Consider the following 54,543-nt stretch of genomic DNA (forward strand, 5'->3'; position numbering starts at 1 on the left):
CGATGCTACTCGGCAGGGAGAGTTCGCTTCGGACCTCCACGATGCCACGCTCACGCGCCTCGTAGCGGAAGGTGAGGAGATACCACGTGGACAGGTTCGCGTACTCGTCATCGCTGAGCTGTGCCTCGCCTCGCCTCGGGGGCTCCGGCGGGAGGGGGAACAGTGCAAGCTCCTGGTTCCGGGCGACGAGTGCTTCCTTAGCAACCCCTGCCGGCCGGTGGCTGCGAGGCTGCGGGTTGCCGGGGAGCCCAGTCCGTGCGTCGCCCAGCAAGACACCGACTGCGACCGTCTTCTCAGCGTTCACGGCGAGAGGCGACTGCTTCGGGTCGTATCGAAGCCATCCCTCCTCCGTCCGCAAGGTCTCGCGCAGCGTCCTCACGCGAGCGAGGTAGTCGAGCGTCCCCGGCGCGTTGTTGGCGTCATCCTGGGTCGACCCCTCTCGGGCGTCCTCTCCGAGACGAACGGTCCGGTCGAAGTACTCGGCCCTCAGCCCCAGTTCAGCCAACTGCTCGTCGTGGTTGCCCTGCTCGTCGTGCCTGAACGGGAAGACCTGGGACACGTACGCCTCCTGCACGCTTATAAGAAGTCGCCCTCAAGTGAGGGGCCAGATTTATAAGAGTAGCCCTCACTGCTGACAACCGGGGTCGCTGGCAGCGAGGTTGTTGCCGCACGGACGCATCCACCCCCAGCCCACCACTCACCCCGGCTCCCATCCCGTCCTCCTTCGGCCCACACTCCGTGGAGCGGTCGTGGTTCAGGGCGTCAAGGTAGAGCGCGCCACTGTACGAACGACCTTGACGCCCTGGGCCGCGACTGCTCGGCTCTGCCTGGGTCGAAGGTGGTCGGGATGGGAGCTCCACGACACTCGCCACGCTCCGGCCGGCACTCGCGAACGGTGCCCCGTCCATCCCGGAGTCTGAGCGCCCCGCCGGAGGCATCGGTCTGAAGCCGCGGGCTTGGTTCTCGTCGTCTCATGCCCTCCGGGCCTATCCAGTTGTGGGCGCGCGTCGGCAGCGGCAGCGCCGAGCGGGCCGAAGGCAGGAGCGCGGGCGCAGCCAGAGCCGGGAAGCGCGCCAGGCGGAGCGGAGCGCAGCCGGGTGCCTTGATGAAGTAGGGAAAGTTTTACCGCGCTCGGACAGGAACGGTCCTCAAGAGCGTCAGTCCATCCCTACCTGTGCAGCGAGTCCATCACGGACCGCGTTCCAGTCCTCCCGAATAAGGCTGTAGAAGACGGAGTCACGTTGGTGTCCATCACGGAGGATGCGATGCCTTCGGAACACTCCCTCGCGAACCGCACCGAGGCCAGCGATGGCCTTCTGCGAGCGAGCGTTGCGAGCGTCTGTCTTGAGGGCGACGCGGACGGCATCAAGCCTCTCGAAGGCATGGCGGATGAGCAGATAGGACGCCTCTCGCCCAATGCCTGTCTGCCAGTACTCGGGGGCCAACCAGGCCCATCCCAGTTCTAGGGCGCGATGACGCGGTTGGATGTCGATGTAACTCATACTGCCGATCGCCCGCCCGATCTCGCGGAGAACGATGGCAAAGGGAAGTCGCTGACCGGCAGCCTGCTCATCGAGGGCTTCGAGGATGAGGGCCCGGATACCTTCTCGCGTTGCAGGCGTGGGCTCGTCCAGGTAGGTCCACACCTGGTCATGACTAGCTGCTGCGAGCAGGTCTTCAGTATGGGTCAGCGTCAGGGGAACGAGGTCAATACGCGGTCCGCTGAGGGTGACCGGCTGGACGACCATGGGCGGGCTCATTCGCTGGAGACCTGATAGACGAGTACATGCTTGTCTCCGGCCAGTAGCTGATCGAACGCCTCCATCGGAGTGCCGTTGGGGTCGTAGGCGATGCGCACGGCGCGGACCACACAGACGCCCGGAGCCAGCGCGAGCGTGGCTGCTTCCTCCGGCGTCGGCATGCGGAAGCTCAGCTCATCTACAAAGTAGTCCACCGGCTTGCCATGGGCGCGTTCCAAGACGCTGAGGACGCCTTCCTCAACAGGTGCAGCCTGAGCGATCGGCGTGTCTCGTACCGTCTCGTAGAGGTAGTAGCTGTCTCCGAGCTGGTACGGCTCCTCGTCTACGAGCATCACCCGGCGTCGGGCCAACAGTTCTGTCCCTTCTGAGACTCCAAGCCACCGCGCTGTTTCAGCGTTCGCTGGGACTGGACCCACTTCCCGAATGTCTTGTCGGCCGATCTGCCCTTGCCGGGCAATCTCGGCGTTGAAAGTGGCGGATGTCGTTTCGCGGCGGCGTGCTCGGTTGTCCTGGTAGGAGGCGAGCACTCTGATCGGGCGGCGCTTCTGGACGAACGTGCCCTTGCCGTGTCCGGAGCCAATGAGTCCTTGCGACTTCAAGGCCGACAGAGCCAGGCGCACGGTTGTGCGCGAGGCGTCAAATCGCTCCGCTAGCTCTCGCTCCGCCGGCAACCGTTCGCCCGGCGAGAGTCGCCCTTCGAGGATCTCGGCACGGAGAGTCTCGGCTAGCTGGACGTGGCGAGGTACGTCCCCGCCCTGTGGCGTCTGTTGGCGCTCGGCACCCATGGGGCTCCCTTCATCAGCACCGATCCTACTTGGTAGCTACCAAGGATTGACATCCCCGTTTGTGTGAGTAGCTTGGTACCTACCACTTGGGTGGCCCAAGAAAATGAGTCCTCTCGTGGTCGGGAGGGCCTTCTTTGGGCTGCTCCAACCACGCCCGGTGTGTCCCGTGAAGACGGGAGCCCCTTTGACCAGGGGTTACCGCGCTCACCGGAAGCGACAGTGCCTTGAGAACTGAACAGCGTGCTGAGGGATCGCCCCACCTCTGCGATCAAGAGGGCGGCGTGCGCGGGTTCTGTCCCCGCGTGCGGTACAGCGCGATTCGACCTTTCCGCAGCCCGGATGGCTGCGGCCGGTTGCCTCCGCTGCTCGTCTCGTACGAGCGGCGCTGAGGGGAGCCGGATCTACCGACTTCAACGGCGCGCGGCCCCGGTGCTCGAACACCGGGGCCGCTGTTCGGGCCGTTCCCACGATGAAGGAGTCACGACCCATGAAGTGCATCGTTGCTGGTCATGTAGCTGTTACGCCAACCGAGTTCGCGGAGCTGGCGTTCGGTATCGATCTGGAGCTGTTCGCTGGCACCGGCCGCGAGTCGGAGAGCGAGCGGGCGGCGCGGCTGGACGTGGCCCGCGAAGTGCTCGCGGAGCTGCGGGAGTCGGACCCGGAGGCCGCGGCATTCGCGGAGTCGCTGCTGCGCACGAGCCCGCAGAAGAACGCGCGGGCCGCTGCTCGCCGGCCGCGCCGGACGTCGGCGCGCCGGTCGGTGCAGCGTCACTCCGTGCCTACGGCGGTGGCCGCATGAGTGACGTGCTGACGCTGGACGATCTGGCCGTGCCGCTGCGGGCGCTGCGCCTGCTGGCCGCGGACTTCGGGCACCTGTCGGCGCCGGAGGTGCGGGTGTCGCCCATCTATCCGGGGCGGCTGGAGCTGACGTTCCATGACGACCTGCCCGGCTTCGAGGCGTGGCGGGAGGCGCTGGGGGCCGCCCCGGACGCGGTGACCTACCACGAGCAGAGCGACGGCCGTACGCGCGTGCTGTCGACGGTCGTCGACCACGCGGGCGCACAGGTCCATCTGACCGGCTTCGCGGACGTGGTCGCCCCGGCGTTGGTCGGGGGTGCGGCATGAGCGCCCCGGCCCGCGTCGACGCCCGGTCGACGCCCGTCGAAGTGCCGTCGACGCCCGTCAATGTGGACCGTGCCATTACCGCGCTCGCGGCGGTGCTCACGGTGCTGCTGACCGCGGTGGCGTTCTGGCTCTCCTACGAACACCTGCAGGAGGTGGCCGCCCGGCACGGCATGGCCGAAGCGGTCGCCCGCTCGTGGGCCTGGCCGGCCACGGTGGATCTGTTCATCGTGATCGGTGAGCTGCTGATCCTGCGTGCCTCGCTCGCCCACCGGGTCGACTGGTGGGCAATCGGCCTGGTCACCGCAGGCGACGGCGCCTCCATCGCGCTGAACGTGGCCGGCGTCGGCCAGGACGCCAACGCCCTCAACTACGTGGTGGCCGCGGTTCCTCCGGTGGCCGCGCTGCTGGCGTTCGGGGCGCTGATGCGGCAGGTGCACGCCTACCTCGCCCGCCGAGCTTCGACGGGCGTCAACCCCCCGCCGCCGGGCGTCGAAGCACCGTCGACGCCCGTCAAGGTGAGCGTCGATCGCCCGCTGGCCGCCCCACCCGCGGAGAGCCCCCGTGAGGCCGAAGCGCTGCCGGAGCTCCCCGCGCTGGCGCAGCGCGTCAACGAGGCTTCGACGCCCGTCACCCAGGATCCGGCGCCTGCCGCCGAACCGTCGACGGCCGTCGATCTGTGCGCGCCGGTGGTCTACCCGAACCGGGTCGATCAGTTGGTCCGCGCGCTGTACGGGACCGACTTCACCCAGCCGAGCACCGCCCGCATGACACAGGCGATGGCAGAGATCGGGCTCGGGGCGTCGGAGTCGACGGCCCGCACGGCGCGCGGCCGGGTCAAGGCCCGTGAGCCGTACCTGGCCGACCTGCCCGCCGCGATCGCCGGTTGAGACGGGGGAGTCTTCGATGTCGCTCGCGTTCGCGAAGTGCTTCGACCCGACCGGGGCCCGTCACGGCATACCGACCTTTCCATGGCGCTGCGCACCGGAGGGCTACGCCACCCGCCGGCAACTGCGTGCCCGGGGATTACGCCCGGGTGGGCAGCCGATCGCCGGGCAGGTCCTGCGCCCGCGCTACCGGCGCGGCCCGCTGGTCGCCTACCTCTACCGCGAGGACCTGGCCAAGCCGGTCCGCCCGATGACCTCGCGCAAGTGGGGCGCACTCGCGCTGGCGATGCTCGCCCGCCGCACCTGCCCGCAATGCGGGCTCGATGCCGGCTACGTCATCCCCACCTCGCTGGGCATGTGCGTGCCCTGCGCCTACCCCGACGACGAACAGCGCGCCGCCTGAACACCCCTACTGTCCTGGGAGTTTCGCTGTGACCAGCCGTACCCGTACCTCTCGCGTGCGCACCCAGAAGGTGCCCGCCGGGGCCACCACCGTCCGTATCCCGCGCCAGCGCCGCACGGGCCGCCGCTCCTCTGCTCCGGTCATCGTGGTCGTGCCGGACCGCCCCTCGCTCACCGCGCGGGCCGCCGCCGCGGTGGGCGTGTGGGTGTGGGAGCACCGCCGCGCGTGGGCCCCCACCGCCGCCGCCATGGCGCTGTTCCTCGCCTGCGGCATCGTCCACCTGGCAGCCGCGTGGGTCGGCCTGGTGCTGGCCGGAGCTGCCGTCCTCCCACTGGGCTGGCTGGCGTGGGTGACCAAGTTCCGCCCCACCGCGCGCCGTTCGGTCCTCAAGTGGCGCGCCGGCCTGGCCCTGGCCGCCACCACGGTCGCCGCGTGGGCCGCGCTCGCCGTCGCGTTCAGCCCGGTCGCCGGTCCGCTGGGCTGGCTGTGGCTGCTGCTCACGCTCACCGCTCAGTCGGCGTGGCTTTACGCCCGCCGCACCCCGAACCCTGCTGAGGAGATCCGCTGATGTCGTCGTTCTTCACCCCGCCCCCGCGCAACGGCAACACCCCCGGACCCAACGGGCAGGGCGGCTACGGCCCCAACGGTCAGGGAGCCCCTGGTGCGAACGGCTTCCAGCCGCCGAACGGCGGGGGCCGCAACCGGACCACGAACCGGACGCGCACCCGCGAGTACCACTTCCACATCAACGACGGCGGCCAGGGCGACGGCCGGAACAACGGCCGCGGCCGTTCTGCCGGTCGGGGCAACGGCGCCCGCCACGGCGGACACAGCCCGCTGGCGGACCCGGAGTTCTTCTCCAACGCCGACATCCGCAACTACTGCGAGAACGGCCGCGGCGTCTTCCTGCAGATGTCGTTCGAGCTGGCCAACGCCGCGGAAGTCCTCAACGCGGTGCTCAAGGAGGTGCCCGACCCCGAGGGGCGGGCGCTCGGCTCGCGGATGAGGGCACGCCGCGTGTCGCGCAAGCTCAAGAAGGCCGCGGACGACGCCCGCGACACGGCCAAGAACCTGGCCGCCACCTACGCGGCGTTCCAGCGCGAGTACGACCCGGAGCTTGCCCCGATGCGCTCCAGGCAGCGGCCGACGGGCCGCCGCTTCGACTTCAACCAGTAGACCGAGAAGGAGGTCAGGTTCATGTCCCAGCTCACCCCTGAGCAGCAGTACGAAGAGCAGTTGCGGGTGGCCTCCCGCGGGGATGGCGGCGGCATCCTCGACTACCTGCTGCACCGCGCCAAGCCGCACCTGCCGCCGTGGCTGGCCGGCGCCGGGGCGGGCCTGGCCTCCCTGCCCGCCCACCACTTCTGGGGAGACAACCCCTGGACCGCCGCCGGCCTGACCCTCACCTCCGTCGCCCTCACCGGGGCGACGTGGTGGGCGGGCCGTTCGACGACATCGCAGCGGCGGCTGCATTCCGCGATCACGGTGGCAGCTTCGACCAGTTGGTTCACCGCCGCCTCCATCGCCGGACCCGGCGCCGGCCCGCTCGGAGACCTGTACTTCATGGGTGCCCCGGCACTGGCCTTGTCGTGGAACATCCGGCAGATCATGCGCCGCACCCCCGAAGGAGGCGCCGGAGACGGCGGCTTCCTGGAGAAGGTGGGACTGGCCAAGACGCAGGTGGTGTCCTCGGAGGTGAAGCCGAACCGGGCCACGTTCGATCTCCAGCTTCCGCGGGGTGAGCTGACCCCGGAGGACGTGTCCAAGAACATCACCAAGATCGCGGGCGCGCTGGACGTGCCGAAGACCGCGATCCGGGTGCAGGAAGACCCGGAGTCGGCTTCCCGCGTGCAGCTCACGGTGGTGCCGCGGGATCTGTTGAAGAACACCACGCCGTGCCCGGGACCGTCGCATCCGGGTGGCTCGATCGCCGATCCGGTGGTGGTCGGTCAGTACGAGGACGGGACCGAAGCCATCCTGTACTTCCCCGGTGACCCGGAGGCGGGCCGCAACGCGGCGCACTTCCTGGTCATGGGGATGACCGGCTCCGGCAAGTCGGAAGGCGCATTGACCGCGCTCGCGGAGGTCTGCACCCGCCGTGACGTGATCGTGTGGGCGTCCGATCCCGCCAAGGCGGACCAGACGCTTGGGCCGCTGCTGCCCGCGATCGACTGGGCGGCGCTCGACATGGCCTCCACCAAGGCAATGGCCGAGGCGCTGCCCGCGGTGATTCCGGCACGGACGGCGTGGCTGGCCAAGTACGGCTACAAGCAGTGGGAGCCCGCCTGCGCGGAGGTGCAGGCGGACGGCTCGCCCGGCATGCCGTATCTGGTCGCGTGGTTCGAGGAGGCGGCCAAGACGATCCGCGAGACCGACGACGACGTGTTCACCGGCATCGCGCAGGAAGCCCGCTCCGCCGGGGTCTCGCTGGTCGTCTCCATGCAGCGCGCCTCCGGCAACCAGGTCTCCACCGACACCCGCTCCTCCCTGGGTTCCTCCTGGTGCCACGGAGTGGGCAAGGAAAAAGACGCCCTGTTCGCCCTCGACGACGAGGTGCTGGACGCCGGGGCGGCGCCGCACGTGTGGAAGGACAAGAAGCCCGGCTACTCCTACCTGGTCGCCAACGGTGTCCCGGAGACGTTCTGGGCCATGCCGCTGCGGGACTACCTCTCCGGCAGCGACTACCTCGCATGGGTCGTGCTCACCTTCGCCGAAACCCGCGCGGGCATCGACCCGGTCACGGCGGGGGCCGCGGCCCGCGCGGTCGACCGGGCGTTCACCCGCCGCACCCGTCACCCACTGCCCGGCGCTGTGCCGGAGCTGGAGGAAGCCATGCCCGCATCCGACGAGGACGAGGACAGCCCCGCCGCGTACGAGCAGCACGACGAGGGCGACGACTACGACGACGAGGAGGGTGAGTTCGTCGACCCGGAGGCGGAACTCCCGCCCGTCACCCGCGTCATGCGCTTCGGGGAACCGGCCGCACCGGATGCCCCGCGCGTCCAGCTCACCCCCGCAGAAGCCCGGCAGGCGATGGAAGAGATCCTCGACGAGTTCGAGGACGAGGGCCGCACCGTGGTCGGTCCGGCCGACTTCATGGAGCACTGCGACCGCCACGGCCGCTCCCGCTCCTGGGTCTCCGGACAGGTCGCCCAGTTCGTCATGGCCGGCCGCCTCGCCGAAACCAACGAGACCGGCCGCTATCGCATCGTCCAGATGCAAGCCGCCTGAACAGCCCTGACACCGGCCTGACGCGTCAGACGCGTCTGACACCCCTGACGTAGTGAGTGGCCCACCGCACGGGTCATACGTGCGCGCGAAGGCCGTCTGACGCGTCTGACACCCGCCTGACGCGTCAGGCCCTGCATTCCCTGACACCCCGCACGTACGGGCCCGCCGCCGCCTCCGGCACGGGCCCGTACCTCACCTCGAGGGAGCCCGATGGACATCCCGCAGCGGCCTGCGGCCGTCGAAATCCACCACCCCACCCCGATCACCACCACGCAGCCGGCGCCGCTCATGCCCGTGCAGTCGGGCACCGTTCCGGCCGTGGCGTCCGTCGTCCTGCCCGATGGACGGGTCGTCACCGGCTACGCCATCGAGCCCGCCAAACCCGAACCCATCGCCACCAAACAGACCGTCTCGCGCACCGCGGTGAACATCGCTCTGGGAGGGATCGGGTTCGCCGCGGTGTGCGGCGGACTGGTCCTGCTCACCTCGTTCATCGCGGCCCTGACCGCGTTCATCACCAAGCTGATCATCCTGGCCGCGGTCATCTTCGGCGGCTGGGTCGCCGTGCAGATCTTCAGCGCCGGCGGCCACAGCGGCGGCAACACCTTCCACATCCGCAAGGCCGTCATCAAGCGCAACCACTTCCACGGCTAGCTACGCCAAGGGCGGCCCCCCACTCACGCCAATGAAGCGGGGCCGCCCTTGTCCACCTGCCAGATACAGACCTGTGGAGGTCTCCAAGCATGACTCAACCCACCGACATCCGGCGACCCTGCGGCCCACGGCCGCGCGCGCTGGACGTGTTCTCCTGCGCCGGCGGCGCGGGCATGGGCTACCACCGTGCGGGGTTCGACGTGGACGGCGTCGACATCGCCGACCGGCCGAACTACCCGTTCCCGCAGTACCGGGGCGATGCGCTCGAACGGCTTGCCGCGTTGATCCTCTCCGGGGAGATCGAGCGGTACGCGTTCGTGCACGCCTCCCCGCCGTGCCAGGACAAGTGCGCCCTGACCGTGGGCACGAACCGGTCCCAGGGCTGGGGCGGCACCCACGAGGACCTCGTGGCGCCCACCCGTGAACTCCTCGACAAGACCGGCCTGCCCTACGTCATCGAACAGCCCAACGGCCGCGCAAAGATCCGCAAAGACCTCACCCTGTGCGGCGAGATGTTCGGACTCGGGGTCATCCGGCACCGCAACTTCGAGTTGGGCGGCTGGACGGTCGCCCGGCCGGCGCACGTCGCCCACCGGGGCCGCGTGCGCGGGTGGCGGCACGGCGAGTACTACGACGGCCCGTACGTCGCCGCGTACGGCAACGGCGGCGGCAAGCCGTCCATCCCGGAGCTTCAGGAAGCGATGGGCATCACGTGGACCGACGTGCGCGAGGAACTGACCGAGGCCATCCCGCCCGCCTACGCGGAGTGGATCGGCCGCGCCTTCCTCGCACAGACCGCGCCGGGGGTGGCGGCATGAGCGCGCGCGTGCTGCCGCTGCGGCGGCCCAACGGACTGCGGCTGCTGGACGTGTGCTGCGGCGCCGGGGGCCTGTCCATGGGCTACTACCTCGCCGGCTTCGACGTGGTCGGCGTCGACATCCGCCCCATGCCGAACTACCCCTTCCCCTTCGTCCAGGCCGACGGCATCGACTACGTCGCCGCACACGGCCACACCTTCGACCTGGTCCACGGCTCCTGGCCGTGCGAGCGCTACTGCAAGGTCACCAAGTGGCGCGGCAACCCCGACGACCACCCGGACCTGATCGGCCCCGGCCGCGAGGTGATGCAGGCGACCGGACGGCCGTGGGTCATCGAGAACGTCCCCGAGACCGCGTGGGCGGGACTGCTGCGGCCGGACTACCTGCTGTGCGGCACCCAGTTCGGCCTCAACGTCCGCCGCCACCGCGTTTTCGAGACCTCGTGGGGCGGCGGCGGGGACCTGGTCGCGCCGTGCTGGCACCGCAAAGACCTGCTCGCCTTCGAGCACAAGGGCGAACGCGCCTACGCCGACGCCATGGGCTGCACCTGGATGACCAACAAGGAAGCCCGAAAAGCCGTACCCCCCGCCTACTCCCAGTGGATCACCACCCAGTTCCTCGCCCTGGAAGGGAGGACCGCCGCATGAGCAGCCACCTGCAAACCGCCCTCGCTCTCGCGTCCGACGGACTGCCTCCGCTGCCGCTGCGCAAGGGCAAGGTGCCGTTCGGGAACTGTCCGGCGTGCGCACAGAATGCGTGCGGCGGCCGGCCGAACATGAAGACCTCCGGCCCCTGCACGTGCCCTGCGCCGTGCCACGGTTGGGCCGCCGCCACCACCGACCTGAGCGTCATCAACTCGCCTGCTTGGGCGCGGGCGTGGCGGGACGCGGCGGCTGTGGCCTACCACCCCGGCGGCGCCGGCCTCACCATCGTCGACCTGGACAACGCGGAAGCCATCGCGTGGGCCCGTGCGAGCCTGCCCGCCACCCGAATCGTGCGCACCACCAGGGGTGAGCACTGGCTCTACCAGGGCGTCATGCAGTCCGCCAACGCTGTACGGCCTGGCGTGGACGTCAAGTCCACGATGGCCTACGCGCGGTGGCTCGGTCCCGGCACCGGCACCATGACGGCACTGCCGGACGTCGTGCGCGCGCTGGCCGTGAGGGAACCTCCCACCGTCCGGCCGGCGCCGCAGATCGTCACGGTGCCCGCACAGGCCAGGCAAGGGGAGTGCCGCCATCGCACGCCCGCCTACCTGGACCGTGGCATCGCCATGGCAGAACAGCGCATCACCGAAGCCCGCGGGGCGGTGCACGCCACCGTCTACCGGACGTTCCTCGCCGTGCTGTCCACGCACGGCCGGTGCGGCTGCCTCACCGACACCCACATCAGCAGGCTGTTCACCGCCGCGCAGGCCAAGGGCGAAACGCCCCGGCACTGCACCGACGCATGGACCAACGCCCGCACGAGGTTGGGACTGTGACCATGTCCGACGACGACAAGAATCCCGCCCGCGAGGTCATCACCGACTACGCACAGGCGCACTTCCGGTACTTCCGCACCGCCGACGGGACCGTGTACGCGCAGAAGAACGGCCACCCCGTGGCCCGCCCGATCCGCTCCCAGGGCACCACGGGCAGCCACCGCCAGGAACTCATGGTCGGTCTCTTCCGCGACGGGCACGGCGTGTTCAACGGCACCGCGCTCAAGGAGGCGTTGGACTTGATCGAAGCGCTCGCGCTGTCGGAGGACGTGCAGCCGGTCCACATCCGCGTGGCCCCCGGATTCGACGGTGCGACCTGGCTGGATCTGGGCCGCACCGACGGGCAGTCCGTCCGCATCCACCCCACCGGGTGGGACATCCTCACCCCCGACCCGCGCGAGGTGTGCTGGCGGCGCACTCAGCTCACCGGGGAGCTGCCCCTGCCGGTCAAGGACACCGACGGCAAGGGCATCGATCTCCTGCTGAGGCTGTGCAACTTCGCCAACGCGGAGACGGAGTGCCTGGCCATCGCCTGGCTCATCGGCTGTCTCGGGCCGTCCGTGCCCGTCCCCGCCCCGTTCCTCACCGGGCCGCAGGGCGCCGGCAAGTCCACCGGCGGGCGCATGCTCGTGCGGATCGTCGAGGGCATGAGCGGCGACCTGCGCCGCGCACCGAAGGATGAAGAAAACCTGATCGCGGCCGTGGCCGCCGGATGGGTCACCGCCCTGGACAATCTCTCCCACATGACCCCGGACCTGTCCGACGCCATGTGCTGCATCGTCACCGGCGCCGAGAACGTCAAACGCGCTCTGTTCACCGACGGAGACGTGTTCCGCGCCCGCTACCGCCGCCCCCTGCTCCTGACCGGCATCGACGTCGGCGTCATCCGCCCCGACCTCGCCGAACGACTCCTGCCGCTGCGCCTGGAACGCCCCCGCATCCGGCGCACCGAGGCGGAACTGTGGGCGGAGTACGCGGAGGTTCTGCCCGTCGTCCTCGGGTCTCTCCTGGATCTCACGGTGAAGGTCCGTGCGGTCGAGGCGGAGACCCCGACCGACCTGCGGATGGCGGACTTCGCGCACCTGTGCGCCCAGCTCGACGCCGCCACCGGTTTCGGAGCGCTCACCGCTTACCGGGCCAGTCTGGACGACCTCAACGACGACGTGATCGAGGGTGACCTCTTGGCGCAGACCGTCCTGCGGCACGCCGCAGACATCGAACCGGGCGCAGAGCAGCGGATGACCTCCACGGAGTGGCTGCACTGCCTCACCCGCCTCTACACCGGCGAGGACTTCCGTCCCCTGCCCAAGGGGTGGCCGACCACCGGCAAAGTCCTCTCCGACCGTCTCAAGCGTCTCCAGCCGACCCTGGCCGCCCGAGGAGTCCTCATCGACTCCGGCCGCACCAGGGAGGGCCGCTACATCGAGATGACCCGCTCTCCGGCCGCGCCCCCGCACGCGCAGCAGGCGTTCTGACCGGCACCGCCCCGACCGCACGAGCAAGAGGAGCACCACCGGCCAGGCGTGCTCCTCTTGCTGTTCGGCGGCGGCGCCGCCCTGCGATGGTCGCGCCGCGAAGCGGCTCCTTCTTCACGCCCGGAGCCGCACTGCACCACCACAGACACCCCCTCTTTTTTCCTAAGTAGGGAACGCTGCGTCACCTGCGTCACGGGGGCCCGGAAAACGTCGAGTGACCTGCGCATACGGCAGTGACGCAGAAGGCCCTTCTCTGCGTCACGCCGCGTCACCTGCGTCACCGTGACGGACAGCCTGCGTCTCCCGTGACGCACCCCCAACGCCCTGCGTCACGCAAAACCTGCAGGTCAGAAGCCTGGATGACGCACGTGACGCTGTGACGCAGAAATTCGCACCTCGGACAGACGCAGGCTCCCGGCCCCTCTGCGCTCAACCCTCGGCACCAGACACCACCGCAGGACACCTCACCCAATCCCGCCACAGACATGAGGAGTCACCAGCCATGGCCACCGAAGAGCCGACCGAGCCACGCGCCATCCTGCGCGGCGGACTCCCGGACCGCTACCTCACCCCCGAAGACCTGGTCACCATGTTCAGCCTCCCCAGCGTCGAGACCGTCTACCAGTGGCGACGCAAGCGCATCGGCCCAACCGGCTTCCGCGTCGGACGCTACCTCCGCTTCAACCCTGCCGCCGTACAGGCATGGGAGGCCGAACTCACCGCCCTCGAAGACGCGGCCTGAGGCTGCCGCACCCCGCACCACCCAACTCCCCGGGGAGGGCCGCACCGTGGCCCTCCCCGTCCCATGCTCAGAAGGGACTACGCCCCACATGGCAGGCAGCATCCAAGACCGCTGGTTCAAGAACGAGACCGACGCCGACGGCAAGACCCGCAAGGTCAAAACAGCCCGGTACGGAACCGGCATGCGCTACAGGGCCCGCTACTTCGCGCCCGACGGCAAGCGCAAGAGCAAGTCGTTCGCCGACGGACAGAAGCGGCTCGCCGAGCAGTGGCTGACCAAGATGGCTGCGGACGTGGCTCGCGGCGACTACATCGACCCGAACGCGTCCCGGACATCCTTCCAGGAATTCGCGGAAGGGTGGTTGGCGAGCCAGAGCGGCGACCCGAACACCCGAGCGTCGATGCAGTCTCAGCTCAGCCTGCACGCCTTCCCGCGCATCGGCTCGCGCGCGCTGGGGTCGTTCCAGCCGAGCCACATCCGCGAGTTCGTGACGCAGCTCGAAGCCTCCGGCATGTCCGGCGCGTATGCCCGCGTGATTTTCTCCAATGTCCGCGCTGTCCTCTCCGCAGCGGTGGAGGACGGCTACCTGCGCCGGAACCCATGCAACTCGCGCACGGTGACGCTCCCCGAGATGGGCACGCGCCGTGTCGTCCCCTGGCAGCCGGACCGCGTTTTCGCCGTCCGTGACGCCATGGTTGAGCGCTTCCGGACCATGGTCGACATGGGCGCCGGATGCGGACTGCGACAGGGTGAGATTCTCGGACTGTGCGTCGATGAGCTGGACTTCGACAGCGGCACCCTGCACGTGGTGCAGCAACTCAAGCTGAGCCTGAGCAAGCCCGTGTTCGCGCCTCCCAAGGGCGGCAAGCTCCGGGACGTGCCTCTTCCCGATCCCGTGGCGGAGGCTCTCCAAGAGCACATCAAGCGCTTCCCACCGGTCGAGGTCACCTTGCCGTGGATGCGCGCGAGCGGCCAGCCCGTGACCAAGCGGCTCATCTTCAGCGGGCCGCGCGGCGGGCACGTCTGGCGTACGTCGCTGAATGAGGACCACTGGAAGCCCGCCCTCGCGAAGGTGGGCGTCATCCCCAAGGCCAAGAGCCGCGAGCACGAGGCCGCTCGCGAGCACGGCATGCACGCCCTCCGGCACTTCTACGCGTCCGTTCTCCTGGACGCCGGCGAGAGCATCAAGGCCGTCAGCGAGTACCTCGGACACTCCGACCCGGGGCTGACGCTGAAGGTGTACGCGCACCTCATGCCCAGTAGCCGGGACCGGGCCCGAAACGCCATCGGTCGCGCGCTCCGGCCGCAAGATCCGGGGCGCTGAGGGCCCACAGTGGGCCCAGGCCATGAAAACGCCCCTGACTCGCGCCATGTGCGCAGGTCAGGGGCATGATCACCAACCCTACTTCTTCTTGCCCTGGTTCTTGACCGCCTCGATCGCCGCCGCAGCCGCCTCCGGGTCCAGGTATGTACCGCCCGGGTTGACCGGCTTGAAGTCCCCGTCGAGTTCGTACGACAGCGGGATGCCCGTCGGGATGTTCAGGCCCGCGATGTCCGCGTCCGAGATGCCGTCGAGGTGCTTGACGAGGGCGCGCAGCGAGTTGCCGTGGGCCGCTACCAGGACCGTGCGGCCGGTGAGCAGGTCCGGGACGATGCCGTCGAACCAGTACGGGAGCATGCGGACGACGACGTCCTTGAGGCACTCCGTCTGCGGGCGCAGCTCCGGCGGGAGGGTCGCGTAGCGCGGGTCCTCGAACTGCGAGTACTCGGCGTCGCGGTCCAGCGGCGGCGGGGGCGTGTCGTACGAGCGGCGCCACAGCATGAACTGCTCCTCGCCGAACTCGGCGAGCGTCTGCGCCTTGTCCTTGCCCTGGAGCGCGCCGTAGTGACGCTCGTTCAGGCGCCAGGTGCGGTGGACCGGGATCCAGAGGCGGTCGGCGGACTCCAGCGCGAGCTGCGCGGTGCGGATCGCGCGCTTCTGGAGGGAGGTGTGCACGACGTCGGGCAGCAGGCCGGCGTCCTTGAGCAGCTCACCGCCGCGGACTGCCTCCTTCTCGCCCTTCTCGTTGAGGTTGACGTCCACCCAGCCGGTGAACAGGTTCTTCGCGTTCCATTCGCTCTCGCCGTGGCGGAGGAGGATCAGCTTGTACGGTGCGTCGGCCATGCCCCGAGCGTAATAGACGCCCTCAAGCCGTCGTGTGGCTGCCCGGCAGCCGGACAGTTGACGGCGTTCGTCAATTGAGTGGCCGGGCCGAGCGGGGCGCTTGTAAGTTACATAGGGAGCCTTAGCCGCTTACATCCGGGGGATCTCGATGTCACGCGCCGCCATGAAACGCGCTGTCCGCGAATCGGTCTCCGGCTTACCCCGCGCGTTCTGGTGGCTGTGGCTCAGCACGCTCGTCAACCGGCTCGGGGCCTTCGTCGCGACCTTCATGGCTCTGTATCTCACGCTCGACCGCGGCTACTCCGCCTCGTACGCCGGTCTCGTCGTTGCACTTCACGGACTCGGCGGGGTCGTCTCCTCCATCGGCGCGGGGGTGATGACCGACCGGCTCGGACGGCGGCCCACCCTTCTCGTCGCCCAGTCGTCGACGGCCGCGAGCGTCGCGCTGCTCGGCTTTGTGCATCACCCGGTCGCGATCGCCGCCGTCGCCTTCCTGGTCGGCGCGACCAGCAGCGCCTCCCGGCCCGCAGTGCAGGCGATGGTGGCCGACATCGTCCGGCCCGAGGACCGTGTGCGGGCCTTGTCCTTGAACTACTGGGCGATCAACCTCGGGTTCGCGATCTCGTCGATGGCCGCCGGGTTCATCGCCGAGTACAGCTATCTCGCCGGGTTCCTGATCGAGGCCGGGATGACGCTCGTCTGCGCGATCGTCGTCTTCGCCAAGTTGCCGGAATCCAGGCCCGTACGTACGGAGAAGGAAAAGGCGGCTGGGGAGGTGAACCTCGGCACCGTTATGCGCGACGGCCGGTTCATGGCCATGGTCGGGCTGTCCTTCCTCGTCGCGCTGATCTTCCAGCAGGGCATGGTGGGGCTGCCGGTGGCGATGGGCCAGGCGGGGTTCACGCCCGCCGACTACGGCATGGCGATCGCCGTCAACGGCGTACTGATCGTCGTCCTCCAGATCCCCGTCACCCGCTTCATCGAGCACCGGGATCCGAGGCGGCTGCTCGTCATCTCGTCCCTCCTCTCGGGGTACGGCCTCGGCCTCACCGCCTTCGCCGGGTCCGTCGGAGTCTTCGCGCTCACGGTGTGCGTCTGGTCCCTCGCCGAGATCGTCTACGCGCCCACCCAGATCGGCCTGGTCGTCCGCCTCTCCCCGCTGCACGGCCGGGGCCGCTACCAGGGCGTCCATGCGTCGTCCTGGCCGGTGGCCAGCCTCGTCGCACCGCTGATGGCGGGCGGGATCATCGACTGGTTCGGGGCGGAGTGGCTGTGGGGGACGTGTGCGGTGGTGGGGACGGTGGCGGGGGTCGGGTACTGGGTGCTGATGCGGCGGCTGCCGGAGGAGGACGAGTCGGCCTCGAGGACCACGTCCGCACCGACGGAGGCCACCGCAGCCTGAGCAACCCGGCGCCCGGGACCCCTCCCCACCTCAACCCCCCATAGTTCAGGGGCTGCTGGATGGGCGGTTGCGCTGCGTCGTCGGCGCTTATGGGAAGACGGGAAGGGTGAGGGCCCATGGTCACTGGAGCGCCGGTGCGTATGCCGGTCAATGTCAAGGTCGCCGTGGCGGGGGTGTGGATTCAGGCTGTCTTCAATGGTCTCGGCGGGGTTTTCATCCTGTCCGAGGTGAACGACCGGCTCGACCACGGCCAGGACGTCGACGGACTGATGCGGCCGCTGGCATACATCTCCATCGTCCTGGCGCTCGTACTGGTCACCTGCGCCGCCCTGGCGCCGAAGCGGTACGGCTGGGTGCGTAACACCGTGCTGGTCATCGAGGCGTTCGCGGTGCTCAGCGGCCTGATCGGGCTGGCCGCCACCGCCACCCCCTCCTACGCCGTCGGCATGGCCTTCGCCATCGGGATCGCGGCCGGGTTCAGCGGCGAGGGAGGGAAGTGGTTCGAGCGCTGAGGGCCGGCAACGGGACCAGGCCAGGACCTCAGGGATGCATCCGCGCCCCCTTCACCACCTTGTCCACGCCGTTGCGCGGCCCGTACACCGCGAGACCCACCAGGTCCAACTCCCCCGCGGCGACGGCCCGTACGGCCGCGCGGTTGTCCCGGTCGTTGCCCGTGGTGAACAGGTCGGACGTGAAGACCGAGCGGGGCAGGGCGCGGGTGAGGGCACGGCTGTGGGCCGCGGTCAGGGTCTCCTTGGAGCCTTCGAAGATCATCACGGGCTGGCGGAACATCCGGAGGTACGGGGTTCCGTCGGCGTCCTCGTACGGCTCCCCGATCACCTCGGGCAGCTCTGTCCCCAGGCCGCTGACCAGGAAGGCGGTCACATTCAGGCGCTGCCAGGACTCCAGGTCGTCCCTCAGGAGTACGGCGATTTTGGTCTCGAAGCGGATGGGTTCGTTGTCCATGGGACGAGACTGACGGCAGTCGTACGCCCCGGTCTTGTACGTTTCTTGCATGGTGTCCCGGCAGGAAGTGTCCGCCTGGCGCCCGCGTGTCCCGGGTGTCGTGGAGGTGTTCCACGCCCACTTCACCGAGTACGCGTACCCCATGCACGTACACGACGCGTGGACCCTGCTGATCGTCGACGACGGCGCCGTACGCTACGACCTCGACCGGCACGAGCACGGCACCCCGCACGACACGGTCACCCTGCTCCCGCCGCACGTGCCGCACAACGGCTCCCCCGCGACCCCGCACGGCTTCCGCAAGCGCGTCATCTACCTGGACGCGACCCAGCTCGACGAGAGCTTCATCGGCCCGGCGGTGGACGGCCCGGACCTGGCGGATCCCGTACTGCGCACCCGAGTTGGGCAACTGCACTCGGCCCTGAGGCACCCGGGTGACGAGTTGGAGGCCGCGAGCCGGCTCGCGCTCATCGGCGAGCGGCTGCGCGGGCATCTGCGGCCCCGGCTGACCGGGGAACGGCCGTCGGCGGACCACGGCATCGCGCACACGCTGCGCGAACTCCTCGACGCCCGCCTCGTCCCGGGCATCGCGTTGGACGAGGCCGCGCGGCTGGTGCATGCCCATCCGGCCCATCTGGTACGGGCGTTCAGCGCGGCCTTCGGTATCGCCCCGCACCAGTACGTGAACTCCCGCCGCGTCGACCGCGCCCGCCGCCTGCTCCTGGAGGGTCGCCCGCCGAGCGAGGTGGCCACCGCGACCGGCTTCTACGACCAGTCCCATCTGACGCGCCACTTCAAGCGGTTGGTGGGCGTGACTCCGGGCCGGTACGCCCGTACTGCCTGATGTGGACCAGGAGTCAGTCGCCGCGCGGTTTCGTGAGATGCGCGAACGCGTCCAGGTTGCGCGTCGATTCGCCGCGCGACACCCGCCAGGCGTACTCCTTGCGGATCGCGGACGCGAAACCGAGCTCCAGGAGGGTGTTGAAACCGCCGTCGGCGGCCTCCAGGACCGAGCCGAGCAGTCGGTCGATCTCCTCGGGGGTGATGGCGGATAGGGGGAGTTTGCCGGTGACGTAGATGTCTCCGAGCGGGTCGACGGCGTAACTGACGCCATAGAGCTTGAGGTTGCGCTCCAGGAGCCAGCGGTGGACGCCGGACTCGTTCTCGTCGGGGTGCCGGATCACGAAGGCGTTGAGCGAGAGGGAGTGTCTGCCGACGATCAGTGAGACGGTCGTGGAGAGCTTGCGGGTGCCGGGGAGCTTCACTACGTAGGTGCCGGGTTCGGGGCTCTCCCACTCGAGTTCGGCGTCCTTGAGGACTCCCTCGACGACCTGTGCGGCCTGCCGTACGTCAGCCATGGTGGGAGCGTACGCGACGGCGGTGGTCGTGGATCGCCGCCGTGTAGACGTCCGCCGTGGCCGCGGCCGCGGTGTTCCAGCCGAAGGACTTGGCGTGCCCGGCGGCGGCTGTGCCCATCCGCTCCGGGAGGGCGCGATTGTCGGCGAAATCGCGCAGCACGCGCGCGTAGTCGACGGGATCGTGGCCGGGGACCAAAATGCCGGTCTCCTTGTTGCGTACGGCGACGGGGAGTCCGCCCACCGCCGCCGCGAGCACTGGAGTGCCACTCGCCTGCGCCTCTACGGCGACGAGCCCGAACGACTCACTGTAGGAGGGCATCACGAGGACGGACGCGGCCCGGAACCAGTCCGCGAGCTGGTCCTGGCCGACGGGCGGGTGGAAACAGACGACGTCGGCAATGCCCAGGCGGGCGGCGAGTTTCTGCAGGCCCTCGGGCTTGGCGAGGCCGCTGCCGCTCGGACCGCCCACTACAGGGACGATGATTTTCGAGCGGAGGTCGGGACGCTCCTCCAGTAGGACGGCTACCGCGCGCAGCAGTACGTCGGGGGCCTTCAGGGGCTGGATGCGGCCCGCGAAGAGAGGGATCAGGGCGTCCTGCGGGAGGCCGAGGCGGGCGCGGGCGGCGGCGCGGCCGTCGGCGGGGCGGAAGCGGTCGAGGTTCACGCCGGGGTGGACGACCGCCACCTTGCCGGGGTCGGCGTCGTAGTGGCGTACGAGTTCGTCGGCCTCTTCGGAGGTGTTGGCGATGAGGCGGTCGGCGGCGCGGACGATCTGGGTCTCGCCGATGACGCGGGCGGCGGGCTCGGGGCTGTCGCCCTCGGCCAGGGCGGCGTTCTTGACCTTCGCCATGGTGTGCATGGCGTGCACCAGGGGGGCGCCCCAGCGTTCGGCGGCCAGCCAGCCGACGTGGCCGGAGAGCCAGTAGTGCGAGTGCACCAGGTCGTAGTAACCGGGGCGGTGGCCGGCCCAGGCCTGCATCACGCCGTGCGTGAAGGCGCACAGCTGGGCGGGCAGGTCCTCCTTGGCAAGGCCTTCGTAGGGGCCTGCGTCGACGTGGCGTACGAGGACGCCAGGCGCGAGTTCCACCTTGGGTGGCAGGCCCCCGGTCGTCGCGCGCGTGAAGATCTCGACCTCGATGTTGATCGCGGCGAGGCGCTGGGCCAGCTCCACGATGTAGACGTTCATGCCGCCGGCGTCGCCCGTGCCGGGCTGGTGCAGCGGTGAGGTGTGCACGGAGAGCATCGCGACGCGGCGTGGCCTGCGGTGCAGCCTGAGCCTTGAGGGTGCCGCCGGTGAGCGACGCCCGAGCCTGCTCACGTACTGGCTCACGTGGCATTCCTCCTTGCTGCGGGCATGCCGGACCGGAGGGCCTGGAGTGCCCTCCAAAGCCGGAACACCGGAGCGCCCCGCTCCATTTCCTCTTTACCGAATCATTGCCGAATCTCGCTCAACCGTTCGAGGCCGCCGTGCGTAGAGGGGATAACAGCTGCACCAGGGGCCCGCTGTCAGAGCCGCCCTCTACCCTCGTACGCATGACATCCCGCGCAGCGCCCCGCCCCATGGGCACGGTGACGCGCGGGACCACCAACCCCAACCGGCTGCGGCGCATGGACCGCTGGATCGCCGCGGTCCACGGCGCCGAACTGCGCCGGGCCGGCGACGCGGTGGCGGTCGACCTCGGTTACGGGGCCGCCCACTGGACCCCGGTGGAACTGCTCAAGCGGCTGCGTACCGTCGCTCCACGCGCGCGCGTGGTCGGTGTCGAGATCGATCCTGCCCGGGTCGCGGCGGCGCGGCCGCACGAGCGCGAGGGGCTCGCCTTCCGGCACGGCGGTTTCGAGATCCCGCTCCCGGAGCGGCCCTTGCTGATCCGCGCGGCGAACGTGCTGCGCCAGTACGAGGAGGCGGAGGTCGCCAAGGTCTGGGCGCGGCTGTGCGCCCGCCTCGCGCCGGCGTACGCCAACTCACGCGGTGGGCTCCTCGTCGAGGGCACCTGCGATGAGATCGGCCGACGGCACGTGTGGGTCGCGCTCGGCCCCGAGGGCCCGCGCACCGTCACGTTCGCCACCCGCCTCGGCTCCCTGGACCGCCCCTCCGACCTCGCCGAACGCCTCCCCAAGGCGCTCATCCACCGCAACATCCCGGGCGAACCGGTGCACGCCTTCCTGCGCGACTTCGACCGCGCCTGGGCGGCAGCGGCACCCTACGCCTCGTACGGCGCCCGGCAGCGCTGGATACGCGCCGTACGCGATCTGGCGGCCGACTGGCCGGTGACGGACGGGGTGACGCGCTGGCGGCAGGGCGAAGTGACCGTGCGGTGGGGGGCGTTGGCGCCTCGCGGGTAGTCCGGTGGCCCCGGCTGTCATCCCGCACACAATCCCCGCGATCCCGCACCGGTGACCCCGCGCCCGTGATCGGCGTGTGCTGATGCGGCGGGAACGATCTCCGCGAGTCGTTCGTCACATGGGCAGGGAGATCATCGTCGAGTGGGCAGGGACCCGAGGGGAGTTGCCGAGTGAGCGGGGGCCCGAGGGGAGTTGGGGGAGTCCTCGCGTGCCTCTGTCGGATTGCGGGGCGTCATGGCACCATCCCCCGAGACATCCGTAAGTTACTGACGGTAAATCAGCTTGGGGAGCGGAGCATGGGAGCGGGCAAGCGGAGCCTGACCACGGCGACCATGGCCCTGGCCTGCGCGGCTGTCATCATGGCAGCGCCCGGGGTGGCGTACGCGAATCCGACACCGAACCCGACACCAACACCGACGCCGACCTCAAAACCCGTGAGCACCAAGGACCTTGAGGCGATCCGCAAGAAGCTGGACAAGCTCTACCACGACGCGGCGGTCGCCACGGACGCGTACAACGCGGCGGAGGAGAAGACCGAGAAGCAGTCCGCCCAGATCGTCGAGCTGGCCCGCGCGATCGTCGAGGGCCAGGCGAAGCTGGACAGGTTGAAGGACCGGGCGGGCGCCGCGGCCCGCGCCCAGTACCGCAGCGGCGGACTGCCGCCCGAGGCACAGCTGATGCTCAGCGACGACCCGCAGGAGTACCTGAACGGAGCGGGCCGGATGCGCCAGGGCGAGCAGGCGACCAAGGGCATGCTCGCCGAAATGGCGCGTACGCAGCGGGACTTGAAGCAGTACGCGAAGGACGCCTCGGCCCAGTGGCAGAAGCTGGAGGGCAACCGCAAGGCCAAGGCCGAGGCCAAGAAGAAGGTCACGAAGCAGATCGCCGCCGCCGAGAAGCTCGAGTCGGAGCTGGAGAAGGACGAGAAGGAGCGGCTGGCCGAGCTGGAGCGGGAGGCCGCGGCCAGGGCACAGACGGCCTGGCTGGACACCGGTGTGCTCGAGGAGGCCAAGGGCGAGGCGACGGCCGCGGGCAAGAAGGCCGTCCAGTACGCGACGGAGCAGCTGGGCAAACCGTACGAATGGGGCGCCGAGGGTCCGGCGACGTACGACTGCTCCGGGCTGACCTCGCAGGCGTGGGCGGCGGCCGGCCAGGCCATCCCGCGTACCTCGCAGGAGCAGTGGAAGCAGCTCGACCGCGTCGACGTCAAGGACATGCGCCCGGGCGACCTCATCATCTACAACGCCGACGCCAGCCATGTGGCGATCTACATAGACGACGGCGCGATCATCCACGCCCCACGGCCGGGGCGGCCGGTGACGATCGCGGGTGCGGGGTCCATGCCGATCCTGGGGGTCGTGCGTCCGGCTGCGTGAGGCGTACGGACGGTGACCCCTGCCGTAAGAGCTCCGGACAGAATGGGAGTCCGATCAGCTTGCGGCGTCTGGTGCGTGCGATCGCAAGGCGCCGGAAGGTCCTCGATGGGGGTCCCCCCGCTCGAGCGAAGCCGAGAGTGAGGGAGGAGCTACTAGGGCCTTTTGGCAACGCGGCTGGGGTCCACCCACGCCCTTAAGGCAGTGGGGGAGTGCGTGTCAGACGTCGCGAGCCGGGCGCCCATTCTGTCCGGAGCTCTAAGCCCCTGCCGCGACCCCTGATACGTGACGCGCCCCACGTGACGTGCAGCACGTTCCGGGGCTCCGCTCAACCCCGGCAACGTGACGTTCGTCATTACCGGCAGAGCCAACTGATGTCCAAATCCGTTACGGGATGCGGCATATGACAGGGGCGGTTTTCCGCACCGAACGCTTTACGCCATTCCTATGTGGCGGCAGCTGACGCTATGGTCCCCGTCGGTGGGCGAGACCCCTTGTCCCACCGTGCCCTCGGGGGGAGGGAAGGAACCAAGACGATGCCCATACCCGTACCGCGGCAGAGAGCGATCCCGGCCGTGGAAGGTGGTCAGGCTCGCGCCGCCTCCAAAGTCGACGCCATGGCCGGCACCGCGTCCACACCGGGCGCCCCGGCCGGTCAGGCGCCACCCTCGGCCACGCGCGACACCGGCGACCTGGCCGGCAGTACCCCGCTGACGCTGCTCGTCATCGAGGACGACCCGGCCGGTTCGCTGAGCGTGCCCGAGCTGCTCGACTCGGCCGGCAAGCCGATCCGGGTCCGTACCGCCCGCAACCTCACCGAGGCCGGGCGGCTGCTCACCGATGACGTCCACTGCATCCTGCTCGACCTCGCGCTGCCGGCGCCCGGCCGGGCCGTCGAGGGCGACGACGAGCTGGCCACGCTCAAGCACGTACTGCGGCTCGCGCCCCGGCACGCCGTCCTCGCGCTCACCGCGTCCGGGGACGCCGAGCGCGGCGCGGAGGCTGTGCGCGTCGGCGCCCAGGACTACCTCTTCCGCGACGAGCTGGACGGCCGGCTGCTCAGCCGCGCGATCCGGTACGCGGTGGAGCGAAAACGGTCGGACACCGCCGAGCGGCGGCTCGCCGAGGGCCGGGTGCGCGCCCAGGAGAACCGCCGCCTGCACCGCGGCCTGCTCCCCACGCCCCTCCTGGAGGGCTCCTCACTGCGGTTCGCCGCGCGCTACCGGCCCGGCCGCTCGCGCGCACTGCTCGGCGGCGACTTCTACGACACCGTGCGCACCCCGGACGGCACCGTGCACGCCATGATCGGCGACGTCTGCGGGCACGGCCCCGACGAGGCGGCGCTCGGCGTGGAGCTGCGCATCGCCTGGCGCGCGCTCACGCTGGCCGGCCTGTGCGGCGACGAACTGCTCGGCACGCTCCAGCAGGTCCTGGAGCACGAGCGGGACAGCGACGAGATCTTCGCGACGCTCTGCACGGTGGACATCGCACCGGACGGCCGCCGCGCCGGCCTGTGCCTGGCCGGACACCCCACCCCGCTGATCGCCCGCTCCGGCCACGTCGCCGAACTGCTCCCGTACGAGAGCGGCGGCCCGGCCCTCGGCCTGCTGCCGAACGCCCGCTGGCCGCGCCGGCAGGTGGAGCTGGGCGGCGCGTGGAGCCTGATGCTCTACACGGACGGCCTGATAGAGGGCCGGATCGGCGCGGGCAAGGAGCGGCTGGGCCAGGAGCGGATGGTCGACATGGTCCGTCGCCAGCTGGCACAGGGCCTGAGCGGCGAGGAACTCCTGAGGGCGGCCGTGAACGAGGTCCGGGACCTCAACGGCGGGGAGCTGACGGACGACGTGGCGGTACTGCTGCTCGACCGGGGGCCGTAAGGAGTGCGCCAGGCCGCACGCCTTAGCGCTCCGCTGGGAATGCGGTTCGAAGCTGCGGGTCCGTCGCGGCTGGTCGCTCCCCCACGGCGGAGCCGCAGATTGACACAGCCCCGCGCCCCTTACGGGGCGCGGTCGCATCCGACCCCGTACGACGCTTCAGCGTCCGCCGTTATAAGGCCCGTACGGACCGTCGCTGCTGCTTCCCCCTGGACGGCCGCCGCCGCCCGAGACCTGCTTGATCGCGGGCCGCACGTCCACGAAGAAGACGATCGTGGCGATGAGGCCGGCGATCTGCAGGAACAGGATCGGCACCAGCAGGTTCACGGCCACCGTGACACCGAGAATGATCAGCCAGAACGGCTTGGTCTTCTTGTCGGCCGCGCGATACGCGTCCTCGCGGGCCATCGCCGCCAGCGCCAGCGCCACCACGGCGAGCACCAGCATGGCGAGGAAGAGCAGCGACATGAAGCCGCCGAATGCCGTCATCAGCACTGTGCCCACCACCCAGTCGAGTCGTCTCTACGCCGTCACCGTACCCGGAGAACGGGTCGGGGACTCCGATAGTGCCCGGAGTCCCCGACGGTTCTTGCCTGGGTGAATCTCTGTTAACGCCCTACACGCCGCTTACTTGCTGGGCGGCGTCGTCTTCTTGGCCGTGCTCTTGCGAGCGGCCGGGGCCTTCTTGGCCGGGGCCGTCTTCTTCGCCTCGGCGGGCTCGGACTTGGCCTCGGCAGGCTTCTCGTCCTTGGCCTCGGCGGCCTCGGCCGGCTCCGGCTTCGGCTCGACGGCGGCCGCCAGCTCCTCGATCTCCTCGGCGGCTTCGCCGCGCCAGGTCTTCACGGTCTGCTCACCGTGCTCGGCGACCTTCTCGTAGGTCTCGCGCGCCTTGACGGCGTACTCGGCGGCCACGCCGACACCGCGCAGGGCGAAGTCCTGAGCGGTCTCACCGATCTTCTTCAGGTCGGTGTCGAGCGTGCTGATGAACTCCGTGACCTTGCTCTGAAGGGTCTCCTGCGCCTCCTTGGCGCGGGTGGCGGCCTTCTCCTGGACGGCGTTCGGGTCGATCTGCTTGACGGCCTCGATACGGGACGGGGCCTCGGTGCGGATCTGCTCCACGATCGTGGGCACCTTCTTGGCCTGCTGGAAGGCAAGGTCGGCGGTGCCGGCGGCGAAGTAGAGCGGGGTCGGGTCGCTGAAGGTCTTGCGCAGGTCGTCGGTGATCGCCATGGCGATGGTCCTCCCGGAATCGCTAAGTGAGGGTTTTATGTGAGGGTTTGTGCGGCGGCGCACGACCGCTGCTCCGCGGTGGGGCTCCGTCGCCCCGGGTCAGCTCGCGGACTGCCGACCGTGCGGTTCACCGCGATCGTTCTCGTCACCCTTGTCGGCCTTATCGGCCTTGTCGGTCTTGCGGTCGTTCTTCGTGTTCTTGGGCCGGCTGTCCTCGTCGTACGGGTCGTACTGCTCGGCCTCGCTGCCGTCGGCCGTGCGGGCCCTGTCAACGGCGGTGACCCGACCTTCCGTTATGCCCTGAGGATCCAGATCATCCTGAACGTCCTGGAATTCCTCGACCGCCTTGATCTCGAAGCCGTTCTCCTTGCGGAAGGACTCGTAGATCTGGAGCAGCACCTGCTTCTGCCGCTCGCTGAGCGTCGGGTCGGCGATGATGACGGCTCGCGTCTCCACCTCGTCCCGGTCCCGCTCGGCATCGAGGATCCCGGCCCGCACATACAGCGTCTCGGCGGAGATCCGCAGGGCCTTGGCGACCTGCTGCAACACCTCCGCGCTCGGCTTGCGCAGCCCGCGCTCGATCTGGCTCAGATACGGATTGGACACCCCGGCGGCCTCGGCGAGCTGCCGCAGACTCAGCTGCGCATTGCGCCGCTGCTCCCGCAGATACTCACCAAGATTGCCGACGTTGAGCGTTGCCATACCCCCACCTTGCCCCAACTCCGCTAACTATTGCAAGCACCTGCTTGCAATAGTGCGCTACGCCACTGCGGCCCACTGCCTGTGACTCGTCACGCTCCGGACACTGTCCGGACCCTCTTCGTGCGGGTGCGATCCGAAGCCGCGGGCACGAAGTGACCATGAACCGGCGTGTCGGAATGCCCACACGCCTTGTCGGCGGAACCGGAAACCTACGGTCTGCTGGTCACCGACGCGTTGGGAGCGGTGGGCATCGGACACGCTCACGCGCCAATTCCTGCCATGAGCGAGGCACGTTCGTGGAGGTCGGCTCTTCGTGGACACCGGCCGTGCCGGCTGAACAAAGATCGCTGCGCTGGACGGCCGGGCGGAAGTCCGCGACGCCATCGACGTCGACGGGCTCCTCAAGGCCGGGTTCACCCGATTCCGGGATGGGCCGGTGTGAGTGTGAGCCGGTTGTCGCTGCCCGGCTTTTTCCAGGTGGTGGCGTTGGCGTGGACGATGTATGCCTCGCTGATTTTGTCCAGGCCCTCGACGACTATCAGGCGGCGATTTCCCTTGACCGCGCCCTGGTCGATCTGGGTGAAGTCAGGGAAGGCACGCAGTATGGGGGTGATGTAGCGGGTGCCGAAGATGTCGAAGACCTCGTACTTCTCGGTCGTGTTGCGCTTTTGGTAGGCCAGGCGGAGGTAGTGCGCTCCGGCGCCTTCGACCATCAGGCGGTAGGCGGGGTGGTCCCGGACGGTGCCGAGGGTGGCGTTCTGGACGTTGCCCTTGTTGCCGGTCATGCCGAACAGGGGCAGGCCGTCGACCAGCGGGGCGAGGGGCCGGGTGCACCAGGAGTCGGCGTCGGTGTAGATGCCGCCGTACCGGGCGAGGAGTTCGAGGCGGAGAAGGTCGGCCCGGATGGCGAGCGGCTGGTCGGCGAGGGCGTCGTAGACCCACTGGTTGTGCAGTACGGGGAGGTTCTTGTCGGTCCAGAGCCGGACCTGGTAGTCGGGGTTGTGCTCCTTCCAGGTGCGGAAGTTGTCCCGGTAGGGGAAGGCCTTCTCGCCGATCCAGATGACGTGGATCAACTTGGGGACGCCTGCCTGCGTGGCATCTGCAACGTTGACAGTGGATCTACGGAATCTGCTGCGGATCACGGCGCCTCCCAGCGGACCATGGTGATGAGGAAGCGGAAGTCGGCCGCCTGTGCGCGGCGGCGGGCTCGGCGCATCGGCCTGTGCTCAGGCCAGTTCGGCGACCTCGCGTGGGCGGTGTCCACGGGGTGGAACCTGGTCTCCAGGCGGATGCCCGAGTGCTCGGACTGGAACGCCGGGCCGACTCGGGCCCAGTACGCCTGGGAGTTCCTGCGGACGCTGTCGCCGTAGTCGTCGCGGTGACGGTGAGCGTGACGAGTCCGCGCCGGAGCCCGAGTCCGCGCCGCGGGCGCCCACTCCGACGATGAGCCTCAGCGCGGACCCCACCGCCCTCACGGCCCCGCCCCTGCGACGCACAGCCCTCATCCCCACCCCCAGTTCCGCCCGCCCCCCGACGCGCGTAAAAGAGGATGGTAGAACCGTCCCGCAGGTCGGGGCAGGACCTCACGTGTTGCCTTTGGGTTCCATCGGTGTGACACGAGCAGCGTGAAGTCACGTGGGGTGACGGGACTCAGGGCAACATCTCGGCGACCGCCAGGACGAAGCGACGTCAGGGTCGAGTGTCAGAGGAACCCTTTTCCGAGACACCTTGAGACGTCGCTTCGTATAGGACAGGAGTTGGCCTAGACGGCTCCTACTGTCGGAGGTGGATTCTCGGTTGTCCGACATCAGGAGCACAGGATGAGTTACGTCAGCAGCATCCAGCCGGACGGTACGCCCACATGGATCGACCTCCGGGTGCCTGACCGGGAGCGCGCGCTGGAGTTCTACGGTGCGCTCTTCGGCTGGGAGTACGACCCGAGGGCCACAGAGACCGGCCTCGGCACGGTGTGCCTGCTGCACGGCCGGCCTGTCGCGGCCATCGCACAGGCCCCGGTCACCACGGGCTCCGGCTGGAACATGTACTTCGCCACCGCGGACTGCGACGGCATCGCCAAGCGCATCGTCGACGCGGGCGGTTCCCTGCTCAAGGCTCCGACCGACGTCGGGGACCAGGGCCGCACGGCCATCGCCGAGGATCTGGTCGGCGCCCGCTTCGGTCTCTGGGAGGGGCGGGCGCACCTCGGCTGCGAGGTCGTGAACGAGCCCGGCTCGCTCGTACGGAACGACCTGGTCACCCCGGACCCCGAACCCGCGCGAGCCTTCTACGCGGCCGTCTTCGACTACACCCTCGACCTCAACGAGACCCTCCCGGACCTCGACTTCACCTTCCTGCGCCGCGGGGACGGCCACGAGATCGGCGGCATCTTCGGCCTCCCGACCGCCCCCAAGTCCGTCTGGGCGACCACCTTCGAGGTGGCCGACACGGACGCAGTGGTGCAGCGCGCCATCACGGCAGGCGCCGCCGCCGGCGCCCCCGAGGACACCCCTTACGGCCGGAGCGCCACCATCACGGACCCCTTCGGAGTGGAGTTCTCAGTCATCACGAGACTCTGAGCTCCGATTCTGCGACTCCTCCACCGCGGTGAACCCGACAAGCAGGCCCACCATCGCGCCCACGGCCACCGCTCCGCGCACGACCCAGAAGATCGTGATGGCCCAGGCCCGCACCGCGAGAGTGTGCCCGGCAGTGGCTGCAGAGTGAACTACGCACTGGCGCAAGGGTATTTGCCGCGTACCTCAGGCTGGTGCGGTCTGGCCGCCCCGCCCGATACAGCGGTGCGGGGCGGCCACCTCAGAAGTTCTCCACCAGCAGGGTCGCCAGCCACAGCAGCACCGCCAGCGTGGCGAGCAGGCCGATCGCCTGGACGACCCAGCGAGGAATCCCGCGCATCGCGTCCCTCCTCACCTCGGGTCCTGCCCAGGTTCTACCCTCACCGGATCAAATCAGCGCGTTGAGCTCCCGCAAGCTCCTACCACGAACTGCGGCGCTTCCCGCCCGACATCTCCTTGGAACCGGAGGTCCCCTTCGGCTCCTTCTTCGGGAACACGGTGTAGGCCAGTGCCACCATCGCGTGCACGCCGACCACCGAGGACAACCACTCGCGCCACTGCGGCAGTTCGGCGGTCCGGGCCGGGTCGTCCACTCCGACGATCATGAGCTGGATGAAACCGGCGCTGAGGGCGCCGGCGATCAGCGTCTTGAGGAAGAGGTTCCATTCGTGCGTGGCCCGCTTGCTGCCGTACTTCGGGGGCGGAGCCGGAGCCTCCGCTCCCGCGAAGCGGTGCGCGAACTTGCCGTCCGCCCAGCGGATCAGATAGTGCCCCCAGGCCAGCGTGAAGCCCAGGTAGACAGCGGCCAGGCCGTGCTCGAATCCGGCCGTCGTGCCCCGGCGCAGGTCCTCCACGGTGGCTGCGACGAGTACCAGGTCGACGAGGGGGACGCAGGCCAGCAGCACGTTGCTGGCCCGCTGCATCCGAAGTACGTAGCGCACTATGAGACCGAGCAGGATGACGGCCCAGAAGCCGATCTCGCAGGCGACGATGATGGTGACGATCAAGGCAGCTCCTTATAGGGCTGAGGTGGGGGGCCTGGGACGTCGGGGCGGTGCAGACTCGCAGACTTGCCTACCCGCCGGGCATCTCAATTCGTGTTCCAAGTCTGGGGAAACCGGGGCCACTTTCGCGTCGGCGTGTGAGCTCGCGCCGTACCGACTTTGGTCGCGGGGGGCCTCGGCCGTTGGTCGGGGGCCCGCGGGCCGGATTCCGCTGGGCACGGAGCTGGGCAAGGAACTGGGCATGGCAGAGTGCCGGTACGGAGACCCCTCGCCTCCGTACCGGCACCCGTATCACCTTTCAGTCAGCCTCATGACCTCGAGAGGCTGGCTGAGGAGGGACAGAGCCAGCGCCTGTCCCTACCGCACTGGTCAGCTGCAGGAGACGCTGACGGACGAGGCGGCGGCCTCCGCCTCGCGGCGGCCGGCGATCTCCAGACCCTGCAGGTCGAGAACGGCCATGAGGAACACCTCTTTCTTTTTCGGGTTGTTGACGTATGGTTGGTTCTCCGGGCTTGGTTCGCCCGGCACTTCATGGGGCTCGGTTCATCAGCAGGAGACGCTGACGGACGATGCGGCAGCCTCCGCCTCGCGGCGGCCGGCAACCTCCAGACCCTGCAGGTCGAGGATGGCCATGTGAAACACCTCCTTCTCGGGGTTCCGTTTGGTTCTCCGGGCTTGGTTCGCCCGGCACTTCATGGGGCTCGGGTCGTCAGCAGCCAATGCTGACGGACGAGGCGGCGGCCTCCGCCTCGCGGCGGCCGGCGACCTCCAGACCCTGCAGGTCGAGGACGGTCATGTGAAACACCTCCTTCTCGGGGTTCCGTAGGGACGGGGGTGCCGTACTCACGGGGAGTGCGACGGTTCCGACGGCCCAGGAGCCGCCGTCCCGCGCCGCTGGTCAGCCATCGCACCTGGCTGACGTCGCGGAGCGGAGTCCATGGGGGTGAGGAAGGGCAGCAGCTGTGCCGCCTTCCCACCGGGGGCTGTCACGCCGAGTGCCAGGAGCAGTCCGGCACTTCCGGTCGCCACATCCGTCGACAGGCGCAGCTGGCCCCTGCCGGGGAAGGCGAGATGACCGCGGTACGCGAGGGCGTGGGCGCCCAGTCGGGACAGATGGCGCTCCACCGTGTTGGGTCCCACAGTGCCGGATGAGTCCGGCCCCCGGTCCGCCGCGTCGGCGTGTAGCTGAGCCGCGGCGCCGATCAGGCCGGCTCGGCCGGCGAACAGCCCGCACTCCAGCACGAAGTCGGCGGCGCAGGACTTGGTGAGTCCGCCCATCGCCGTACGGACACGGTCGTCTTCGCGGTGCCTGAGCAGTTCGGCCGCGACCAGGGCGATTCCGGCGCTGCCCTCGGCCAGATAGGGCATGGTCCTGAAGCCCTCGTCCACTTGGAGGGTGCCCTGGACCGAGGGCACGCATCGGTCCAGGTCACGGTGGAGGGCCTGGACGGCGAGGTCCAGTAGCGCCGGGTCGCCCGTCCGCTCGTACAGCCTGATGAGGAAGAGGGCGGCGCCCGACCAGCCGTACAGCAGTCCCACCGGATCGGTGGGGTCGGGAGTGTCCGCCGTCAGCCGCGTGGCGACTCGGCCGGCGAGGGTCACCGCCTCGGCCAGGCCCTCCGGATGGCTTCCGGTGCTCCCGAGATGCAGGAGACCGAGACCGATTCCGGACAGTCCGCGGTAGAGGTCGGTGCAGCGCAGTGCGGAGACGACGGGGGCCGCCCGCTCCACCAGGGCCAGGGCCGACTGGCGGTCGCCGAGGAGGTCCAGTACGTGGGCCGCTCCGTGCAGACCGTCGTAGAAGCCCGGCCTCGGGGCGCGGGTCCTGGCCGTGGCGCCGCGGAGCCAGTCCGCTCCGTCCTGGAGCATCCGCTCCGCGCCCTCGACGGTGGCCGCGTCCGGTGTCGTACGCAGTGCCCACAGCACTCCGGCCGCTCCGTGCGCGAATCCCCAGCCGCCGTCCGGGAACTGCTCGTACCCGCCCGGGAAGAGCCGGTCGTCGCGCTCCGGTGTGGCGGTGGCCAGGATGCCCCGGACCAGCGAGCCTCGCGCGCTTGTCCACAGCTCCGCTGAATCCCCTTCCTCCGGCAGGACCTCCGTGGCCCTGCGGAGCACAGGCGGGCAGGCGCCCAGGTCCGGCGCGGCGGCCTTCGGTGCTCCGTGCACCAGGTGCTCGCGCAGGTCATCGGCGTAACCCGGCGGCAGCGGGAAGGAGTTCTCCGCGTAGGCGATGAGGTCCTCCGCCTTACGGGGCGTCAGCGCCAGCAGAGCGTTGAGCGGTACGAACAGCCACAGCCGCAGGGCGGCGAGCGCGTACAGGTCGGCGGCGGAGCCGGACAGCCCGGAGTGGACGAAACCGGGGTTGCCCATGCGCGGTCGGTCGGTGTCGTCGACCGGCGCCGCGGCCTCGTAGTCGATCAGTGCGACCGAGCCGTTCTCGCGGACGATGATGTTGCCGGGGTGCAGATCGCGGATCGCCACACCCTTGGCGTGGACGGCGGCGACCAGCTCCTCGATACCGCGCAGCACGCCGAGGGCCTGTTCGGTGTAGTCGGCGACGGCCCGGGGGTCCGGTTCCGGCACGGTGAGCGGATGGCGCAGCGCCAGCCAGCGCTGGAGCGAGTCTCCGTCGACGTACTCCATGGCCAGGAAGCGGTGGCCGCCTGCCTGGAAGGTGTCGTACAGCCGGGGAACCCCCGAAGTGCCGTCCAGGGTGCGCAGCGCCCACTCCTCGGTGGCCAGCCGTTGTACGGCGTCGCGGCCCGCTCCGTCGAGGCCGGCCAGGGGGCGGGCTTCCTTCAGCACCACGCGGCCGTGTTCTCCGGTGGCCAGATAGACGCCTCCGCCGTTGGAGAAGTGCAGGGCCTCCTCGACCCGGTACGGGAAGTCGGCCGCGGACCCGGCGACATTCGTGTGTTCGGCCAGGCAGGCGGGCAGCGGGGCCCAGGCCGGCGGGCGGAAGACGGGGCCGCGGCGGTCCGGGACGAGCTCGCCGCCGGGCTCCTCGACGGCGAGTACGAGACGTCCGTCGGCGTCCTCGCAGTACTGCGAGGTGAATCCGCCGTAGCGCACGTGCAGCGGAGTCTCGCCCCACCGCAAGTCGCCCAGGATGCGCGGCGCCTGAAGCCCCGTCAGCGAGGTCTCTAGGGTACGGAGAGCCTTCTCCAGCCGCGTGTCGTCCTCCGGGTAGAGCGTGATCAGCTTGCTCGCGGAGGACCGCGGGGCGTACTTGAAGCTGTAAGCGCGCAGTACGTCCAGGGTGCGCAGGTGCTTGAAGGTGAGTCCCTCGGCGTAGCAGTACTCGGCGACGGTCTCGAGGGTCCGCTCGGCGTGCTCCTGGACGGCGGCGACGTGGATCTTCCAGCCCTGGCGGGGCAGTTGGACGTTCTCGGGGCGGTGAGTGATCCAGGTGCCGTTGTCGTCGGTGCGCCACCCCGGGGGGAGGGCCGGGGGCCGCAGCCGACCGGAGTCGGAGTCACCCTGCAGGCGGGCGGGGTCCTCGAAGAACACCCGGTCCGCGAGGAGGTAGAGATCGAGGTTGGCGATCATGGCTGGGCTCCGCGTTCGTGACGTGGGGCGGGGAGGTGGTCTGGGAGCCGGCGCCGGCCGGGGGAAGGGGCACCGGCCGGCGCCGGGGGTCGGTCAGCCGGGGTGTTTCCCGGTCAGCTGGGACAGGGAGGTCACCGGGTCGCCGGCCAGGTACTTCTCGACGAGCCGCCGGGCCTCTTCCTTGGCCGGGCCGGGCAGGAACTCCAGTACCGGCGGGTTGCCCTGGGAGGCGGCGGTGCTGTTCAGGCTCTCGTAGTACTCGTTGCGCAGCATCGACCACGCCGCGGCATGGTGGTACTCGCCGTCGAGGAAGTAGTAGTCGCGCAGGATGCCCTCCAGGACGAAGGGGCCGCGAATCATGGTCCTGGTGACGTCCCGGTTGAACAGCGCGGTGGTGGCCTCGACCCGGTGGGCGCCCAGCTGGTGGAAGAGATAGTCCACGAGCAGCACGCTGGCGTCGGCGGCGTACCCCCTGTTCCACAGCTCGGGGTCGCCGACCGCGGTGCCGATGGAGTATGAGCCCTCCCGGCCGACCTTGCGGTAGCTGACCACACCGACCTTTTCTCCGCCGATCACCTCGATGATCAGGTGGCGGACGCGGCCGCTGCGGTTGATGTCCTCCACGTCCTGGGGGGACAGCGGTTCCCAGTCGTTGGTGAGAACGGCCGCCGGTGAGGCGGGGCGCACCCATCGGGCGATGGCTGCCCAGTCGTCCTGGTCCGGCCAGGTGAGCGACACCAGTCTGCCGCGCATGGGGGGTTCCTCTCCGGTCTGAAGCCTTTGACTGTCGTAGTCGAGGGGGGGAGCGTTCCGGGGTGGAGCAGGGCGGTGCGGGGTCGAGCGGGTCGTACGGGTGGAGCGGGACGGGTCAGTCTTCCCAGCGTCCGGCGACCAGTACGGCGTTGTGCCCGCCGAAGCCGAAGGATGTGGTGACCGCGACGCGGGTGTCCCATGGGCGGGGTGCTCCTCGGACGAGGTCCAGGTCGGGCTCGTCCGGCTGGTCGCAGTTGATCATCGGAGGGATGGTTCCGTGCTGGATGGCGAGGACCGTGGCGACGAACTCCACCGCGCCGGCCGCACCCAGCATGTGCCCGGTCATGCTCTTCACCGCCGTGACGGGGATACGGGTCGCCCGCTCCCCGAACACCATGCGCAGGGCCAGGACTTCGGTCCGGTCGTTGAGCAGGGTTCCGGTTCCGTGTGCGTTGAAGTGGTCCACGTCGGCCGGAGTGACACCGGCGTCCCGCAGCGCCTCGTGGATGGCGCGCAGGGCGCCGGTCGCCTCGGGGTGCGGCGCGGTGGCGTGGTAGGCGTCGGTGGAGGTCCCGGATCCCAGTACCTCGGCGAGAATCGGTGCCCCTCGGCGCCGGGCGTGTTCGGCCTCTTCGAGCACCACCACCCCCGCCCCCTCGGCCATGACGAATCCGTCGCGGTCTTTGTCGAAGGGCCGCGAGGCCTGTTCGGGAGTGTCGTTACGGGTGGACAGGGCACCGGAGTTGGCCGTACCGGTGAGGTCGACACGGGTGACGGCGTGGTCGGTGCCGCCGGCCAGGACGACATCGGCGCGGCCGAGGCGGATCCAGTCCGCCGCCTCGCCGATGGCGGCCGTGCCGGTGGCGCAGGCCGCCGCGATCGAGGCGCTCGGACCCTGGAGGCCGAACTTCAGCGCCACGCTACTGATGGCGCTGTCGATCCCGCTGGCCGCCGCGTAGTACGGCGTGACCGCCCGCGGTCCGCGCAGCCGAAGGTTTTCGAGGCTTTGGTGCACCACGTCGTTGGCTCCGTAGCCGGAGCCGATCAGCACCCCGGTGCGAGCCGCCGTGTCGGGATCGTCGACGACGTCGAGCTTGGCCGCGGTCAGGGCCTCGGCCGACGCGGCCACGGCGAACTGCGCGAACTTGTCGATCCGTCGGCTGAAGGTCCGCGGCATGGTCTGGTCGGGCTGGAAGTCCTGGACCTGGCCGGCTATGCGCACCGGCAGATCGGAGACGTCGAACCCGGTGACCGGGCGAACTCCGCTGCGTCCCTGAAGCAGTGACTGCCAGAAAGCCTCGGTGCTGTTTCCGACCGGGCTGACCACGCCACTGCCAGTGACCACGACACGGCGCTCGTGCCTCTGACTCATCCGACTCTCCCTTTCCGGAGACTGTGCCTGGAACGGTCCGACGACACCCGGGGAATTCGCTGGGTGTCACTTCCGTCTCGTTCCCGGCTCCATCAACTTGTCACACGCGAGTCACAAGAGTCAACAGTTATGACTAAGTGAGTCACGAACTCATGTCATGGCTTGCTTCCAGGCCTGCGTCCGAGGGCTGCCGGAGCCCGCGTACGAGTGCCACGACTCCCCCGGCGGCCGCCGCGAGGGCCGCCGCCAGCAGCAGTGCCGGCACCGCGCCGAGGACGTCCACGAGGGCGGTCGCGGCTCCGACCCCCAGCAGGTAGCACAGGCCGACCACGGTCTCGGCGCTGCTCAGCACCCGCCCGCGGAGCGCGGGCGGCACCCGTTCCTGCATCTGCGAAAGCACCACCGGATCGATCGGGGCGGACACCGCCCCCGCGCAGGCGAGCGCGACCACCGCCACCCAGGGGTGCGGCCACAGGCCGGGAACCGCCAGGAACAACCCCAGCAGCACAGAGGAGCCGACGAGGAGTGTCCGCACCGGCAGCCTCGGCGCCAGTGCGGCCGACAGCGCGGTCCCGATCAGCGAGCCCCCGGCGAACGCGGTGATCAGCACCCCGAGCAGGGCCGGCGACTCCAGCACCTGGCGTACGTAGGCGACGAGCACCACGCCGGTCAGGCCGCTGTCCAGCGCGGTGAGCACCGCCAGCAGCACCACCAGGACCCGCAGCACCGGATCACGCAGCAACACCGAGACACCCTCGAGCAGTTCACGGGCCAGGTTGGGCCGGCGGCCGGGATCGGGGTCAGGGGCGGGGCCGTTGTCGGGGCCGGTGTCGGGGGCTGCCCCGTCCGCTTCGCCGCCTTCATCCCGTATGGCGGGAATGACGCGGAGCGCGAACAGCACGCCTGCCCCCGCGAGGTTGAGGCAGGCGTCCGCGACCAGGGCCGACCGCGCTCCGGCCGCCGCGGTGAGAAGCCCGGCGAGCAGCGGACCGACCAGCATGGCGAACTGCCGCATGCCCACCAGCAGCGAGTTGGCGCGGGTCAGACGGGTGCGGGCCGCCTGTGCCACCTCGGGCACCAGCGTCTTGACGGCGGTGCCTCGCGGCGCTCCGGCCGCGCCGAGCAGGCCGACCAGGGCCATCAGCAGCCAGAGGGGCAGCGTGCCCGGAGAGAGCACCGCCAGCACCAGCAGCAGCGCGGCGGTCAGCAACTGGGCGCCGATGGCCATCCGGCCGCTGCCCGCCCGGTCGATCAGGGCCCCGGCGGGAAGCCCCGCCAGAAGCTGTCCGCCGGCCAGCGCCGCCACCGCGACCCCCACGGCCACGGTGCTCGAGGAGTCCTCGATGAGCAGCAGCGGCAGTGCCACGTACGTCATCGAGGAGCCCATGGAGGAGGCGGACGAGGCGACGGCCAGCAGCGTGGGACCGTACCTGCGCCTGAGCCCCGGGACAGGAGGACGTCGATGCCGTCCCAGCCCCGGACCTCGGCGGGGCTTACGGCGCCGGCCGCGTTTGTGGTCGGACGTCCGCGCCACGAGCTCGGGCATGGTCAATACCTCCGCGGTCACCTGGGGCGGCTGACGCCGCAGGCAGCACGGAGACCATGTCACAGAATTTGACTCTGGCCAAGCAAAGTGAGTTATGAAGTTGTCATGAGGCTCAGCAAGGGAGACTCATGGAGGGCGCCATCAAAGCAGCTCGGCGTCCCTGGCCAGCAGCGCGACCTGGACCCTGTTGGACAGGTCGAGCTTGACGAGGATCCGGGAGACATGGGCCTTGACCGTCGCCGGGCTCATATGGAGCTCCTCGGCGACCTCCGCGTTCGACTTGCCCTGCCCGATCGAGGTGAAGACCTCCAGTTCCCGCTCGGTGAGGGCGCGCAGCTTCTCCAGGGCCTCCTCCCGGCGGGCGGCGTCGCCGCGATCGGCCAACCGGCCGATGAGCTGCCGGGTCACCGCCGGGGACAGGATGCCCTCGCCCGCCGCGACCAGCCGGACCGCGCGTACCAGCTCGGGCGGCGAGGTGGACTTCAGCAGATAGCCCACGGCGCCGCTCTGCAGTGCGCGCATCACCTGGTCGTCGTTGTCGAAGGTGGTCAGCATGACGACCTTCGGGGGCCGCTGGGTGCGGCGCAGCGCCGCGGTCGCCGCGATTCCGTCCATGCCGGGCATCCCGATGTCCATGAGGAGTACGTCGGGCCGGTGCCGTGCGACGGCTCCCGGGACCTGCGTGCCGTCCTCGGCCTCGCCCACCACCCTGATGTCCTCCGTACCGCCGAGGATCATCGACAGCGCGGACCGGACCAGGGGATCGTCGTCCACGATCAGCACGCGAATCTCGGAATCAATCGCGGAACCAGTCTCGGAATCGCTCACGTCGCTCACGCCGACCACGGTAGCCATACGGAGAGCCGGTAGTCGCCGTTGTCCAGACGACCGTGCTCAAGTCGGCCGCCGACCAGGCGAGTTCGTTCCGTGAGACCGATGATGCCCGTACCGGTGCCGGGAATCGCCGGGCCGACCGGACTGCCGACGGGACTGCGGTTGACCACCGCGGCATGCAGCTCCCTGCCGGGAGTCCCCTGAACCGTCACCCGGACACTGGCGCCGGGAGCGTGCTTGCGCGCGTTCGTCAGTCCTTCCTGGACCACGCGATACACCGTGCGCCCCAGGTCGGCCGGGACCGCGTCGGGATCGGCCAGCTGGTTGTCGAGCCGTATCCTCGCCCCGGCCTGAACCGACTCCGCGACCAGCTTGTCCAGTCCGGCAAGACCGGCGGTCGACGCCAGCGGCACGATCTCGTCGCCCGCGGAGTCCGCAGAGCCCACGGAATCCGCGGAGTCCTCCCCGTCCAGCGGGTCCTCGCGCAGGACGCCGATCACCTCCCGCAGGTCGAGCAGCGACCGGTGTGCGGCGTCGCGGACGATGCCCGCGGTCCGGGCGAGTTCCGCGGGCGGCAGGTCCGGGCGGTACTGCATGGCTCCCGCCTGCATGCTCAGCAGGGAGAGCCGGTGGGCCAGCACGTCGTGCATCTCCCGGGCGATACGGGTCCGTTCGGCGCGCCTGGCCTCGTTGACCCGCAGCTTCTGCTCGGTCTCGGCGGCCAGGGCGCGCTCGTGCCAGAACTGGACCAGTTGCCGGCGGGCCCGCACCAGCATGCCCCACGAGGCGACGCCCCAGAGGAACAGCGTGTAGGCGAGCAGCGAGAGCCACAGCGGCCTGCTCTTCTCCGGATGAAGCATCAGGAACGGTACGAGGGTGAGCGTGTGCAGGCCGCAGACCAACGCGGTCGTCCGGAACGGGCGGTACACGGCGACGGTGGCCACCGCGACGGCGATCGCCCCCGAGGCCATCGCGGAGAAGAGGGAGACGGGCAGCAGTGCCAGCGCCAGGGTGACAGGCCTGCGGCGCCTGCCCCACAGAGCCAGACAGGACAGCGAACCGCACACCAGGTCGGCCGTCCACAGCGGCCGGTTGGAGGCCTCGGGCGAACCGGGGTAGATCACGAAGAACAGCAGTACGCCGAGGCCCCACGCCACCAGGAACCACATGCCGTCGACGAGCGCGTCACGGCGCGGGCGCGGGGCCGCCTCCGTCCTCCAGAGGCCGGCCAGCAGCCGGGGAACGACCCGTACCGTGGCCGTATCCGGCGCTTGTGACAGCCCGCCCGCGGGCAGCGAACTCCCCGCGTCACCGCCCGTTCCCGGTGTGCCTTCCTGAATCTCCATCGCGGCCAACAGTATGGCGTGGCATGGACACGTGGTACGGCCTGCGCATACGTGCACCGCCCACCGGAATGCCGTACGCCGTCATCACCCGGCCGACAGGAAAGCCGTACGCCGTCATCACCCGGAAGTCGATGCCGCCACCGACTTCGGTCGGGGGTGGGCCGGACCGGCAGTCCGAGGCGGTGCGGCCCCGGGGCCGATGTGCCCCGGCCGCTGCCTCCCCAGACTGATCCGCATGATCAGAGTAGAGAACGTCAGCAAGCGCTACGGCGCACACAATGCCGTCCGGGACGTCTCCTTCACCTGCGAGCCCGGCACCGTCACCGGCTTCCTCGGCCCCAACGGCGCGGGCAAGTCGACCACCATGCGGATCCTCTGCGGTCTCACCCGGCCCGACGCGGGCAGCGCGACCATGAACGGGATGGAGTACCGCAAGCTGAAGAACCCCGGCCGCACGGTGGGGGTCCTGCTGGACGCCTCGGCGCAGCACGGCGGGCGCAGCGGCCGGGAGGTACTCACCGTCTCGGCACAGGTGCTCGGGGTGAAGCGGGACCGGGTCGAGCAGGTACTCGACCTGGTGGGACTGGCCGGTGCGGCGGCCAAGCGCAGGGTCGCCGGCTACTCGCTCGGCATGCGGCAGCGCCTGGGCCTTGGCCACGCGCTGCTGGGCGACCCCGGCGTACTGGTCCTCGACGAGCCCGCGAACGGCCTGGATCCCGAAGGCATCTTCTGGATGCGCGAGTTGCTCACCGACTTCGCCGACCGAGGGGGCACCGTACTGCTCTCCTCGCACCTGCTCAGCGAGGTGCAGGCGGTGGCCGACCGGCTGGTGGTCGTACGCAGTGGTCAGGTGGTCGCCAACGGCACGATGGAGAGCCTGCTCGGCGCCTCCGGGGTGCTGGTCAGGGCCCAGGACCCGACGCTGCTGGAGCGAGCGCTGCACAGGGCGGGGCTCAGCGGTACCAGGAGCGCCGACGGAGCGTGGCTGGTGGACGCCGACGCCGGGGCGGTCGGCCAGGCCACCGCCGCCGCCCAGGTCCCGCTGCTGGAACTGCGGCCCGCGGGGGGCCTCGGTCTTGAGGAGATGTTCCTCTCCCTGACCGCCGACAACAAGAAGGAAGGCACGGCAGCATGAGCACTCTGGCGGGAACGAGGACGGGAACCGCGGTGCCGCGGGCTCGGGGCCGGCAGGCGGGCATGGCGCGCCTGACCGGCGTGGAGCTGCGGAAGATGACCGACACCCGGGCCGGCTTCTGGCTGCTGGCCGGTGTGGAACTGCTCGCCCTGGGCATGGCGGTGATCCAGCTCGCCACAGCGGAGGCGCCCGAGCAGACCCTGATGGACTTCTTCGCGGTCACCCTCTATCCGGTCGGCATCATCATGCCGCTGCTCGGCATTCTGCTGGTCACCAGCGAGTGGTCGCAGCGCACGGCGCTGACCACCTTCGCTCTGGTGCCACAGCGGTGGCGGGTGCTCACGGCGAAGCTGACGGCGGGTGTCGTACTGGCGATGGCCGTGATCGCCGCCAGCCTCGCGACCGCGGCCGCGGTGAACGGGGTGTCCGTCGGTGTGGGCAAGGGCGACGGCGACTGGACGCTGGAGCTGTCGGCCGTGGCCAACGGCCTGATTTTCCAGCTCGCCAACATGCTGATCGGGCTGGCTTTCGGGATGCTGCTGCTGAACTCCCCGGCGGCGATCGTTCTGTACTTGTTGCTGCCGACGGTGTGGGCCGTTCTCGTTTCGTTTATCGACGCTCTGCAGACTCCCGCCGAATGGCTGGACATCAATCAGACCTTCCAGCCACTGATCGACAATTCCCTCACACGTGAGGAATGGGAGCGGTTGGGAGCCTCGGTGTTTTTCTGGGGCGTACTTCCGTTCTTCGCCGGTCTGGTACGCGTACTGCGCCGGGAAGTCAAGTAGCGTGCGACAGAGGCGAGTTGAGGGGCTTGTCGGTTCACGTCGGCCCCCCCTTCTTGCCTGCACGGCAGTTCGGGACCCGCGTAGTGGCATTTGCCGCGGGAAATCCCGGGATACCAGTTCATGGCGATTCCCCAAACATTGGGAAGCCCTGAAGATGTTACGTAGCATTGGTGCCGATGCGCGGAGTCGTCCGGCCGATGACCGGGCTGGAGGCAGGCTCATGTGCTCGCCCGGCGAGAGTTAGCACTATGCGGCGAGAGCCCGAGTGAGGAGACTGCGTTGAGAAAATCCGCAGCGCCTGTCGAGGGGAACCTCCATGTAATTGCGGCTTCCTGCTTCGAGGAGCACGCCCTACCCCTGTGCGACGGATCGTTCGCGCCGGGTGACGGGCGGAACGCGGCCCCCTGGAAGCCGCTGACGCACTCGTCGGAGGTCGTCAACAGCCTGGGTACCCGCCACGCCCCCAACCGTGTGTGTTCGGTCCTGTGGCAGGACGGCGGGGTGGTCGTCGTCGCGCACGGCATGGACATCGGGCAGGTCCAGCTCTCCGTCGAGACGGCGGACACGGCCGACGACCGCGTCAACGACGCCTACGACTATCTGCTCACGGCAGCCGAACGAAGAGCCGTCGACCGGCTGCCTCCCGGGCAGCGGCATGCGCTGGTGACCCGGCTGTGGGTGCGCAAGGACGCCGCACTGCGCCTGCTCGGTCACGGACTGGCGGGTTACCCGCATCGCATGCACGCGTACTACCGCGGCGCACAGGGGACCATCAGGGTCTCCGACCCCGAGGACGCGCAGCTCCAGTACGTCATACACCTCAGCGACTTCGCCGTACCGACCGGCCAGGTGCTGTCCGTCGCGAGCTGGGGTGCGCCGCACGGCTGCCACGCCTGGCACCTGAGGACGACGGAGCCGCAGGACCCGTCGACGCTGTTAAGCGGCCGGGTCCCCTCGTTCGAGGACGACGCGGCGTTCTCGAACGCGACATGCGCGGCTTTCCCGTCCGTGACCTGAGAGTACGGACCGGGTCCCGGGCGCAGGCGACAGACAGCAGCAGGCCGACGACACAGGGTTGAAGGGGGAAACGGTCATGTTCTATGACATGGCGGACCTGTCTCGCACATCTCTCTTGCGATTATTGAAGGATCAAGGGCATACTGAAAAACTCTCTAGTCACATCTTCCTGACTTGGTCGTTATGACTGTCAAAGCTCTGGGAAGCTGTTCACACAACCCTGTAGTGGGGGTCGGTCAACGACCGCCGGACGGCAGCGCCGCCGCCCGGGCAGAGCTGTGTGTCGCATCGAAGGAGCCCGCGTTGCCTAATACGCAGCCGGAGTTCGGCAGACGAATCCGGGAACTCAGGCGCCAAGTGGGCATGTCCCAGGCCCAGCTGGCCGGGCCGCAGTTCTCCGCCAGCTATGTCTCCCTGGTCGAGAGCGGCAAACGCGTGCCGAGTCCGGACATCGTTGCCACGCTCGCGGACCGGTTGGGGGTGACTCCGCAGTCCCTCCAGGAGGACGACGACACGGCTTCCCCGCCGGACGAGACCAAGGACGAGGCCCGGCGGATCGATCTCGTGGGTCTGCTCTTCAAGGCACGCAAGGAGGAGGAAGAAGGCTTTCCCGATGCGGCCGTCAAGCAGCTGACCGAGATCCTGGACAAGTACGGCGAGGGCCCGCACCACGATGTGCTCTGGGAGGTCCGCTGGGCGCTGGCCCGCATCCACGAGGAGAACGGCCGGGCGGACGAGAGCCGGCGGCTGCTGCGGGAGCTGGCGGCCGACGAGTACACCCGCTCCACGCCGGACCAGATGGAACGGGTGGCCCGGTATCTCGCCGAACTCAACCTGCGCAACGGCGGGCTTCCCGAAGCCCTGCGGTTCGCTCACCTCGCGTGGGCCATCGCCGAGACCCACCGGGGATGCGCCAACTGGGCGCGGGCCGGCACCGTGCTCGTGAGCGCCTGCACGTGGAGTGGCTTCCAGTCCTGGGGGCGGGAGGTGTCCGACCTCCTTGTCGCACACGCGGACCTCTCGGACCGGATCTCGCGACCGCTGCGCAATGCGGTGTACCTGGAGTCGGCCAAGTTGTACTGCCTGGCGGGCGACAACGAGCAGGCACGCGTCTTGTTCGAGCGCGCCCTGGAGCAGATCGACCCGAGGCAGGACATCGTGGCCTGGGCCACGGGGCAGTACTACCTGGCGATGGCGGAGCTCGACCTCGACCAGGGCCTCGAAGAGCGCGTCACCGATCGCGTGGCCAAGGCACGGCCGGTGATCGAGGTGCTCGGCGACCCGGGCATGCGCGTTCAACTGGCGCTCCTCGAGGGGCGGCTGGCCCTGACGCAGGGCGATCACGACCGGGCCAGATTCTGGGCCGACACCGCGGCGGAAGCGGAGCCCTGGCCGGCCACCCACGAGGTCGGCATGTGCCTGCTGTTCGCGGCCCGGATCTACCGTTCGCTGGGCGACATGTCCACCGCCGCCGCGATGTACCGACGGGCCGCCGACATGAGTGACGAAGCCGGGACGGTGTACCTCTGCAAGCTGGTGTGGCGGGAGCTTGCCGAACTCCAGGAGCAGTGCCTGCCGCAGGACTCGTAGCGACGGCTGTACCCGATGCTCTGAAAGGCCTGCCCGGAACCACGGGCAGGCCTTTTGCATACCCTTCTCGCGCATCGAGTCAAGTTCACTTTACTGTCATGACTCAATGAGTCACAAGTGTTGACTCTCGTCACAGATTCTTGTCACACTCGGCGTCGGCCCCCTCCGACCGAACGCCTATGTGAAGCGAGAGCGGATGTCCATGACAGAGGCCCATCAACCACCGGTTCCCGACTTCGGCGCGGACGCCCGGAATCCGGTCGTCACCTCCGGAACCGACACCGAGCGGCAGGCGCTGAGCATCGCGGCCCTGCTGACCCGTATCGGGGTGGAACCGGGCGACCGGGTCCTGATCAGGGCCGAGAACAGCCGCCCGCTCGTACTGACCCTGATCGCCCTGCTCCACCTGGACTGCTCCCTCGTACTGGCCGACCCCACCGCGGTCCCGGAGGACGTGCGGCGCATGGCCGACCGGGCGTCGGTCCGCTGGGCGCTCGAGGACGAACCGGCCGGGACCGCGGCACACTCCCTGAACCTCTCCGACCTCCTTGCCCTCGCGGGATGGGTCCAGCCGCTGCCGGGGCCGCTGAGCCTCGACCGCTGGGCCTCCCGGCAGGACGGCGTGGTGATGTGGTCCTCCGGCACCACCGGCCGTCCCAAGGGAGTGGTCAAGCAGGGCGGCGCGGTGCTGGCCAACTGCCGGCGGACGGTCAAGGTGCTCGGCTACACCCCTGACGACCACCTGTTCCCGCTGCTGCCCTTCAGCCACCAGTACGGCTTCTCCCTGGTGCTGATCTGGTGGCTGAGCGGCTGCAACCTGGTCGTCCCCGGTCAGCGCCGGGCCGATCTCGCGCTGACCCGGGCACTGGAGGCGGGCGCCACCGTCGTCGACAGCACACCTCCCGTCTACGACAGCCTGCTGAGGCTCCTGGACCGCAGTCCGGAACTGATGTCGGCCGCCCGCAAGGTGCGTATGTGGTGCGTGGGCGGAGCACCCCTGCCGCAGCCGCTCGCCCAGCGCTTCCACGCCACCCTGGGGCTGCCCCTGCTCGACGGCTACGGCGCCACGGAGACCGGCAACATCGCACTGGCCGAACCGTCGGACCCGGTGGGCTGCGGGCGGCCGCTGCCCGGCGTGGAGGTGCGGGTCGTCGGACCCGACGGCGGCGAACTGCCGCCCGGCGCCACGGGGTTCGTCGAGGTGAGCACCCCGGATCTGATGGCCGGGGTGCTCACCGAGGACGGCGAGGTGGAGCCGTACCGGGAGAGCTGGTACCGCATCGGGGACATGGGACTGATCGACATGGCGGGCCGGCTCCATGTGCACGGCCGGGACCGGGCGGTCCACCGGATGGGCTACACGCTGTATCCCGAGGAGATCGAGCGCAAGGCCGAGCGGTGCGGAGCGCCGGTACGGGTGCTGTCCTTCCCGCATCCGCGGCGCGGCTGCGATCTGGTCTTCGTCGTTCTCGATCCCTCCGGCGGCGCCCCGGCCGGCTGGCACCGCACGTTCCGCGACCTGCTGCCCCGCTACGAGCAGCCCAACCGGGTCGCCGTCGTCCCCGAGTTCCCGCTCACCAGCAACGGAAAAGTCGATGTGGCGGCCCTGCGCGCACGCCTGAACGCACCGGCCGACGGCTCGGATGACGGCTCGTCACCTCACCACGGACCGTCTGAAGACACCGAAGGAGCACGCTCATGAACGTCGCAACCGCTCACCCCGCAACGCGGTCCCTGGCCCGCGCACCCCACCCGGAGCGGGCCGCCGCACTCGACCGGGTACTGGAGGCCCTGTCGGCTCCGGACCCGGCGGTGCTGGAGGTGCTGACCGAGATCAGCTCGATACGCTCGGCCCGCTACGAGATCGAGGCAGCCCGCAACACCCTGCTCGGCGCCTTCGCGGAGGTGGCGGACAACGCCCCGCCCCGGCTCCGCTCGGCCGCCGTCTACATGCCGTCCAACGTGGTGCTGTACTCGTACATCCTCTATCTGCTGGTGCCCTCGCTCTACACCGACCGGCTCAGCTTCCGGCCCTCGCGGCATGTGAAGGACCAGACCGCCCGTATCCACCAACTGCTGCAGCCGGTGCACCAGTTGCCCATCGAGCTGTGCGACCTGTCCCAGCGGACCTTCCTGGAGCAGGAGGTGGACCCCGCCGACCTGGTGGTCTTCACCGGCCGCTACGGGAACGCCGAACAGATCCGTCCCCGCCTGAGGAAGGACCAGCTCATGCTGTTCCTCGGCATGGGCGTCAACCCGTTCGTGGTCGCCCCGGACGCACAGATCCCGGACGCCGCACGCGACCTCGCCGACGTACGGCTCCTCAACACCGGCCAGGACTGCCTGGCTCCGGACGCGGTCTTCGTCCACGAGGACATCGCGGAGCCCTTCCTCGAAGCGCTCGTGGCCGAGCTCGCCGGCCGTCGCTACGGTCCGTACCGGGAACCCGAGGCGGACTACGGCCCGCTCTACTACGAGGAGGCCTTCGACGAGGCCGTGCGCTTCCTCACCCGCTGGCGCCGGCACATCGTGTACGGCGGAGGAATCGACGCCGGGCCGCTGCGCGTGGACCCGACCGTCGTGGTCCGGGACGATCTCTCCCAGGCCCGCACCGTGCAGGAGTTCTTCGCGCCGGTCTTCAACGTGTTCCGCTACCGGGACGAGAGCGACCTCAAGGAACTCTTCGCCTCCAACCAGTACTCGGAGCGTGCCATGGGGGCCAGCGTCTACGGCACGCCCGGCCCCGTGGTCACCTACCTGGAGCGCAAGCACACGGTGACCAGGAACCAGACTCTCGTCGCCGTCGACGACGGCAACCAGCCCTTCGGCGGACGCGGCCGGATGGCCAACTACGCGAGCTTCGGCGGCAGCGTGCACACCGAGCCGATCCTGGTGTCCAAGGCCGCCGCCGACCACTTCCGGCGGGGGGCGGCCGGATGACCAGCCCGCCGCGGCACCCCACCGGCTGGCACGCCGTCGTCGACGAGCTGCTCACCGGCGGACACGACACTCTGTACGGGCTCCCGGCCGACGACCTCGGACTGCTGAGGGCCGTCGAGCCCACCCCGCTGCGCTTCGTACTCTGCCGCGACCAGCGCAACGCCGTGTTCATGGCTGTCGGTCACGCGCTGGCCACCGGGCGGCCCGGCCTGTGCGCGGTGGGCAAGGGCCCTGCCCTGGCCAGTGCCGTCCCCGGGCTCGTCGAAGCGCACGCGGGCCGGGTGCCGCTGGTGCTGCTCGCCACCGGTACGGCCAGGGACCGGACCGGGACGGGCGCGTTCCAGGAGCTCGACCAGCTCGCCCTGGTCCGCTCCGTGACCAAGTGGGCAATGCGGGTGGAGAGCCCCGACCGGGTCGCCGACGCGCTGCGCCAGGCGCTGGCCGTCGCCGGGCACGGCCGCCCGGGGCCGGTCTTCCTGGAGCTCCCCGAGGACGTGGCGGCCGCCCCGGCTCCGGGCGCGACGGCGAGACCCGCGTTCCCCCGGCAGGTCCCGCGGCCCGCCCCGGAGGTGCTCGGCGCCGCCGCCGAGTGGCTGCGGGACGCGGAGCGGCCACTGATCCTGGTGGGCGGCGGCATGCGGCACCGTAACGCCTCGGGGGAGGTGGAACAGCTCGCCGAGCGGCTCGGGGCACCGTTGTTCACCACCGCCTCCGGGCGGGGGGCAGTCCGTGAGGACCACCCGCTGCACTGCGGCCTCGCCGGCCTCTACACCCCGGAACCGGCACGGGAGTTGTGGGCGGACTGCGACCTGGTGCTGGCACTCGGCAGCAGGCTGGAGGAGACGGCCACATTCGGCTGGGAACGGCGCCAGGACTGTGCGGTCATCCAGGTCAACACCGCCGAGCAGGACCTGGCCACGGCCTGGCCCGGTCTGCTCGTCCTGGGCGACGGAGGTGCCGCGGTCGGGCACTGGCTCGACGACATCGGCCCGGAAGGCGCGGAACCGGACGCACGGAGCGGAGACGACACGGGCTGGCGGCGGCGTGCGGAACGCGCCCGGGCCGCCGCCCTGGCGCGGGCCGAGACCGCCGCGCTGTTCGCCGGCCCGGCGGACGGGCGTCCGCCGAGGGTCGTGGAGGTGCTCGCCACCCTGCGCGAGGTGCTGCCCGAGGACGTGCTGCTGGTGCAGGAGAACGGTCTGCAGGACATGTGGTCGTACCACTTCCCGTACTGGACCGTCGGCCGGCCCGGCGGATCGATCGTCCCGAGCGAGCAGACCAGCCTGGGCTTCGCCGGAGGGGCCGCCGCCGGCGCCCGTACCGCCCTGCAAGACAGGCCGGTGGCCGCCCTGATGGGCGACGGCGCGTTCAACCTCTTCCGCAGCGACCTGGAGACGGTGGCGGAGCAGTGCCCCGCGGTGCTCTACGTCGTCCTGGACAACGGCGGCTACGGCTGGCTGCAGCACCAACTGCGCGCCACCGGGCCGGTGTTGGCGGACGGGGACGCCTCGCGCTTCTCCTTCGCCCGCCCCCGCGCCGACGGTGCCGGTGCCGGTGCCGTCGGCGGGAACGACGGGCCGGGCGAACCGTCCGGTGCCCTGCTGGTCCACGCGGACCAGCAGGGGCAGCTGCGCCCCGCGCTGGAGAAGGCCTGGCAGTCGTGCCTTTCGGGACACACGGCCGTGGTCGTGGTGCGGGTCGGCCTCGAGGACGTGCCACCCGGCCTCGACGCTCCGGGCGGCGACTTCCCCGAGCGCAACGCCGACTCACACGCCGACTCGCACGCCCGCCCACACCCCGGCTCATAGGAGGCAGAGAGCGATGACAACGGTCTCCCCCGTACGCCTGCCCACCCGCCCGCTGGTCGTGGGCAGCGACGACCCCGGGGTGCTCGACACCTGCCGTGCGGAGGTCGCGCGCGTCGGCCTCGGTCCGCCGCTCGCGTGGGTCTCGGCGGGCGATTCGGCACAGCTGACCGCGCTGACGCTGTTCGCGGCGTTCGCCGCCCTGCCGCCGGACGAAGCCGGATCGGCCGCGGTGTACCTGGCGGCCGACGAACACTGCGTCCAGGCGGCCACCGTGTTCGCGCAACGCGCCGCGGACTCCGGGCGCCGGCTGCGCCCATCGGACTCCATGCGGCTGGAGACGTCCGAACTGGTCCGGACGGTCGGCGGCTGGCCGGGGCGCACCGGTCCCTGCTACGTCCTCACCTCACCCGGCAGCGCGACCGCCCAGGGCCAGGCCCTGGCGTGGGCCGCTGTCCGCAGCGGCGCCCGCCCCGCGGCGGTGGTCTGCGAGGTACTGCGTGCCGGGCCGGACGGCCCGGGTCTGGTGACGGCACTCATCCTGCGCACGGGGGACGCGCGTGCGGTGCCTCTCGCGGATTCCGACCTCGGCCTCGGGGACCCGTGGGCCGAGCCCACCCGGGCTGCCATGTCGGGGCGGGCCGTGTCTGCGGGATCCGCCGGATCCGCGAGGGCCGCCGGGCTCCCGGGGTCGGCGGGGTCCGCCGGGACAGCCAGGACTGCCGGGGCTACCGGACCTGCCGGGACTCCAGCGGACGAGGCAGACGCGAGCCGCGGCAGCCTCGTGGCCCGCAGCGCGCTCCTCGCGGCCGTCCGTGAGGGGGCCCAGGTATGAGCGGGATCGCCGTACGGATCGCCGGACTCGGCCTGGTCACCCCTGGCGGCCGGGGACCGCGGCCGTTCTGGGACGGCCTGCTGGCAGGCCGGGTGGCGCTCGGCGACGGACGCCGTTTCCGTACCCCCGAGGCGGTCGGTGAGGTTCCGGAGACGGCACTGGGGGCCGTACCTCCAGGGCAAAGCCGCAAGCGGGCGCTCCTCGACACCGCGCTGGGGGACGCGCTACGGGACGCCGACTTGAGCAAGGGCGGCGGGGCCGGTGCGGTCAGTGCCGTCCCGGACGGCACGCTGCTCATCGTGGTCGGCCAGAGCCCCGCGGTCGGGCCCGAAGCACCCGACGGATGCGAGGAGTTCGCCGATACGGGCCCGCACCCCGAAGGGGCGACCGTGGTGCATCTGTCCCACGCCTGCGCCTCCGCCCTGTTCGGTGTCGCCCTCGCCCGCGACGCGCTGCGCGCCGGGATGGCCCGGTACGCGGTGGTGGCCGGAGCCTCCGCGCTCAACCCCTTCGAGTACTCCAGCATGACGGCGGTACGCGCCGTGGCCACCGCCCCGGCCCGCCCCTTCGACCAGGATCGCGCGGGCATCTCCGTGGGCGAGGGTTCGGGCGCCGTGGTGCTGGAAGCCGTCGCCGGTCACGAGGTGCGCCCACAGGACGTCCTGGTGACCGGGGCCGTGAGCCGGGTCGGCGGAGCGAGCCCCGCGGCGTCCGACTCCGGCACCGCGCTGGACTGCATGGCCGACGCGCTCGCCCAGGCGGGCCGCGACCGGCCGGACTACCTGCACGCCCACGCGACCGCGACGAAGCAGGGCGACGCGGCCGAACTGCGGGCCGCGGCCACCCTCGCCGAGGGAACACGGAAGCAGAACGGCCGCCGCCCGGCGAGTTTCCCGGTGAGCTCGCACAAGGGCGCCATCGGCCACCTGCTGCACGCCTCCGGCTTCGCCGGCATCGCGGCCGCCGTGTGCACGCTGCGTACCGGAGTCGTTCCGCCCACCCCCGGACTCGTACACCCGGACCCGGAACTGGAAGGCTCCGATCCCGACTCCCCTGTGCTGCTGCCACGGCGTGCGCTGTTCGGGGCCGACCCGAGCTGCGTACTCGTCAACGCCTTCGGTTTCGGGGGCAACAACGCCTCACTCGCACTCGGCCACCCGACACAGAACAGGACAGCGAGCTGATGGGAATCTTCGACGGCAAGCACATCCTCGTCACCGGAGTGATCACCGAGTCGTCGATCGCGTACCACGTCGCCCGCCTCATCCAGGAGGAGGGCGGCACGGTCGTCCTCACCGGCTACGGCAGGCTCTCCCTCGTCGAGCGGATCGCCCGCCGGCTACCGGACCCGAAGGCCCCCGTCCTCGAACTCGACGTCACGAACCAGGAGCACCTGGACACCCTCGCCGAGCGCGTCACCCTGCACTCTCCCGTCCTGGACGGCGTCCTGCACGCCGTCGCCTACGCCCCGCAAGAGGCGCTGGGCGACCGGATCACCGCCACCGGCTGGGCGGACGTGGCCACCACCGTCCACGTCTCCGCCTACTCGCTCACGGCCCTGGCCGCCTCCGTGCGCCCGCTGCTCCGGCCCGGTTCCGCCATCGTGGGCCTGGACTTCGACGCCCGCTTCGCCTGGTCCTCGTACGGCTGGATGGGGGTGGCCAAAGCGGCCCTGGAGTCCGCCTCCCGCTACCTCGCCCGGGAGCTGGGCCCCTCGGGCATCAGAGTGAACCTGGTCGCCGCCGGTCCGCTCACCACGATCGCGGCCCGGAACATCCCGGGTTTCGAGGACGTCGGCGAAACCTGGCGGCGCCGCTCACCCCTCGGCTGGTCCGTCTCGGACCCCACCGGGGTCGCGCGCTCATGCGCGGCACTGCTCACCGACTGGTTTCCGGCCACCACCGGTCAGATCCTGTACGCCGACGGGGGCGCCCATGCCATGGGGGACTGAGCCGGAGCAGTCCGTCATCGGCCGGAGCTATCCGCCCACCGCGCCGTACACGGTGGACCAGGAGGAGATCCACGAGTTCGCCTCGGCGGTGGGCGACCCCAATCCCGCGTACACGGACAGGGAAACCGCCCGGGCCCTCGGACATCCGGACGTGATCGCCCCTCCCACGTTCGTGTTCACGATCACGTCCGCGGCGGAGAACCGCGTCATCGAGGATCCGCGGCTGGGTGTGGACCACAGCGTGGTCATGCACGGCGCCCAGAAGTTCGTGTACTCCCGTCCGGTGCGCGCCGGGGACCGGCTCACCGTCACCTCGACCCTGCGGTCGGTCAGGTCGCTCGCCGGAAACGACGTACTCGAAATCCACAGCGAGGTCCACGACGACGCCGACGAGCACGTGGCGACGACGATCACCACACTGCTGATGCGCCACGCCGGGCCGTCGAATCAGACGTGACCGCCCGCCGCGGCTGCCATGAGCGGTTCCGCGGCCTTCTCGGTCGTGTCCGGAGGGACGACGAGCCGGTCCGCCGTGGACGCCATCAGCGCCCTCGGTGACGCGGTCACCGATTCCGTCCTCCGCCGGGTCGCGCACTCCTGCGGCTGAAGCCCATGCGGGTTACGTGGGTGAAGCGTGAGCCGCCGTCCGCCTCGCGGGGCATGTATGGATATCCCGGCCGTATGTGGATGAGTCGGGGCAGACACGACACCCTGGAGGCAAGTGATGAACGCAAGAGCCGATCGAGCAGATCCGACGACCCATCAGGTCCCGGTCCTCATTGTCGGCGGTTCCCTGGTGGGCCTGTCGACCTCGCTGTTCCTCGGCCGGCTGGGGGTGCGGCACACGCTGGTGGAGCGCCATGCCAGCACGTCCATCCACCCCCGTGGCCGCGGCAACAACGTTCGTACGATGGAGCTGTTCCGGGTGGCCGGTGTGGAGCCGGCCATCCGTGAGGCCGCGGCCACCCTCGCCGACAACCACGGCATCCTGCAGACGCCCACTCTGGTCGGCGACGCGGGCGAGTGGCTGCTCAAGGAGATCGACCCGGGCGGCGGGCTGGCCCGCTTCAGCCCGAGTGGCTGGTGCCTGTGCAGCCAGAACGACCTGGAGCCGGTCCTGCTCGACCATGCCGCCTCGCTCGGCGGCGACCTGCGCTTCTCCACCGAACTGATGTCGTTCGAGACCGACTCCACCGGCGTCAGCGCGGTGGTCAAGAGCCGGCAGACGGGCGAACACACCACGATCCGCGCGGACTACCTCGTCGCCGCCGACGGCCCCCGCAGCCCCGTCCGGGAACAGCTCGGCATCGGCCAGAACGGCCCCGGCGACCTGTTCCACAACATCAGCGTGACGTTCCGTTCCGAGCGCCTCGCCGAGGTGGTGGGCGACCGTCGCTTCATCATCTGCTACCTGAACAGCCCGGACGCCGACGGTGCCCTGCTGCCGGTGGACAACCGCGAGAACTGGGTCTTCCACGCCCCCTGGCACCCCGAACTCGGCGAAACGATCGAGGAGTTCACCGACGAGCGCTGTGCCGACCACATCCGCCGCGCGGTCGGGGACGCGGGCCTCGACGTCCAGATCACCGGCAAGGCGCCCTGGCACGCCGCCCAGCGTGTGGCTCGCGGCTACCGGTCGGAACGGGTCTTCCTGGCCGGCGACTCGGCGCATGAGATGTCCCCCACCGGAGCCTTCGGCTCCAACACCGGTATCCAGGACGCGCACAACCTCGCCTGGAAACTGGCCGCGGTACTCGGCGGCTGGGCCGGGGAAGGACTGCTGGACACCTACGACGCCGAGCGCCGTCCGCTGGCGGAGGCGACCAGCGCCCGCGCGACGGGCCGCTCGGCCGAGCACAGCCACCCCGGCTTCGCCCCGCCGCCCGGCGCCGCGGGTGGACCGCAGCGCGGCATCCTCAACATGGTCCTCGGCCACCGCTATTCGCACGGCGCCGTCGTCGGCGCCGATCCCACGGTCCCGGCCATCCCGGAGGAACTCGCCCTGGCCGGGGAGCCCGGCAGCCGGGCACCGCACCTGTGGGTACGGCATGAGGGCAGGCGCATCTCCACCCTCGACCTCTATGAGCGGTCCATGGTCCTGCTCAGCGACGCCGACGAGGCGAGCGAATGGCACCAGGCGGCCCTCCGCCTTGCCGAGCAGTTGCCGGTCCCGCTCGTCTCGTACCGGCTGGGCACCGGATCCGACAGCGAGCTGATGCCCGAGGACGGTGCGGACTGGGCGGAACGCCATGGCACGACACGTACAGGCGCCGTACTCGTACGGCCCGACGGGTTCGTCGCCTGGCGATCGTCAGGTCCGGTCCCTGATGCGGAACTGACGCTGCGACAGGTTCTGGCCACGGCCCTGGCACTGAGCTGATCGAGGCGGCGTCACCCGGCTGAGCGCCCCGAGTGGTGGGGGACGGAGACCTGACTAACGGTGGATCACACCGAGGTCGGGTCACTCAGCTGACGAAATGCCAGTTGCCCGGCCACGGCGGAAGGAACGTCAAATGCGCTCTGCTCGATTGCTTCTGGCCACCGCGGCGGCTTCGACCGTCCTCACTCTCGGCGCTCCCGGCGCCTACGCGGATGGCTGGGACAACCAGGACTCCTCCTCCAAGAGCGAGAACTCTTCCTCCTACGGCAAGGAGCACGACAAGGAAGACAAGCACGACAAGGAAGACAAGGACGACGAGTACAGCAAGGACGACGAGCACAGCAAGGACG

The 54,543-nt window shown here is 70.1% G+C and carries 53 protein-coding genes and 1 pseudogene (1 of these 54 cut by a window edge); 35 read left to right on the top strand and 19 right to left on the bottom strand.

Annotated elements, in window-relative coordinates; genetic code table 11:
- From ACYVO6_RS34895 to ACYVO6_RS34905, 3 genes are all read right to left on the bottom strand, one after another.
- A protein-coding gene (locus ACYVO6_RS34895; RefSeq protein WP_461068330.1) for a hypothetical protein crosses the window boundary here: on the bottom strand, nucleotides 1-559 show its 5' portion. It extends 122 nt beyond the left edge of the window; 559 of the gene's 681 nt are visible here — the first part of the coding sequence; it begins with the start codon at nucleotides 557-559; its stop codon lies beyond the left edge, outside the window.
- A gap of 598 nt (nucleotides 560-1,157) precedes the next feature.
- Nucleotides 1,158-1,748 (bottom strand): GNAT family N-acetyltransferase, encoded by a 591-nt coding sequence (locus ACYVO6_RS34900; RefSeq protein WP_461068332.1) that lies wholly within the window; start codon nucleotides 1,746-1,748, stop codon nucleotides 1,158-1,160.
- Between the two features lie 8 nt (nucleotides 1,749-1,756).
- On the bottom strand, nucleotides 1,757-2,545 hold the full coding sequence (locus ACYVO6_RS34905) for a GntR family transcriptional regulator (RefSeq protein ID WP_461068334.1): 789 nt from the start codon (nucleotides 2,543-2,545) through the stop codon (nucleotides 1,757-1,759).
- A gap of 487 nt (nucleotides 2,546-3,032) precedes the next feature.
- On the opposite strand from ACYVO6_RS34905, the gene ACYVO6_RS34910 reads away from it, so the two are divergent.
- The 14 genes from ACYVO6_RS34910 (at nucleotide 3,033) to ACYVO6_RS34975 (ending at nucleotide 14,684) form a co-directional block, all read left to right on the top strand.
- Complete coding sequence (locus ACYVO6_RS34910) at nucleotides 3,033-3,344, top strand: hypothetical protein (protein ID WP_461068336.1); 312 nt, start codon at nucleotides 3,033-3,035, stop codon at nucleotides 3,342-3,344.
- A complete protein-coding gene (locus ACYVO6_RS34915; protein ID WP_461068338.1) occupies nucleotides 3,341-3,670 on the top strand; it encodes a hypothetical protein in 330 nt (109 codons plus the stop codon). The genes ACYVO6_RS34910 and ACYVO6_RS34915 overlap by 4 nt, the downstream gene beginning before the upstream one ends.
- A complete protein-coding gene (locus ACYVO6_RS34920) occupies nucleotides 3,667-4,557 on the top strand; it encodes a DUF2637 domain-containing protein (protein ID WP_461068340.1) in 891 nt (296 codons plus the stop codon). The genes ACYVO6_RS34915 and ACYVO6_RS34920 overlap by 4 nt, the downstream gene beginning before the upstream one ends.
- Before the next feature lie 16 nt (nucleotides 4,558-4,573).
- Nucleotides 4,574-4,957 (top strand): RRQRL motif-containing zinc-binding protein, encoded by a 384-nt coding sequence (locus ACYVO6_RS34925; protein WP_461068341.1) that lies wholly within the window; start codon nucleotides 4,574-4,576, stop codon nucleotides 4,955-4,957.
- 28 nt (nucleotides 4,958-4,985) lie between these two features.
- Nucleotides 4,986-5,525 carry a hypothetical protein gene (locus ACYVO6_RS34930; protein WP_461068342.1) on the top strand — a complete coding sequence of 180 codons (540 nt, stop codon included), beginning with the start codon at nucleotides 4,986-4,988 and terminating at the stop codon, nucleotides 5,523-5,525.
- Nucleotides 5,525-6,133: a plasmid transfer protein TraA gene (gene traA / locus ACYVO6_RS34935; protein ID WP_461068343.1), complete on the top strand. Its 609-nt coding sequence runs from the start codon at nucleotides 5,525-5,527 to the stop codon at nucleotides 6,131-6,133. Before ACYVO6_RS34930 ends, traA begins: the two co-directional genes overlap by 1 nt.
- 21 nt (nucleotides 6,134-6,154) lie before the next feature.
- Entirely contained in the window at nucleotides 6,155-8,188 is a 2,034-nt protein-coding gene (traB, locus tag ACYVO6_RS34940) for a plasmid transfer protein TraB (protein ID WP_461068344.1), read from the top strand.
- 210 nt (nucleotides 8,189-8,398) lie between these two features.
- Nucleotides 8,399-8,842: a hypothetical protein gene (locus ACYVO6_RS34945; RefSeq protein WP_461068345.1), complete on the top strand. Its 444-nt coding sequence runs from the start codon at nucleotides 8,399-8,401 to the stop codon at nucleotides 8,840-8,842.
- Nucleotides 8,843-8,931: 89 nt separating this feature from the next.
- On the top strand, nucleotides 8,932-9,660 hold the full coding sequence (locus ACYVO6_RS34950; RefSeq protein ID WP_461068346.1) for a DNA methylase: 729 nt from the start codon (nucleotides 8,932-8,934) through the stop codon (nucleotides 9,658-9,660).
- The gene (locus tag ACYVO6_RS34955; RefSeq protein WP_461068348.1) at nucleotides 9,657-10,307 is read left to right on the top strand and encodes a DNA cytosine methyltransferase; all 651 of its coding nucleotides are present in this window, start codon (nucleotides 9,657-9,659) and stop codon (nucleotides 10,305-10,307) included. Before ACYVO6_RS34950 ends, ACYVO6_RS34955 begins: the two co-directional genes overlap by 4 nt.
- Nucleotides 10,304-11,143: a bifunctional DNA primase/polymerase gene (locus tag ACYVO6_RS34960; RefSeq protein WP_461068350.1), complete on the top strand. Its 840-nt coding sequence runs from the start codon at nucleotides 10,304-10,306 to the stop codon at nucleotides 11,141-11,143. Before ACYVO6_RS34955 ends, ACYVO6_RS34960 begins: the two co-directional genes overlap by 4 nt.
- A 2-nt stretch (nucleotides 11,144-11,145) precedes the next feature.
- Nucleotides 11,146-12,618, top strand: a complete 1,473-nt coding sequence (locus ACYVO6_RS34965) for an ATP-binding protein (protein ID WP_461068600.1) — start codon at nucleotides 11,146-11,148, stop codon at nucleotides 12,616-12,618.
- A gap of 502 nt (nucleotides 12,619-13,120) precedes the next feature.
- Entirely contained in the window at nucleotides 13,121-13,360 is a 240-nt protein-coding gene (locus tag ACYVO6_RS34970) for a helix-turn-helix transcriptional regulator (RefSeq protein ID WP_461068352.1), read from the top strand.
- An 88-nt stretch (nucleotides 13,361-13,448) separates the two neighbouring features.
- On the top strand, nucleotides 13,449-14,684 hold the full coding sequence (locus ACYVO6_RS34975) for a tyrosine-type recombinase/integrase (RefSeq protein ID WP_461068354.1): 1,236 nt from the start codon (nucleotides 13,449-13,451) through the stop codon (nucleotides 14,682-14,684).
- A 78-nt stretch (nucleotides 14,685-14,762) separates the two neighbouring features.
- Here the strand turns inward: ACYVO6_RS34975 and ACYVO6_RS34980 are convergent, their stop codons facing one another.
- A complete protein-coding gene (locus tag ACYVO6_RS34980) occupies nucleotides 14,763-15,524 on the bottom strand; it encodes a phosphoglyceromutase (RefSeq protein WP_461068356.1) in 762 nt (253 codons plus the stop codon).
- 148 nt (nucleotides 15,525-15,672) lie between these two features.
- Between ACYVO6_RS34980 and ACYVO6_RS34985 the strand changes: the two genes are divergently transcribed.
- Both ACYVO6_RS34985 and ACYVO6_RS34990 read left to right on the top strand, forming a co-directional pair.
- A complete protein-coding gene (locus ACYVO6_RS34985; RefSeq protein ID WP_461068358.1) occupies nucleotides 15,673-16,926 on the top strand; it encodes an MDR family MFS transporter in 1,254 nt (417 codons plus the stop codon).
- 116 nt (nucleotides 16,927-17,042) lie between these two features.
- Nucleotides 17,043-17,438 carry a hypothetical protein gene (locus tag ACYVO6_RS34990; RefSeq protein ID WP_461068360.1) on the top strand — a complete coding sequence of 132 codons (396 nt, stop codon included), beginning with the start codon at nucleotides 17,043-17,045 and terminating at the stop codon, nucleotides 17,436-17,438.
- 28 nt (nucleotides 17,439-17,466) lie between these two features.
- Here the strand turns inward: ACYVO6_RS34990 and ACYVO6_RS34995 are convergent, their stop codons facing one another.
- The gene (locus ACYVO6_RS34995; protein WP_461068362.1) at nucleotides 17,467-17,892 is read right to left on the bottom strand and encodes a DUF2000 family protein; all 426 of its coding nucleotides are present in this window, start codon (nucleotides 17,890-17,892) and stop codon (nucleotides 17,467-17,469) included.
- 49 nt (nucleotides 17,893-17,941) lie between these two features.
- On the opposite strand from ACYVO6_RS34995, the gene ACYVO6_RS35000 reads away from it, so the two are divergent.
- Nucleotides 17,942-18,736, top strand: a complete 795-nt coding sequence (locus ACYVO6_RS35000; RefSeq protein WP_461068364.1) for a helix-turn-helix transcriptional regulator — start codon at nucleotides 17,942-17,944, stop codon at nucleotides 18,734-18,736.
- A gap of 13 nt (nucleotides 18,737-18,749) precedes the next feature.
- Here the strand turns inward: ACYVO6_RS35000 and ACYVO6_RS35005 are convergent, their stop codons facing one another.
- Nucleotides 18,750-19,250: a type III secretion system chaperone family protein gene (locus ACYVO6_RS35005; RefSeq protein ID WP_461068366.1), complete on the bottom strand. Its 501-nt coding sequence runs from the start codon at nucleotides 19,248-19,250 to the stop codon at nucleotides 18,750-18,752.
- The gene (mshA, locus tag ACYVO6_RS35010; protein ID WP_461068368.1) at nucleotides 19,243-20,580 is read right to left on the bottom strand and encodes a D-inositol-3-phosphate glycosyltransferase; all 1,338 of its coding nucleotides are present in this window, start codon (nucleotides 20,578-20,580) and stop codon (nucleotides 19,243-19,245) included. The genes ACYVO6_RS35005 and mshA overlap by 8 nt, the downstream gene beginning before the upstream one ends.
- Nucleotides 20,581-20,783: 203 nt before the next feature.
- Here mshA and ACYVO6_RS35015 point away from each other — a divergent pair, with 203 nt between their 5' ends.
- From ACYVO6_RS35015 to ACYVO6_RS35025, 3 genes are all read left to right on the top strand, one after another.
- The gene (locus ACYVO6_RS35015; protein ID WP_461068370.1) at nucleotides 20,784-21,596 is read left to right on the top strand and encodes a class I SAM-dependent methyltransferase; all 813 of its coding nucleotides are present in this window, start codon (nucleotides 20,784-20,786) and stop codon (nucleotides 21,594-21,596) included.
- A 296-nt stretch (nucleotides 21,597-21,892) separates the two neighbouring features.
- On the top strand, nucleotides 21,893-22,972 hold the full coding sequence (locus ACYVO6_RS35020) for a C40 family peptidase (protein ID WP_461068372.1): 1,080 nt from the start codon (nucleotides 21,893-21,895) through the stop codon (nucleotides 22,970-22,972).
- A 533-nt stretch (nucleotides 22,973-23,505) separates the two neighbouring features.
- Complete coding sequence (locus ACYVO6_RS35025) at nucleotides 23,506-24,846, top strand: PP2C family protein-serine/threonine phosphatase (RefSeq protein ID WP_461068374.1); 1,341 nt, start codon at nucleotides 23,506-23,508, stop codon at nucleotides 24,844-24,846.
- Nucleotides 24,847-25,002: 156 nt separating this feature from the next.
- Here the strand turns inward: ACYVO6_RS35025 and ACYVO6_RS35030 are convergent, their stop codons facing one another.
- The 4 genes from ACYVO6_RS35030 to ACYVO6_RS35045 form a co-directional block, all read right to left on the bottom strand.
- Nucleotides 25,003-25,332 (bottom strand): DUF2516 family protein, encoded by a 330-nt coding sequence (locus tag ACYVO6_RS35030; protein WP_461068376.1) that lies wholly within the window; start codon nucleotides 25,330-25,332, stop codon nucleotides 25,003-25,005.
- Between the two features lie 138 nt (nucleotides 25,333-25,470).
- Nucleotides 25,471-26,073: a hypothetical protein gene (locus ACYVO6_RS35035; RefSeq protein WP_461068378.1), complete on the bottom strand. Its 603-nt coding sequence runs from the start codon at nucleotides 26,071-26,073 to the stop codon at nucleotides 25,471-25,473.
- A gap of 99 nt (nucleotides 26,074-26,172) precedes the next feature.
- A complete protein-coding gene (locus ACYVO6_RS35040) occupies nucleotides 26,173-26,775 on the bottom strand; it encodes a helix-turn-helix domain-containing protein (protein WP_461068380.1) in 603 nt (200 codons plus the stop codon).
- 413 nt (nucleotides 26,776-27,188) lie between these two features.
- The gene (locus ACYVO6_RS35045; protein WP_461068382.1) at nucleotides 27,189-27,917 is read right to left on the bottom strand and encodes a glycosyltransferase family 32 protein; all 729 of its coding nucleotides are present in this window, start codon (nucleotides 27,915-27,917) and stop codon (nucleotides 27,189-27,191) included.
- Between the two features lie 24 nt (nucleotides 27,918-27,941).
- Here ACYVO6_RS35045 and ACYVO6_RS35050 point away from each other — a divergent pair, with 24 nt between their 5' ends.
- Nucleotides 27,942-28,145 (top strand): hypothetical protein, encoded by a 204-nt coding sequence (locus ACYVO6_RS35050; RefSeq protein WP_461068384.1) that lies wholly within the window; start codon nucleotides 27,942-27,944, stop codon nucleotides 28,143-28,145.
- Between the two features lie 450 nt (nucleotides 28,146-28,595).
- A complete protein-coding gene (locus ACYVO6_RS35055) occupies nucleotides 28,596-29,351 on the top strand; it encodes a VOC family protein (protein ID WP_461068386.1) in 756 nt (251 codons plus the stop codon).
- A gap of 416 nt (nucleotides 29,352-29,767) precedes the next feature.
- On the opposite strand, the gene ACYVO6_RS35060 is transcribed toward ACYVO6_RS35055, so the two are convergent.
- From ACYVO6_RS35060 to ACYVO6_RS35095, 8 genes are all read right to left on the bottom strand, one after another.
- Nucleotides 29,768-30,355, bottom strand: coding sequence for a hypothetical protein (locus tag ACYVO6_RS35060; RefSeq protein WP_461068388.1), 588 nt, complete (start codon nucleotides 30,353-30,355; stop codon nucleotides 29,768-29,770).
- A 706-nt stretch (nucleotides 30,356-31,061) separates the two neighbouring features.
- The gene (locus ACYVO6_RS35065; protein ID WP_461068390.1) at nucleotides 31,062-31,199 is read right to left on the bottom strand and encodes a hypothetical protein; all 138 of its coding nucleotides are present in this window, start codon (nucleotides 31,197-31,199) and stop codon (nucleotides 31,062-31,064) included.
- Nucleotides 31,196-33,901, bottom strand: a complete 2,706-nt coding sequence (lanKC, locus tag ACYVO6_RS35070; protein WP_461068392.1) for a class III lanthionine synthetase LanKC — start codon at nucleotides 33,899-33,901, stop codon at nucleotides 31,196-31,198. The genes ACYVO6_RS35065 and lanKC overlap by 4 nt, the downstream gene beginning before the upstream one ends.
- A 93-nt stretch (nucleotides 33,902-33,994) precedes the next feature.
- On the bottom strand, nucleotides 33,995-34,654 hold the full coding sequence (locus ACYVO6_RS35075) for a GNAT family N-acetyltransferase (RefSeq protein ID WP_461068394.1): 660 nt from the start codon (nucleotides 34,652-34,654) through the stop codon (nucleotides 33,995-33,997).
- 115 nt (nucleotides 34,655-34,769) lie between these two features.
- Nucleotides 34,770-36,026 carry a beta-ketoacyl-ACP synthase II gene (gene fabF / locus ACYVO6_RS35080; RefSeq protein WP_461068396.1) on the bottom strand — a complete coding sequence of 419 codons (1,257 nt, stop codon included), beginning with the start codon at nucleotides 36,024-36,026 and terminating at the stop codon, nucleotides 34,770-34,772.
- Between the two features lie 142 nt (nucleotides 36,027-36,168).
- On the bottom strand, nucleotides 36,169-37,572 hold the full coding sequence (locus ACYVO6_RS35085; protein ID WP_461068398.1) for an MFS transporter: 1,404 nt from the start codon (nucleotides 37,570-37,572) through the stop codon (nucleotides 36,169-36,171).
- Nucleotides 37,573-37,713: 141 nt separating this feature from the next.
- Complete coding sequence (locus ACYVO6_RS35090; protein ID WP_461068400.1) at nucleotides 37,714-38,427, bottom strand: response regulator; 714 nt, start codon at nucleotides 38,425-38,427, stop codon at nucleotides 37,714-37,716.
- A complete protein-coding gene (locus ACYVO6_RS35095; RefSeq protein ID WP_461068402.1) occupies nucleotides 38,406-39,752 on the bottom strand; it encodes a sensor histidine kinase in 1,347 nt (448 codons plus the stop codon). Before ACYVO6_RS35095 ends, ACYVO6_RS35090 begins: the two co-directional genes overlap by 22 nt.
- Nucleotides 39,753-39,987: 235 nt before the next feature.
- Here ACYVO6_RS35095 and ACYVO6_RS35100 point away from each other — a divergent pair, with 235 nt between their 5' ends.
- From ACYVO6_RS35100 to ACYVO6_RS35160, 13 genes and pseudogenes are all read left to right on the top strand, one after another.
- Nucleotides 39,988-40,887 (top strand): ATP-binding cassette domain-containing protein, encoded by a 900-nt coding sequence (locus ACYVO6_RS35100; protein ID WP_461068404.1) that lies wholly within the window; start codon nucleotides 39,988-39,990, stop codon nucleotides 40,885-40,887.
- Nucleotides 40,884-41,675, top strand: a complete 792-nt coding sequence (locus tag ACYVO6_RS35105; protein ID WP_461068406.1) for an ABC transporter permease — start codon at nucleotides 40,884-40,886, stop codon at nucleotides 41,673-41,675. The genes ACYVO6_RS35100 and ACYVO6_RS35105 overlap by 4 nt, the downstream gene beginning before the upstream one ends.
- A gap of 279 nt (nucleotides 41,676-41,954) precedes the next feature.
- Nucleotides 41,955-42,692: a hypothetical protein gene (locus ACYVO6_RS35110; RefSeq protein WP_461068408.1), complete on the top strand. Its 738-nt coding sequence runs from the start codon at nucleotides 41,955-41,957 to the stop codon at nucleotides 42,690-42,692.
- Between the two features lie 303 nt (nucleotides 42,693-42,995).
- Nucleotides 42,996-44,282: a helix-turn-helix domain-containing protein gene (locus ACYVO6_RS35115; protein WP_461068410.1), complete on the top strand. Its 1,287-nt coding sequence runs from the start codon at nucleotides 42,996-42,998 to the stop codon at nucleotides 44,280-44,282.
- A gap of 202 nt (nucleotides 44,283-44,484) precedes the next feature.
- A complete protein-coding gene (locus tag ACYVO6_RS35120) occupies nucleotides 44,485-45,984 on the top strand; it encodes a class I adenylate-forming enzyme family protein (protein WP_461068412.1) in 1,500 nt (499 codons plus the stop codon).
- A complete protein-coding gene (locus tag ACYVO6_RS35125; RefSeq protein WP_461068414.1) occupies nucleotides 45,981-47,222 on the top strand; it encodes an aldehyde dehydrogenase family protein in 1,242 nt (413 codons plus the stop codon). The genes ACYVO6_RS35120 and ACYVO6_RS35125 overlap by 4 nt, the downstream gene beginning before the upstream one ends.
- On the top strand, nucleotides 47,219-49,030 hold the full coding sequence (locus tag ACYVO6_RS35130) for a thiamine pyrophosphate-binding protein (RefSeq protein ID WP_461068416.1): 1,812 nt from the start codon (nucleotides 47,219-47,221) through the stop codon (nucleotides 49,028-49,030). Before ACYVO6_RS35125 ends, ACYVO6_RS35130 begins: the two co-directional genes overlap by 4 nt.
- Before the next feature lie 13 nt (nucleotides 49,031-49,043).
- Entirely contained in the window at nucleotides 49,044-49,862 is an 819-nt protein-coding gene (locus ACYVO6_RS35135) for a hypothetical protein (protein ID WP_461068418.1), read from the top strand.
- The gene (locus ACYVO6_RS35140) at nucleotides 49,859-51,046 is read left to right on the top strand and encodes a beta-ketoacyl synthase N-terminal-like domain-containing protein (RefSeq protein WP_461068420.1); all 1,188 of its coding nucleotides are present in this window, start codon (nucleotides 49,859-49,861) and stop codon (nucleotides 51,044-51,046) included. Before ACYVO6_RS35135 ends, ACYVO6_RS35140 begins: the two co-directional genes overlap by 4 nt.
- Entirely contained in the window at nucleotides 51,043-51,813 is a 771-nt protein-coding gene (gene fabI / locus ACYVO6_RS35145; RefSeq protein ID WP_461068602.1) for an enoyl-ACP reductase FabI, read from the top strand. Before ACYVO6_RS35140 ends, fabI begins: the two co-directional genes overlap by 4 nt.
- Complete coding sequence (locus ACYVO6_RS35150) at nucleotides 51,797-52,270, top strand: MaoC family dehydratase (protein WP_461068422.1); 474 nt, start codon at nucleotides 51,797-51,799, stop codon at nucleotides 52,268-52,270. Before fabI ends, ACYVO6_RS35150 begins: the two co-directional genes overlap by 17 nt.
- Nucleotides 52,271-52,537: 267 nt before the next feature.
- The gene (locus ACYVO6_RS35155; RefSeq protein ID WP_461068424.1) at nucleotides 52,538-54,193 is read left to right on the top strand and encodes an FAD-dependent oxidoreductase; all 1,656 of its coding nucleotides are present in this window, start codon (nucleotides 52,538-52,540) and stop codon (nucleotides 54,191-54,193) included.
- 133 nt (nucleotides 54,194-54,326) lie between these two features.
- Nucleotides 54,327-54,543 (top strand): annotated as a pseudogene (locus ACYVO6_RS35160) (hypothetical protein); the annotation flags it as partial.

The sequence above is a fragment of the Streptomyces pseudoechinosporeus genome, from assembly GCF_054783935.1.

Bases quoted from the DNA above. Each gene is read 5' to 3' on its own strand.
- ACYVO6_RS34900 (WP_461068332.1), bottom strand. From the start codon at position 1,748: ATGGTCGTCCAGCCGGTCACCCTCAGCGGACCGCGTATTGACCTCGTT.
- ACYVO6_RS34905 (WP_461068334.1), bottom strand. From the start codon at position 2,545: ATGGGTGCCGAGCGCCAACAGACGCCACAGGGCGGGGACGTACCTCGC.
- ACYVO6_RS34910 (WP_461068336.1), top strand. From the start codon at position 3,033: ATGAAGTGCATCGTTGCTGGTCATGTAGCTGTTACGCCAACCGAGTTC.
- ACYVO6_RS34915 (WP_461068338.1), top strand. From the start codon at position 3,341: ATGAGTGACGTGCTGACGCTGGACGATCTGGCCGTGCCGCTGCGGGCG.
- ACYVO6_RS34920 (WP_461068340.1), top strand. From the start codon at position 3,667: ATGAGCGCCCCGGCCCGCGTCGACGCCCGGTCGACGCCCGTCGAAGTG.
- ACYVO6_RS34925 (WP_461068341.1), top strand. From the start codon at position 4,574: ATGTCGCTCGCGTTCGCGAAGTGCTTCGACCCGACCGGGGCCCGTCAC.
- traA (WP_461068343.1), top strand. From the start codon at position 5,525: ATGTCGTCGTTCTTCACCCCGCCCCCGCGCAACGGCAACACCCCCGGA.
- traB (WP_461068344.1), top strand. From the start codon at position 6,155: ATGTCCCAGCTCACCCCTGAGCAGCAGTACGAAGAGCAGTTGCGGGTG.
- ACYVO6_RS34945 (WP_461068345.1), top strand. From the start codon at position 8,399: ATGGACATCCCGCAGCGGCCTGCGGCCGTCGAAATCCACCACCCCACC.
- ACYVO6_RS34950 (WP_461068346.1), top strand. From the start codon at position 8,932: ATGACTCAACCCACCGACATCCGGCGACCCTGCGGCCCACGGCCGCGC.
- ACYVO6_RS34955 (WP_461068348.1), top strand. From the start codon at position 9,657: ATGAGCGCGCGCGTGCTGCCGCTGCGGCGGCCCAACGGACTGCGGCTG.
- ACYVO6_RS34960 (WP_461068350.1), top strand. From the start codon at position 10,304: ATGAGCAGCCACCTGCAAACCGCCCTCGCTCTCGCGTCCGACGGACTG.
- ACYVO6_RS34965 (WP_461068600.1), top strand. From the start codon at position 11,146: ATGTCCGACGACGACAAGAATCCCGCCCGCGAGGTCATCACCGACTAC.
- ACYVO6_RS34970 (WP_461068352.1), top strand. From the start codon at position 13,121: ATGGCCACCGAAGAGCCGACCGAGCCACGCGCCATCCTGCGCGGCGGA.
- ACYVO6_RS34975 (WP_461068354.1), top strand. From the start codon at position 13,449: ATGGCAGGCAGCATCCAAGACCGCTGGTTCAAGAACGAGACCGACGCC.
- ACYVO6_RS34980 (WP_461068356.1), bottom strand. From the start codon at position 15,524: ATGGCCGACGCACCGTACAAGCTGATCCTCCTCCGCCACGGCGAGAGC.
- ACYVO6_RS34985 (WP_461068358.1), top strand. From the start codon at position 15,673: ATGTCACGCGCCGCCATGAAACGCGCTGTCCGCGAATCGGTCTCCGGC.
- ACYVO6_RS34990 (WP_461068360.1), top strand. From the start codon at position 17,043: ATGGTCACTGGAGCGCCGGTGCGTATGCCGGTCAATGTCAAGGTCGCC.
- ACYVO6_RS34995 (WP_461068362.1), bottom strand. From the start codon at position 17,892: ATGGACAACGAACCCATCCGCTTCGAGACCAAAATCGCCGTACTCCTG.
- ACYVO6_RS35000 (WP_461068364.1), top strand. From the start codon at position 17,942: ATGGTGTCCCGGCAGGAAGTGTCCGCCTGGCGCCCGCGTGTCCCGGGT.
- ACYVO6_RS35005 (WP_461068366.1), bottom strand. From the start codon at position 19,250: ATGGCTGACGTACGGCAGGCCGCACAGGTCGTCGAGGGAGTCCTCAAG.
- ACYVO6_RS35015 (WP_461068370.1), top strand. From the start codon at position 20,784: ATGACATCCCGCGCAGCGCCCCGCCCCATGGGCACGGTGACGCGCGGG.
- ACYVO6_RS35020 (WP_461068372.1), top strand. From the start codon at position 21,893: ATGGGAGCGGGCAAGCGGAGCCTGACCACGGCGACCATGGCCCTGGCC.
- ACYVO6_RS35025 (WP_461068374.1), top strand. From the start codon at position 23,506: ATGCCCATACCCGTACCGCGGCAGAGAGCGATCCCGGCCGTGGAAGGT.
- ACYVO6_RS35030 (WP_461068376.1), bottom strand. From the start codon at position 25,332: ATGACGGCATTCGGCGGCTTCATGTCGCTGCTCTTCCTCGCCATGCTG.
- ACYVO6_RS35035 (WP_461068378.1), bottom strand. From the start codon at position 26,073: ATGGCGATCACCGACGACCTGCGCAAGACCTTCAGCGACCCGACCCCG.
- ACYVO6_RS35040 (WP_461068380.1), bottom strand. From the start codon at position 26,775: ATGGCAACGCTCAACGTCGGCAATCTTGGTGAGTATCTGCGGGAGCAG.
- ACYVO6_RS35050 (WP_461068384.1), top strand. From the start codon at position 27,942: ATGAGGAAGCGGAAGTCGGCCGCCTGTGCGCGGCGGCGGGCTCGGCGC.
- ACYVO6_RS35055 (WP_461068386.1), top strand. From the start codon at position 28,596: ATGAGTTACGTCAGCAGCATCCAGCCGGACGGTACGCCCACATGGATC.
- lanKC (WP_461068392.1), bottom strand. From the start codon at position 33,901: ATGATCGCCAACCTCGATCTCTACCTCCTCGCGGACCGGGTGTTCTTC.
- ACYVO6_RS35075 (WP_461068394.1), bottom strand. From the start codon at position 34,654: ATGCGCGGCAGACTGGTGTCGCTCACCTGGCCGGACCAGGACGACTGG.
- fabF (WP_461068396.1), bottom strand. From the start codon at position 36,026: ATGAGTCAGAGGCACGAGCGCCGTGTCGTGGTCACTGGCAGTGGCGTG.
- ACYVO6_RS35085 (WP_461068398.1), bottom strand. From the start codon at position 37,572: ATGCCCGAGCTCGTGGCGCGGACGTCCGACCACAAACGCGGCCGGCGC.
- ACYVO6_RS35090 (WP_461068400.1), bottom strand. From the start codon at position 38,427: ATGGCTACCGTGGTCGGCGTGAGCGACGTGAGCGATTCCGAGACTGGT.
- ACYVO6_RS35095 (WP_461068402.1), bottom strand. From the start codon at position 39,752: ATGGAGATTCAGGAAGGCACACCGGGAACGGGCGGTGACGCGGGGAGT.
- ACYVO6_RS35100 (WP_461068404.1), top strand. From the start codon at position 39,988: ATGATCAGAGTAGAGAACGTCAGCAAGCGCTACGGCGCACACAATGCC.
- ACYVO6_RS35105 (WP_461068406.1), top strand. From the start codon at position 40,884: ATGAGCACTCTGGCGGGAACGAGGACGGGAACCGCGGTGCCGCGGGCT.
- ACYVO6_RS35120 (WP_461068412.1), top strand. From the start codon at position 44,485: ATGACAGAGGCCCATCAACCACCGGTTCCCGACTTCGGCGCGGACGCC.
- ACYVO6_RS35125 (WP_461068414.1), top strand. From the start codon at position 45,981: ATGAACGTCGCAACCGCTCACCCCGCAACGCGGTCCCTGGCCCGCGCA.
- ACYVO6_RS35130 (WP_461068416.1), top strand. From the start codon at position 47,219: ATGACCAGCCCGCCGCGGCACCCCACCGGCTGGCACGCCGTCGTCGAC.
- ACYVO6_RS35135 (WP_461068418.1), top strand. From the start codon at position 49,044: ATGACAACGGTCTCCCCCGTACGCCTGCCCACCCGCCCGCTGGTCGTG.
- ACYVO6_RS35140 (WP_461068420.1), top strand. From the start codon at position 49,859: ATGAGCGGGATCGCCGTACGGATCGCCGGACTCGGCCTGGTCACCCCT.
- ACYVO6_RS35150 (WP_461068422.1), top strand. From the start codon at position 51,797: ATGCCATGGGGGACTGAGCCGGAGCAGTCCGTCATCGGCCGGAGCTAT.
- ACYVO6_RS35155 (WP_461068424.1), top strand. From the start codon at position 52,538: ATGAACGCAAGAGCCGATCGAGCAGATCCGACGACCCATCAGGTCCCG.